The 57,671-nt window shown below is 48.8% G+C and carries 56 protein-coding genes, 1 pseudogene and 1 other annotated feature (2 of these 58 running past the window's edge); of the genes and pseudogenes, 8 read left to right on the forward strand and 49 right to left on the reverse strand.

Going from position 1 to position 57,671, the window contains the following annotated elements:
- Window positions 1-62 (reverse strand) — a sequence feature (16S ribosomal RNA rRNA prediction is too short) (it extends 620 nt beyond the left edge of the window).
- Between the two features lie 495 nt (window positions 63-557).
- From lysS to yabP, 26 genes are all read right to left on the reverse strand, one after another.
- Entirely contained in the window at window positions 558-2,024 is a 1,467-nt protein-coding gene (gene lysS / locus DESLBE_RS15850; protein ID WP_005809769.1) for a lysine--tRNA ligase, read from the reverse strand.
- Window positions 2,025-2,216: 192 nt separating this feature from the next.
- A complete protein-coding gene (gene greA, locus DESLBE_RS15855) occupies window positions 2,217-2,687 on the reverse strand; it encodes a transcription elongation factor GreA (RefSeq protein WP_005809765.1) in 471 nt (156 codons plus the stop codon).
- Between the two features lie 198 nt (window positions 2,688-2,885).
- Window positions 2,886-3,851, reverse strand: a complete 966-nt coding sequence (gene dusB / locus DESLBE_RS15860) for a tRNA dihydrouridine synthase DusB (RefSeq protein WP_144677504.1) — start codon at window positions 3,849-3,851, stop codon at window positions 2,886-2,888.
- Between the two features lie 18 nt (window positions 3,852-3,869).
- Window positions 3,870-4,646, reverse strand: a complete 777-nt coding sequence (locus DESLBE_RS15865; protein WP_144677505.1) for a type III pantothenate kinase — start codon at window positions 4,644-4,646, stop codon at window positions 3,870-3,872.
- A gap of 55 nt (window positions 4,647-4,701) precedes the next feature.
- A complete protein-coding gene (locus tag DESLBE_RS15870) occupies window positions 4,702-5,682 on the reverse strand; it encodes a biotin--[acetyl-CoA-carboxylase] ligase (protein WP_144677507.1) in 981 nt (326 codons plus the stop codon).
- A complete protein-coding gene (gene nadC, locus DESLBE_RS15875) occupies window positions 5,672-6,556 on the reverse strand; it encodes a carboxylating nicotinate-nucleotide diphosphorylase (protein ID WP_144677509.1) in 885 nt (294 codons plus the stop codon). Before nadC ends, DESLBE_RS15870 begins: the two co-directional genes overlap by 11 nt.
- Entirely contained in the window at window positions 6,522-8,147 is a 1,626-nt protein-coding gene (gene nadB, locus DESLBE_RS15880; protein WP_144677510.1) for an L-aspartate oxidase, read from the reverse strand. Before nadB ends, nadC begins: the two co-directional genes overlap by 35 nt.
- A gap of 158 nt (window positions 8,148-8,305) precedes the next feature.
- Complete coding sequence (gene panD, locus DESLBE_RS15885) at window positions 8,306-8,689, reverse strand: aspartate 1-decarboxylase (protein ID WP_011458949.1); 384 nt, start codon at window positions 8,687-8,689, stop codon at window positions 8,306-8,308.
- The gene (panC, locus tag DESLBE_RS15890; RefSeq protein ID WP_144677512.1) at window positions 8,690-9,538 is read right to left on the reverse strand and encodes a pantoate--beta-alanine ligase; all 849 of its coding nucleotides are present in this window, start codon (window positions 9,536-9,538) and stop codon (window positions 8,690-8,692) included.
- Complete coding sequence (locus DESLBE_RS15895) at window positions 9,535-10,533, reverse strand: Rossmann-like and DUF2520 domain-containing protein (protein ID WP_005809751.1); 999 nt, start codon at window positions 10,531-10,533, stop codon at window positions 9,535-9,537. Before DESLBE_RS15895 ends, panC begins: the two co-directional genes overlap by 4 nt.
- Before the next feature lie 110 nt (window positions 10,534-10,643).
- Entirely contained in the window at window positions 10,644-11,117 is a 474-nt protein-coding gene (folK, locus tag DESLBE_RS15900) for a 2-amino-4-hydroxy-6-hydroxymethyldihydropteridine diphosphokinase (RefSeq protein ID WP_005809749.1), read from the reverse strand.
- A complete protein-coding gene (gene folB, locus DESLBE_RS15905; protein WP_005809748.1) occupies window positions 11,114-11,482 on the reverse strand; it encodes a dihydroneopterin aldolase in 369 nt (122 codons plus the stop codon). Before folB ends, folK begins: the two co-directional genes overlap by 4 nt.
- Complete coding sequence (gene folP, locus DESLBE_RS15910) at window positions 11,472-12,695, reverse strand: dihydropteroate synthase (RefSeq protein WP_144677514.1); 1,224 nt, start codon at window positions 12,693-12,695, stop codon at window positions 11,472-11,474. Before folP ends, folB begins: the two co-directional genes overlap by 11 nt.
- 31 nt (window positions 12,696-12,726) lie before the next feature.
- The gene (locus DESLBE_RS15915) at window positions 12,727-13,281 is read right to left on the reverse strand and encodes an HD domain-containing protein (protein WP_005809745.1); all 555 of its coding nucleotides are present in this window, start codon (window positions 13,279-13,281) and stop codon (window positions 12,727-12,729) included.
- 156 nt (window positions 13,282-13,437) lie between these two features.
- Window positions 13,438-15,108, reverse strand: coding sequence for a formate--tetrahydrofolate ligase (locus tag DESLBE_RS15920; RefSeq protein WP_144677517.1), 1,671 nt, complete (start codon window positions 15,106-15,108; stop codon window positions 13,438-13,440).
- A gap of 182 nt (window positions 15,109-15,290) precedes the next feature.
- Window positions 15,291-15,983 (reverse strand): DUF881 domain-containing protein, encoded by a 693-nt coding sequence (locus DESLBE_RS15925; RefSeq protein ID WP_144677519.1) that lies wholly within the window; start codon window positions 15,981-15,983, stop codon window positions 15,291-15,293.
- Window positions 15,983-16,693: a DUF881 domain-containing protein gene (locus tag DESLBE_RS15930; RefSeq protein ID WP_144677521.1), complete on the reverse strand. Its 711-nt coding sequence runs from the start codon at window positions 16,691-16,693 to the stop codon at window positions 15,983-15,985. Before DESLBE_RS15930 ends, DESLBE_RS15925 begins: the two co-directional genes overlap by 1 nt.
- Before the next feature lie 86 nt (window positions 16,694-16,779).
- Entirely contained in the window at window positions 16,780-17,229 is a 450-nt protein-coding gene (ndk, locus tag DESLBE_RS15935; protein ID WP_015942599.1) for a nucleoside-diphosphate kinase, read from the reverse strand.
- Window positions 17,230-17,240: 11 nt separating this feature from the next.
- Window positions 17,241-19,214, reverse strand: a complete 1,974-nt coding sequence (gene ftsH / locus DESLBE_RS15940; protein WP_018305656.1) for an ATP-dependent zinc metalloprotease FtsH — start codon at window positions 19,212-19,214, stop codon at window positions 17,241-17,243.
- Window positions 19,215-19,356: 142 nt separating this feature from the next.
- Entirely contained in the window at window positions 19,357-20,775 is a 1,419-nt protein-coding gene (gene tilS, locus DESLBE_RS15945) for a tRNA lysidine(34) synthetase TilS (RefSeq protein WP_015942597.1), read from the reverse strand.
- A gap of 22 nt (window positions 20,776-20,797) precedes the next feature.
- A complete protein-coding gene (locus DESLBE_RS15950; RefSeq protein ID WP_172625443.1) occupies window positions 20,798-22,909 on the reverse strand; it encodes a SpoIIE family protein phosphatase in 2,112 nt (703 codons plus the stop codon).
- A 252-nt stretch (window positions 22,910-23,161) separates the two neighbouring features.
- Window positions 23,162-23,548 carry a S1 RNA-binding domain-containing protein gene (locus DESLBE_RS15955; RefSeq protein WP_005809726.1) on the reverse strand — a complete coding sequence of 129 codons (387 nt, stop codon included), beginning with the start codon at window positions 23,546-23,548 and terminating at the stop codon, window positions 23,162-23,164.
- A 122-nt stretch (window positions 23,549-23,670) separates the two neighbouring features.
- On the reverse strand, window positions 23,671-23,997 hold the full coding sequence (locus DESLBE_RS15960; RefSeq protein WP_011458941.1) for a septum formation initiator family protein: 327 nt from the start codon (window positions 23,995-23,997) through the stop codon (window positions 23,671-23,673).
- The gene (locus tag DESLBE_RS15965; protein WP_015942594.1) at window positions 23,966-24,205 is read right to left on the reverse strand and encodes a sigma factor-like helix-turn-helix DNA-binding protein; all 240 of its coding nucleotides are present in this window, start codon (window positions 24,203-24,205) and stop codon (window positions 23,966-23,968) included. Before DESLBE_RS15965 ends, DESLBE_RS15960 begins: the two co-directional genes overlap by 32 nt.
- A gap of 208 nt (window positions 24,206-24,413) precedes the next feature.
- Window positions 24,414-24,902 carry a spore cortex biosynthesis protein YabQ gene (gene yabQ, locus DESLBE_RS15970; RefSeq protein ID WP_041271907.1) on the reverse strand — a complete coding sequence of 163 codons (489 nt, stop codon included), beginning with the start codon at window positions 24,900-24,902 and terminating at the stop codon, window positions 24,414-24,416.
- A 76-nt stretch (window positions 24,903-24,978) separates the two neighbouring features.
- On the reverse strand, window positions 24,979-25,248 hold the full coding sequence (gene yabP / locus DESLBE_RS15975; RefSeq protein WP_015942592.1) for a sporulation protein YabP: 270 nt from the start codon (window positions 25,246-25,248) through the stop codon (window positions 24,979-24,981).
- Window positions 25,249-26,276: 1,028 nt separating this feature from the next.
- Between yabP and DESLBE_RS15990 the strand changes: the two genes are divergently transcribed.
- Window positions 26,277-27,227: an IS110 family transposase gene (locus DESLBE_RS15990; protein WP_243131324.1), complete on the forward strand. Its 951-nt coding sequence runs from the start codon at window positions 26,277-26,279 to the stop codon at window positions 27,225-27,227.
- A gap of 86 nt (window positions 27,228-27,313) precedes the next feature.
- Window positions 27,314-27,502 (forward strand): hypothetical protein, encoded by a 189-nt coding sequence (locus DESLBE_RS27065; protein ID WP_243131325.1) that lies wholly within the window; start codon window positions 27,314-27,316, stop codon window positions 27,500-27,502.
- 199 nt (window positions 27,503-27,701) lie between these two features.
- Here DESLBE_RS27065 and DESLBE_RS15995 read toward each other — a convergent pair whose 3' ends face one another.
- The 9 genes from DESLBE_RS15995 to DESLBE_RS16035 all read right to left on the reverse strand — a co-directional run bounded on the left by DESLBE_RS15995 (window position 27,702) and on the right by DESLBE_RS16035 (window position 39,010).
- Window positions 27,702-27,974 carry an RNA-binding S4 domain-containing protein gene (locus DESLBE_RS15995; protein ID WP_011458940.1) on the reverse strand — a complete coding sequence of 91 codons (273 nt, stop codon included), beginning with the start codon at window positions 27,972-27,974 and terminating at the stop codon, window positions 27,702-27,704.
- Window positions 27,975-28,061: 87 nt separating this feature from the next.
- Window positions 28,062-28,337: an HU family DNA-binding protein gene (locus DESLBE_RS16000; RefSeq protein WP_005814866.1), complete on the reverse strand. Its 276-nt coding sequence runs from the start codon at window positions 28,335-28,337 to the stop codon at window positions 28,062-28,064.
- 57 nt (window positions 28,338-28,394) lie between these two features.
- Window positions 28,395-29,879: a nucleoside triphosphate pyrophosphohydrolase gene (gene mazG, locus DESLBE_RS16005; RefSeq protein WP_144677525.1), complete on the reverse strand. Its 1,485-nt coding sequence runs from the start codon at window positions 29,877-29,879 to the stop codon at window positions 28,395-28,397.
- 126 nt (window positions 29,880-30,005) lie between these two features.
- Complete coding sequence (gene spoVT / locus DESLBE_RS16010) at window positions 30,006-30,548, reverse strand: stage V sporulation protein T (protein ID WP_011458938.1); 543 nt, start codon at window positions 30,546-30,548, stop codon at window positions 30,006-30,008.
- Between the two features lie 313 nt (window positions 30,549-30,861).
- Entirely contained in the window at window positions 30,862-31,809 is a 948-nt protein-coding gene (locus tag DESLBE_RS16015; protein ID WP_144677526.1) for a peptidylprolyl isomerase, read from the reverse strand.
- A 38-nt stretch (window positions 31,810-31,847) separates the two neighbouring features.
- On the reverse strand, window positions 31,848-35,441 hold the full coding sequence (gene mfd / locus DESLBE_RS16020) for a transcription-repair coupling factor (RefSeq protein WP_026198763.1): 3,594 nt from the start codon (window positions 35,439-35,441) through the stop codon (window positions 31,848-31,850).
- A gap of 134 nt (window positions 35,442-35,575) precedes the next feature.
- The gene (locus DESLBE_RS26605; RefSeq protein ID WP_015942590.1) at window positions 35,576-35,752 is read right to left on the reverse strand and encodes a hypothetical protein; all 177 of its coding nucleotides are present in this window, start codon (window positions 35,750-35,752) and stop codon (window positions 35,576-35,578) included.
- A gap of 272 nt (window positions 35,753-36,024) precedes the next feature.
- Entirely contained in the window at window positions 36,025-36,597 is a 573-nt protein-coding gene (locus DESLBE_RS16030) for a DMSO/selenate family reductase complex B subunit (protein WP_005814880.1), read from the reverse strand.
- A 13-nt stretch (window positions 36,598-36,610) separates the two neighbouring features.
- Window positions 36,611-39,010, reverse strand: a complete 2,400-nt coding sequence (locus DESLBE_RS16035; RefSeq protein ID WP_144677528.1) for a dimethyl sulfoxide reductase subunit A — start codon at window positions 39,008-39,010, stop codon at window positions 36,611-36,613.
- Window positions 39,011-39,220: 210 nt separating this feature from the next.
- Here DESLBE_RS16035 and DESLBE_RS16040 point away from each other — a divergent pair, with 210 nt between their 5' ends.
- The gene (locus DESLBE_RS16040) at window positions 39,221-39,898 is read left to right on the forward strand and encodes a molecular chaperone TorD family protein (protein ID WP_144677529.1); all 678 of its coding nucleotides are present in this window, start codon (window positions 39,221-39,223) and stop codon (window positions 39,896-39,898) included.
- A 263-nt stretch (window positions 39,899-40,161) separates the two neighbouring features.
- The gene (locus DESLBE_RS16045) at window positions 40,162-41,388 is read left to right on the forward strand and encodes an ATP-binding protein (RefSeq protein ID WP_144677531.1); all 1,227 of its coding nucleotides are present in this window, start codon (window positions 40,162-40,164) and stop codon (window positions 41,386-41,388) included.
- Between the two features lie 166 nt (window positions 41,389-41,554).
- Here the strand turns inward: DESLBE_RS16045 and DESLBE_RS16050 are convergent, their stop codons facing one another.
- From DESLBE_RS16050 to pth, 4 genes are all read right to left on the reverse strand, one after another.
- A complete protein-coding gene (locus DESLBE_RS16050; RefSeq protein ID WP_018211845.1) occupies window positions 41,555-41,800 on the reverse strand; it encodes a type II toxin-antitoxin system Phd/YefM family antitoxin in 246 nt (81 codons plus the stop codon).
- 66 nt (window positions 41,801-41,866) lie between these two features.
- The gene (locus DESLBE_RS16055) at window positions 41,867-42,877 is read right to left on the reverse strand and encodes a substrate-binding domain-containing protein (RefSeq protein ID WP_144677533.1); all 1,011 of its coding nucleotides are present in this window, start codon (window positions 42,875-42,877) and stop codon (window positions 41,867-41,869) included.
- A 230-nt stretch (window positions 42,878-43,107) separates the two neighbouring features.
- Window positions 43,108-43,683, reverse strand: a complete 576-nt coding sequence (locus DESLBE_RS16060) for a Uma2 family endonuclease (RefSeq protein ID WP_144677535.1) — start codon at window positions 43,681-43,683, stop codon at window positions 43,108-43,110.
- 62 nt (window positions 43,684-43,745) lie between these two features.
- Complete coding sequence (gene pth, locus DESLBE_RS16065) at window positions 43,746-44,303, reverse strand: aminoacyl-tRNA hydrolase (protein WP_144677537.1); 558 nt, start codon at window positions 44,301-44,303, stop codon at window positions 43,746-43,748.
- 98 nt (window positions 44,304-44,401) lie between these two features.
- Here pth and DESLBE_RS16070 point away from each other — a divergent pair, with 98 nt between their 5' ends.
- From DESLBE_RS16070 to DESLBE_RS16080, 3 genes and pseudogenes are all read left to right on the forward strand, one after another.
- Window positions 44,402-45,307: a PRC-barrel domain-containing protein gene (locus tag DESLBE_RS16070; protein WP_144677538.1), complete on the forward strand. Its 906-nt coding sequence runs from the start codon at window positions 44,402-44,404 to the stop codon at window positions 45,305-45,307.
- 218 nt (window positions 45,308-45,525) lie between these two features.
- A pseudogene (locus DESLBE_RS16075) lies at window positions 45,526-46,295 on the forward strand (DUF3102 domain-containing protein).
- A gap of 84 nt (window positions 46,296-46,379) precedes the next feature.
- Window positions 46,380-46,607: a DUF1659 domain-containing protein gene (locus tag DESLBE_RS16080; protein WP_144677540.1), complete on the forward strand. Its 228-nt coding sequence runs from the start codon at window positions 46,380-46,382 to the stop codon at window positions 46,605-46,607.
- A 134-nt stretch (window positions 46,608-46,741) separates the two neighbouring features.
- Here DESLBE_RS16080 and DESLBE_RS16085 read toward each other — a convergent pair whose 3' ends face one another.
- From DESLBE_RS16085 to DESLBE_RS16110, 7 genes are all read right to left on the reverse strand, one after another.
- On the reverse strand, window positions 46,742-47,020 hold the full coding sequence (locus tag DESLBE_RS16085; protein ID WP_243131326.1) for a DUF1905 domain-containing protein: 279 nt from the start codon (window positions 47,018-47,020) through the stop codon (window positions 46,742-46,744).
- A complete protein-coding gene (locus tag DESLBE_RS27070) occupies window positions 46,956-47,366 on the reverse strand; it encodes a GyrI-like domain-containing protein (protein WP_243131327.1) in 411 nt (136 codons plus the stop codon). Before DESLBE_RS27070 ends, DESLBE_RS16085 begins: the two co-directional genes overlap by 65 nt.
- A 27-nt stretch (window positions 47,367-47,393) precedes the next feature.
- On the reverse strand, window positions 47,394-47,720 hold the full coding sequence (locus DESLBE_RS27075; RefSeq protein ID WP_243131328.1) for a MerR family DNA-binding transcriptional regulator: 327 nt from the start codon (window positions 47,718-47,720) through the stop codon (window positions 47,394-47,396).
- Between the two features lie 185 nt (window positions 47,721-47,905).
- The gene (locus DESLBE_RS16095; RefSeq protein WP_144677541.1) at window positions 47,906-50,704 is read right to left on the reverse strand and encodes an NHLP bacteriocin export ABC transporter permease/ATPase subunit; all 2,799 of its coding nucleotides are present in this window, start codon (window positions 50,702-50,704) and stop codon (window positions 47,906-47,908) included.
- Between the two features lie 37 nt (window positions 50,705-50,741).
- A complete protein-coding gene (locus DESLBE_RS16100; protein WP_144677543.1) occupies window positions 50,742-52,925 on the reverse strand; it encodes an NHLP family bacteriocin export ABC transporter peptidase/permease/ATPase subunit in 2,184 nt (727 codons plus the stop codon).
- A gap of 32 nt (window positions 52,926-52,957) precedes the next feature.
- Window positions 52,958-53,896 (reverse strand): NHLP bacteriocin system secretion protein, encoded by a 939-nt coding sequence (locus DESLBE_RS16105; protein ID WP_144678663.1) that lies wholly within the window; start codon window positions 53,894-53,896, stop codon window positions 52,958-52,960.
- Between the two features lie 14 nt (window positions 53,897-53,910).
- Window positions 53,911-55,044 carry an ABC transporter substrate-binding protein gene (locus DESLBE_RS16110; RefSeq protein WP_144677545.1) on the reverse strand — a complete coding sequence of 378 codons (1,134 nt, stop codon included), beginning with the start codon at window positions 55,042-55,044 and terminating at the stop codon, window positions 53,911-53,913.
- A 214-nt stretch (window positions 55,045-55,258) separates the two neighbouring features.
- Here DESLBE_RS16110 and nlpM point away from each other — a divergent pair, with 214 nt between their 5' ends.
- Window positions 55,259-56,656: a nif11-like peptide radical SAM maturase gene (nlpM, locus tag DESLBE_RS16115; protein ID WP_144677546.1), complete on the forward strand. Its 1,398-nt coding sequence runs from the start codon at window positions 55,259-55,261 to the stop codon at window positions 56,654-56,656.
- A 72-nt stretch (window positions 56,657-56,728) separates the two neighbouring features.
- On the opposite strand, the gene DESLBE_RS16120 is transcribed toward nlpM, so the two are convergent.
- The 3 genes from DESLBE_RS16120 to DESLBE_RS16130 all read right to left on the reverse strand — a co-directional run.
- Complete coding sequence (locus tag DESLBE_RS16120; RefSeq protein WP_144677548.1) at window positions 56,729-56,971, reverse strand: Nif11-like leader peptide family natural product precursor; 243 nt, start codon at window positions 56,969-56,971, stop codon at window positions 56,729-56,731.
- Window positions 56,972-57,090: 119 nt separating this feature from the next.
- Window positions 57,091-57,465 (reverse strand): hypothetical protein, encoded by a 375-nt coding sequence (locus DESLBE_RS16125; protein WP_144677550.1) that lies wholly within the window; start codon window positions 57,463-57,465, stop codon window positions 57,091-57,093.
- Window positions 57,458-57,671, reverse strand: the end of a protein-coding gene (locus DESLBE_RS16130; protein ID WP_144677552.1) for a sigma-70 family RNA polymerase sigma factor. 389 nt of this gene lie beyond the right edge of the window; 214 of the gene's 603 nt are visible here — the last part of the coding sequence; its start codon lies beyond the right edge, outside the window — the gene reads right to left on this strand; it ends in the stop codon at window positions 57,458-57,460. Before DESLBE_RS16130 ends, DESLBE_RS16125 begins: the two co-directional genes overlap by 8 nt.

Below are 57,671 nucleotides of genomic sequence, written 5' to 3' on the forward strand. Positions count from 1 at the left end.
TCCGTTCGACTTGCATGTGTTAGGCACGCCGCCAGCGTTCGTCCTGAGCCAGGATCAAACTCTCCATAAAATTTATGAAGAACATTTGATTGCTCAAATTTCTTTACTCATTTGACGAGTCATTGGCTGTTCCTTGTTGTTTAGTTTTCAAAGACCAGGGACCTTTTTTTGCTTTTGTGGCTGAGCCACATTTATAAATGATACCAGCAAACTCTCGATTTGTCAACTATCATTTATTCATTTTGTTCCTTGCAAAGCGTTGTTGTCTTGCGGAACATTTGATACTATATCACAGTCAACTTGCTCTTCTCAATCATTAAAATCGACCTTATTCTTACGTATTCTCTGTTCACACCATCTTTATCTCGCAATACCTCCCTATATTGCCTGATTTCGTAAAGTTCAATTGTCTTTATTCATTATTTAGTCAAGGTCTTATCTTGGCAAGCTTTCATTAATTCATAGGGCGCAGAATAGCAGAATAAAGGAAAGGGAGACGATGCTCGTTATACATTCGTCTCCCTAGTGTAGACCAGGCAAATTCATATCCTTATTTATTAATCGTCTTCTCTGGGCCGCATCGTGGGGAAAAGGATGACGTCCCGGATGGACGCTGAATCGGTCAAAAGCATCACCAAGCGGTCGATACCGATTCCTAATCCCCCTGTAGGCGGAAGACCGTACTCCAAAGCCTGGACGAAGTCTTCATCCATCATATGGGCTTCATCGTCACCTTTATCCCGCTCAGCCACTTGAGCTTCGAAACGCTGTCTTTGATCGATAGGATCATTTAATTCCGAAAAAGCATTCCCTAATTCTCTGCCATAAGCAAAAGCTTCAAAACGATCCGTATATTCAGGATGTTCAGCATTTCTCTTAGCTAGAGGGGAAATCTCTACCGGATGACCGATAACAAACGTCGGTTGGATGAGATTGGGCTCGACAAACTCTTCAAAAAATTCGTTAATGATCTTGCCACGAGAGCTTCCCGGTTCGACCTTAAGGCCCTTTTCCTTAGCGGCCTGTTGTGCTTCTTCATCTGTATGAATCTGACTGAAATCCACTCCACCATATTCTAAGATGCCTTCGAGCATGGGCAGGCGGCGCCAAGGTGTTTTAAAATCAATCATTTGACCTTGATAGGTTACTTCGGTGGTTCCATGAACTTCTTTGGCGATGGCGGAGATCATGTTCTCGGTGAGTTCCATGATATCCTCAAAGTTTGCGTAGGCCTGATAGAGCTCCATCATCGTGAACTCCGGATTATGCTTAATGGAAATCCCTTCATTGCGGAAGTTTCTTCCTATCTCAAATACTTTATCAAAGCCTCCGACAATTAATCGCTTTAAAGGAAGCTCCAGGGCAATGCGCAAATAAAGATCCATATCTAAAGTGTTGTGATGGGTGATAAAGGGGCGGGCAGCAGCCCCACCCGGAATCGTATGGAGAGTAGGCGTCTCCACTTCCAGGAAGCCTTGACCTTCCAGGAAGTTTCTCATGGAGCGGATAATCTTACTTCTCATAACAAAGACATTGCGGACTTCCGGGTTCATAATCAGATCCACGTACCGTTGACGATAGCGGAGTTCAACATTAGTTAAGCCATGAAATTTCTCCGGCAAAGGGCGCATTGATTTGGATAAAATCTGAACCTCATTGGCATGCACGGAGATTTCTCCCCGCCGTGTCCGGAACACGGTACCTTTAATGCCAACGATGTCACCAATATCAAACTTAGAAATCAGCTCAAACCAGTCTTCGCCCACATCATCCTTACGGATATAAGCTTGGATCTGGCCGCTGAAATCCTGTATATGGGTAAATACCACTTTACCCTGGTCTCTTTTGGACATCATGCGACCGGCAATCTTGACCTCTTGACCCTCAAGGGTATCAAATCCATCCAGAATCTCTTGGGCCATATGAGTTCTCTGATAGCGATCCGCATAAGGCTCTACCCCATTTTCTCTTAACTGAGCCAGCTTGTCCAGGCGAACCCGCCAGAGATCATTCATTTCATCCATTAATCATACCTCCAACCGTAATTCCTTTAACAATTTTACCAAAACTCTATGACATTAAACAACAGCCTTAGTCAAAAAGTTCTAGATAATAGAGATCCAAAGGTACTTTATTACACTTTCATCGTTAAACAAAGTGTCGGCAAGAATTTCTTGCCGACCTTTTGTCAGGATACCTGAGTCATTTTAATTTAATTATCGAATATCCACAATCTCATAGTACAGAATACCCGCGGGAACATTGATTTCTACCACGGTGCCTTTAGGCTGTCCCAGGACCGCTTTTCCTACAGGAGATTCATTGGAAATCTTGTTGGAGCCTGGATCCGCTTCAGCAGAGCCGACGATTGTATATTCCTCTTCCTCACCAAACTCTTTGTCTTTCAGAATAACTGTGGTCCCGAGAGCGACGACTTCGCTGCCCTCTAAATCATCAATAACCCGAGCATTCCTTAACATCTTTTCCAACGTAATAATACGGCCTTCAATAAAAGCTTGCTCATTTTTGGCGTCATCATACTCTGAGTTTTCGCTGATATCTCCAAACTCAATGGCCTGTTTGATGCGTTCAGCCACTTCCCGACGCTTTACCGTCTTCAGAGTTTCTAATTCATCTTCTAATCTCTTCAATCCTTCGATGGTCAGAATTACTTCCTTTTCGGCCATTCAATATCGCTCCCTTTTCTCATCCTACGCATGGCGCTTTTTCCGCGCTTCATTTAAATTAGGGCTTTACTGCCATAATATGTAAACCCCGCTATTTGCATTACTCGTATTATATGTTCACTTCAAAATAATGTCAAGGATTCCGTGATGTACCTATCATACGAATACGCTCTAATATTCTTCCTGAAACATTTAAGGTTATGCATTTTCCTGCAAAATCCTTCGGAATAGATTCTTCATTTCCAGGGGGGTTTTTGTCTGCATAATATAATCCCGCATCTGCGCAGCATTGCGAATCCCTTTAATATACCAGACGGCATGCTTACGCATTTCGTTAAGGCCGATGCGTTCTCCTTTATAATTCAGCACTCGCTCAAAATGTTCTGTGGCCACTTTGAGCCTCTGCTCTAAAGATGGTTCCTCAAGCAGCACACCCTTATTCAAAAAAACATTAATTTGTGGAATCAGCCAGGGGTTGCCAAGGCTTCCCCGACCCACCATAACTCCATCGCAGCCTGTTGCTTCGAGAACTGTTTTGGCTTCTTGAGGGGAAAAGATATCCCCATTGGCTATTACCGGAATGCTTACTCCCTCTTTAACTTTCTTTATCCAATCCCGATTGGCAGTACCTGCGTAAAATTGCTCCCGGGTCCGCCCATGGACACTGACCATCTGGACGCCTACAGCTTCCACCCGCTTGGCCAGCTCAGGAGCAACGATTCTTTCTGCAGTCCAGCCAAGGCGCATTTTGACCGTCACCGGAACCTCCACTGCCTTCACAACAGCTTCAGCAATGCGCTGCGCTAAGGGAAGGTCCTGCAGCAATGCCGAACCTTCCCCGTTTTTGACAATTTTAGGTGTTGGACACCCCATATTGATATCAATGATCTCGGCATCCCGCTCCACAGCCAAGGCTGCTGCCTTGGCCATGACTTCAGGCTCTGAGCCAAAGAGCTGAACAATGCGCGGGGAAGCTTCCCCGGAAAGATCCAACATTTCCAGGGTTCTTGAGTTCATATAGGTCAATGCCTTATCGCTGATCATCTCTGTCCAGACATGCAGCCCTCCTACGGAGCGGACCGTCTCCCGAAAGGCTTTGTCCGTAACACCGGCCATAGGGGCGAGAAAAACAGGGATGCCCAGCTCAAATTTTTCTAAAAGCATAGCTCTCCTATCCACCCATCAGGGCTGCTGGTTGGAATTTCTTTCATAAATCAATAATAAACCTTCTAAGGTCAAAAAGGGATCGACTGTTTCAATCTCCTGAGAATCCTCTTGGATCAATTCCGCCAAACCACCTGTGGCAATGACGCGAGTGTCCCGCCCTAACTCCTGCTTCATCAAGGCCACAATCCGATCCACCTGTCCGGTATAGCCATAGTATATCCCGGATTGCATCCCCGCTACCGTATTTTTGGCGATGATGCTTTTCGGTTTAACGATTCCAATGCGGGGCAGCTTAGAAGCTCGTTGGAACAAAGCTTCCGTAGAAATCCCGACTCCCGGAGCAATGGCTCCGCCCAGATACTCCCCCCGCTTGGATATAGCGCAGAAGGTGGTGGCCGTGCCGAAATCGACAATGACTAAGGGGCCGCCATATTTATGATAAGCTGCCACCGCATTGACAATGCGATCCGCTCCCACCTCACGGGGATTATCATAGACGATGGGCATCCCGGTCTTTACCCCCGGTCCGATGACTAAAGGCTCCACATCAAAATACTTGCGAGCCAGTGATTCAAGGGTAGGCATGACCGGAGGAACTACGGAGGACATTACTACGGCTTTAATCCGGGACATATCGAGGCCATTAAGATCAAAAAGGTTTTTAATAATCACTGCATACTCATCCACTGTACGGGATTTATCCGTAGAAATCCGCCAATGGTAAATCAAATCTTTTTGCTCATATACACCAAGGACAATGTTGGTGTTTCCCACATCAAATACAAGAATCATGGTTATTTCTCCTTAGTTAAACAATTCCGTCTTGCGGCGATTGTTGCTGGATATATTACTCCGGACTATACTGCTCCCCCGCTCTGAGGCTTACTTCTCCTGAAGAAAAGGTCATCTCCTGCCCCTCCAGATCAAGGATAAGTTCCCCGTCTTCCCGGATTCCCTTAAAAATTCCTGCATAGACCGTCCCTGCTCTTTCTACCCGCACAGGCTGGTTGATTCCTACCGCAAAAGAGGTCCAGCGTTGGATAAGGCCCTGGACATCACCTTGCTCTAAAGACTGGACTTCCTTTTCCAGATTAAAAAGCAACTGAGCTGCCAGGTGATTCAGATTGACCTCATAGCCCAGAATGTCCCGCAAGGTTGTCGCCGGCAGCTTAGAGTTAAGGTTCTGGCCGGAAAAGTTAGCATTGACCCCAATGCCCAGGATAAGCGTTTGCACCGTATTCCACTCTCCGGCTACTTCGCCAAGGATTCCGGCAATCTTTCTTCCTTGAACCACCACATCATTAGGCCATTTAATCCCCACTGCCAACCCATAAAGATCCTGCAGGGTTTGAGCTAAAGCCACCCCTGTGCTCAGAGTGAGCTTCGCCGCATCCCCCAGGCTCAGCCTGGGTTTAAGCAACAGACTCAGCCAAAGCCCTCCCTCCGGAGACTCCCAAGCCCTCTGCATCCGCCCATGGCCTGTCGTCTGACGCCTGGCGATAACTACCGTCCCATGCTCTCCCCCTTGACGCACCATATCCTTGAGGAGATCGTTGGTGGAGGACAATTCTGCAAAGAAAAAAAGCTGCCTGCCCAGGGCCTGGGTCCTGAGCTCCTGCTGCAGAGCCCATAGGTCTAAGGCACAAGGTGTCCCGACCAGGCGATACCCTTTCCTGGTCTGGCCCTCTATCTCATAGCCCGCTTCCTTCAGCCCCTGAATCTGCTTCCAGACCGCCGCCCGGGTAATGCTAAGGGCTTGGCTGAGGCTCTCACCTGAGACAAATTCTCCTTGTTGGTTCTTTAACACATCCAGAATCTTATTTCGCACAGTTCTCTCCCTTTTCCCAGCGCTCTTTGGTTAAAGCTTTAATATCTCCGATATCCAGGGAAAAGTCCATAGCCTGCACAGAATGGGTAATGGCTCCCATGGAGATAACATCCACCCCGGTTTCGGCCACGGCACGCAGGTCGCCTTTCCTGATACCGCCGGAGGCTTCCACCACAGCCCTGCCCTGAACCATCTCCACGGCTTTGCCCATGGTTTCTAAATTCATATTATCCAGCATAATAACTTCAGCACCGGCTGCGACTGCTTCTTGCACCTGCTCAAGGTTCTCACATTCCACTTCAATCTTAACCATATGTCCGATCCGGCTGCGGGCAGCTGCTACTGCAGGGCGGATGCCTCCGGCTGCGGCAATATGATTATCCTTTAACATGACGGCATCATACAAGCCAAAGCGATGGTTCTGCCCGCCACCCATAGCTACGGCATATTTTTGCAGCATTCTTAAGCCCGGTATGGTTTTGCGGGTATCTGTAATGCGTGTGGGCAGTCCATAGCATTCCGTTACCGCCTCAAAGGTCGCCGTAGCCACCCCGGAAAGATGCTGCAAAAAGTTCAAAGCAGTACGCTCCGCACTCAAAATGGAGCAAACTGCACCAGTGATCTCCATAACCACAGTTCCCCGCTCAACCAGCTCCCCGTCTGCTTTGCTGATAGAAACTTCAAGTTCAGGATCCACTGTCTTAAAGACCTGCTTCGTGATCTCCAAGCCACAAGCGATGCCCTTTTGCTTGGCATAGATTTTAGCATGAGTCTTAGCTGTTTTGGGGAAAATAGCAGAACTTAAATCCCCTGTTCCCAAATCTTCCTGTAAAGCTCGTTCAATCAACTCTTGATACTGGAATGGTGCAAACATCACCGGTCCCCCTTGCTTGAATGGAATGTTTCAAATCCCTGGCATTGATTTCAGGATAGTCCGAACGGTAATGCCCTCCGCGGCTCTCTTCACGGGCCAAGGCCGCCCGGGCTACGCAATAGCCGGCGGTCAGAAGGTTTTTCAATTCTAACTGTGGGATTTCCTTTTCGGGTATAAAAGCGCTATCCCAGCTCCCTATAAGCTTAATGGCCTTCTTCAGGCCTTCTTCTTCCCGGATGATCCCCACATACTCCCACATCAATTCCTGCAGTTCCTCACGTTTAAGGGGGATCTGCTCCTGACCGGCCTCCGGGAGCTTTTCATCCTTTTCGGCATATATATCACGGGGCTGAGGGTTAGAAGAGCCTTTAGCGCGGGCCGTGTTCACAATATCTTCCACGATACGCCCCCCAAAGACGAGCCCATCCAGCAGAGAGTTGCTGGCCAATCGGTTCGCTCCATGAACACCATTGCAGGCGCATTCCCCACTGGCGTAAAGATTGGGGAGGCTTGTCCTTCCCCTTTCATCCGTGCGGACTCCGCCCATCATATAATGAGCAGCGGGAGCTACAGGAAGCCGCTCCTCCAGGACATTGATCCCATAGTCCAGGCAGGTCTGATAAATCATCGGGAAACGCCGGGGCACTTTTGCTACACCGATGGGCCGGAAATCCAAGGTTACCTCACCCTTAGCCTGCTCCCGCCAAATCCCCCGTGCTACCACGTCCCGGGGTGCCAGCTCTTTGCCGGGAACATCCTGCATAAACCGTTCTCCCTGAGCATTGAGAAGCTGAGCTCCCTCCCCCCGGACAGCTTCTGAGATTAAAAACCGCGGTGCTCCCGGAATAAACAGAGCCGTAGGGTGAAATTGGACAAACTCCATATCCATCAATTGGGCTCCTGCCCGATATGCCGCCGCTATACCATCCCCTGTGGCCACTTCAGGGTTAGTCGTATAACAGTAGAGCTGACCTAATCCTCCTGTAGCCAAAACGACAGCTTGGGCCAGATAAATCTCCAGCTCATGAGTCAGCTCATTGAGGCTGAGCGCCCCGATGACCTCTCCCTTTGAGTTTTTTAAGAGATCCAGCAGGAATTGCTCTTCTTTGACAAGGATTCGCTCTTCCCCAAGGGCTTGAGCGATCAGGGTCCGTTCGATTTCCTCCCCTGTGGCATCTCCATTGGCGTGGAGAACTCTTCTGCGGCTGTGGGCGGCCTCCTGAGTAAAAGCCAGTTTCCCGTTCTTCCGATCAAAATGGGCTCCCATCCGAATCAGCTCCTCGACCCGCAGGGGACCATCTTCAACTAAAGCCCGGACAGAATCGGATTCACATAAACCTGCACCTGCATAGAGAGTATCCTCGTAATGCAAAGAGGGAGAATCCTCTTGATCCAAGGCTACAGCGATACCCCCTTGAGCATGTTTCGTGTTGCTCTCCGGAATTCCTTTCTTGGTCAGTACAGTGACCTCAAAATACTCGCTGGCCTTAAGAGCCGTGTACAAACCTGCTATTCCGCTCCCCAGAACCAACACGCCTGTCGAATAAATACGACATTCCTCAAAGCGCCAAGGCACCAAATATCTTCTCACTGTTATCCTCCTACCCCTATCCTACCCGTACTATTTTTTTCTTTATTCTATTGCTCCCTGAGCCCTCTGTCCATTCTTTTAATTCAATCATCCCATACTACCGTTGTTCGCTCTTCTGCGTCCCAGCCGTTAAGCTTTTTAACCAAGTCTTAGGGATGCTAAGACTGCTGCCCGTGTATCTCCTCATGGGCTATCTTCACCGGGTTATTCCCTTCATCAACAAAGATGACCTTTGGTTCATAGGTTCGGGCTGCCTCATCGGTGAAAATTCCATAGGCAATAATAATCACTTCATCCCCCACTTGAACTAAGCGGGCCGCAGCTCCATTGAGACATACAGTACGCTCCCCCCGCTTTCCAGGAATAACGTAAGTCTCCAAACGGGCTCCGTTATTGTTATTAACGACCTGTACTTTTTCATTAGGAAGGATATCCGCCACCTCTAAGAGTTCTTCATCAATGGTAATGCTTCCTACATATTTAAGGTTGGCTTCAGTAACTGTGGCCCGGTGAATCTTGGACTTCATCATCGTTCGGAACATTTACATCCCCTCCAAAACTTTATTGTCAATCAGACGGGTGGAACCAAAGCGCACAGCTAAGGCGATGAAAATCTTGCCTTCAATCTGTTCCACCCTGTGCAGGTTCTCCGCCGAACGGATCTCAACATAATCAATTTCTCCGGAGCTTTCGTTTCTAATCAATTCCTTGATTCGTTCTTTGATAGTCAGAGCAGAACGTTCTCCCTGGCGAAACCAATTCTCCGCCTCCCCAAGGCTCCTTTGCAGCACCAGCGCCTCTGCCCGTTGCTCAGGGCTTAAGTAAATGTTTCGCGAACTCAAGGCCAGTCCATCTTCCTCTCTGACAATCGGCACCCCGATGACTTCAATAGGGAAGTTCAGATCCTTCACCATTTGGCAGATGATTAAATACTGCTGATAATCTTTTTGACCGAAATAGGCACGATCCGGCTGTACAATATGGAAAAGCTTGCTGACCACCGTCGTCACACCCCGGAAATGCCCCGGCCGGGAAGCCCCGCACAGACTGTCACCCAGCTCATCCACCTCCACATGAGTGAGGTTCTTGGCTGGATACATTTCCTCCACTTCAGGATTAAAAATCAAGTCTACCCCGGCCCCTTCGGCTTTCTTAGCATCCCGCTCCAAATCCCGGGGATAACGGGCAAAATCTTCATTAGGGCCAAATTGCAGCGGATTAACAAAAATGCTCATCACCACAAAGGCACCGCTCTTCCGGGCCTCTTCCACCAAAGTCAAATGCCCTTCATGGAGATACCCCATGGTGGGTACTAAGGCTATGCTTCTTCCCTGACCTCGTTGTTCTTTGACGATGTCCCGAACTGCAGAGATTTTTTTACAGATAATCATAATTCATTCGTCCCTTTCACCATCAGACTATTCATTTCTTCCCACACTTCTTTTGCATAAGCTCCCCCGTTTAACTCCATCTTTTTTTGCCCGATGTCCAGGGTATATAGGCCTAAAGCCCGGTATACGGGATCGATCTTTGCCGGCATGTGCTCCAGATGCCCCCGAATCACATCCACATCCCCGCGGGCTATGGGGCCGGTAAGTGCCTGAGGAAGCCCCACATTTTCCAGATTCTGCAGAGCGCCTTTCATGAGTGGCAGCAAGCTTTCCAGCGCTTCCTGATTAGTAATGCCCGCTTCTTCAAATAATTGAACGGCCAAACCCACCAGGGTCACCAGGTAATTGGAAGCCACCACGGCCCCGGCATGGTAAAGGGGCTTTTGCTGAGGATCCAGCTGGTGCGGGATGCCTCCTAACTGAGTGACAATTGCTAAACCAATGTCTTCCCTATCCCCTTCAATACCGAAGTGAGTTCCCGGAATAAGCTCCACGGCCTGGTCAATCCCTGCAAAAGCTTGTAAAGGGTGAAGGGATAGATAATTTATCGGTAAATCCTTATCCACTTGCATAACCCGGGAGCTTACCGAACCTGAGCAATGAATCCAGGTTTGCCCTTCTTTATAGAGACCTCTCCGGGTCAATTCTTCAGCAGCTGCACGAATCATGCAGTCCTGTGTCGTAATAAACAAAAGATCTGCTTCAGGGAGCCACTCCTCCAGCGGGCGTCTCTCCCCATGATGAAGATAGGTACAAAACCGCTCATAAGATCGCCGGCTGCGTGAATGTACCCCCACCAAATGGTGTCCCGCCTGTCTCAGCCGAATAGCGATAGCCGTCCCAACGATTCCTGCTCCGATGATTCCGAAATTCATGTTAACCTCTCCTAACCCGCAAAGCTCCTGCCCCCTGATCATGTAAAAAAGCACCCCACAAACGTGAAGGTGCTCTGCTATGCTCTGCTTTCCTTCTCCGTCTCGGTCATAATGATCCAAGCGGTACTCTCAAAAGCCAATTCAATTTTGTTTTTCTATAATTTTAAACCAAGGTTCCTTATGGCCTGAACGATCTTTCTCCAGTACAACTCCTTTAGATATTGTCTGGTTTATTTAGATTCCAGTCGCCATACCTCTCCATCTCCACAAACTTCTGTAACCTTTTTTCCTGAAGGAAGGATATAGTGTGGAGCTATTTCCCGTAAGGGTGCCAGAACAAACTCCCGCTCTTCCATGCGGGGATGAGGGAGAATAAGCCGTTCGTCCTCCCATACCTTATTATCATAATTTAGGAGGTCAATGTCAATGGTTCTTGGCCCCCAACGAATAAGTCTTTCTCTCCCGAGGGATTTTTCAACCTCTTGACACAGATTCAACAGGTCCAGAGGCGCTAATGAGGTCTCAATCTCCAGCACTTGATTCCAGAAATCCGGTTGATCCACATTGCCCCAGGGCTTTGTTTCATACGTGCCGGACTTTTTGATGATCTTAACATCCGGGTGTTCCGCCAGCCTTTGACAGCTCTGCTGCAAATAATGCCCCCGGTCCCCCAGATTGCTGCCAATACTCAAATACGCTTTCACCGTTTTTTCTCCCGATAGATCTCGACAAAGGCTTCATCAAAAATCCCCGGAATGGGGGCTTGAGGCTTATGAATGACAACACGCACTCCTTCACAGGGAAATTCACCAAGAACATCTTCGGCAATCCGCTCCGCCAATCGTTCAATAAGCTGGTATTTTTCCCTCTTGACAATGGTTTTGATCCGAGCATACACCTCAGCATAATTGATAGTATCCTCCACCTGATCGGATTTCCCAGCTTTGCTTAAATCGGCATAGAGATCAATATCGACGATAAAGGTTTGTCCGAGGATTTTTTCCTCACGGAGCATTCCATGATAAGCAAAAAATTTTAACCCCCGTAAGGCGATTCGATCACGATCCACTAAAGTTCTCCCCTCTCTTGCGGCGATAGATGGCATCAGCCATCTGAACCGCTCTCTTATTGGCTTGGACATCATGAACCCGAAGAATATCCACCCCGGCGGCCACGCCTACCACGCTGGTAGCCAGGGTTCCTTCCAACCGTTCCTCCGTGGGGAGGTTCAGGGTTTGACCGATCATGGATTTCCGTGAGGTCCCCAAAAGGATAGGACGGCCTAAAGAGCGGAATTCTTCCAGACGGCTCATGATTTCCAGATCGATATCCAGACTTTTGCCGAAGGCTGTTCCGCCAATGCCCGGATCGATGATGATCTGATCACCTGCTAATCCCTGTTCCTCGGCAAGATGAATGCTCTTTTTCAGGTAAGCCATTATATCCCCCATGAGGTGATGGTAGTTGCTTCCCTCTTGATTATGCATGACAATCACCGGTGCCTGAGCTCTCCCCACGACCTCTGCCATTCTGGGGTCTTTTTGCAATCCCCAGACATCATTAATCATATGTACCCCGGCAGCCAATGCCCTCTCTGCCACATCTGCTTTATAAGTATCCACCGAAATGGGAACAGCAATCCGTGGCAACAAAGCCTTAAGGACAGCCTCCAGACGCTCCCATTCCTCTTCGGCACTGACCGGCTCGTGATTGATGCGGGTGGACTCTGCTCCGATGTCCAAAATATCCGCCCCTTGTTCAACCAAGACCTCCGCTTGCTTTAGGGCACGCTCCAAAGTATTGAATTTTCCGCCATCGGAAAAGGAATCCGGAGTAAGGTTGAGTATCCCCATGATCAGGGTGCGTTCACCCAACACAATATCCTTCCCACGACAGGGGAGAACTCTTTGCTTAGGAGGTTCCAGAGCGTCCAGAAGACCCTTTAAGCTTTTACCCAAATCCTTTAAACCAAAGGGTTGAGCCGCCAGCTTTTGACTGAGCCGGCGAAAATGTTTTGCTGTTCCCACCAGCAAAATATCCGAGGCTTCAATCTTATTGACAATAACATTGCGATGAACCGCCGCGTCCCCTCCCAGAGATAGCATTTCCTGCTTAATGATATGAGCGGCAGGCAAAGGCACATTCTCCAGCTTGAGAGCTCTGCCGATGGGTTTGCCAACCATATGAGCAATTCCTCCCGGGTCGGAGCCAATTTGCTGCATCGCTTTTTTTGCTTCTGTTTCGTTATTGAGGCTGATCCAGCGCGGGGAATAATCTTTCATACTTATCTGACCTCCTTGTGGAACCTTAACTTTAGATTAGAATGTCCTCCATTGCTTTTGTATATTTATAACAGGTAGCCTTACTGGAGCAGCTTTGGCAATCCCTCGCCCAATCATCAGCTAAAGCTAAGGCTTGCCCAAGGATACTGCTTGTCTGGTCCGGAGGGAGACGATGTTCTGAAATCCCGAGGACGATCTTCTCCATCTCCGCCTCTGTGAATCCGCAATCCTTGAGAATCGGTCTTGCCAACCGGGCTCCTGCCAGGGCATGATCCTCTTGGTTCTCATACTCTACCCACCGGCCAATATCGTGCAAAATTCCCGCCGCATAGATGCTTTCTTTCCCTAGGCCATAGCTCTCTTCCAACCTGACGCTTGCCTTATTTGTCCCGGTACCAGGAAGGCTGTCTCTGTCTTCTATGTATTTCTCCAAAAGATAGAGATAAGCAATTCTCGCTACTGCGAGGCCATGATCAGAGCCATGGCGGCAGTATATCCGTTTTTGTTCAGCTTGCTTATTTTTCTCAGTAAATTCTTCATAATTGCGATGCTGTAGAATCCGATTTACCCGAGGCATAGGTATCATCCCGGCTGCTCCTCCTGTCCCAGACTATTTTCTCTGACCTTAGCTCATTTTCTAATCTGATTATACCTTTCCCGCTTCCACTGTAAAACATTAAAAGGTCCTAACGAAAATAAGCCCCAGAAAATTTCTTTCTGGGGCAAAGCCAGACGACCTGTTTTAGAAGAGGCCGGTAATGCGCCCTGCAGCGTCAATATCCATTCTTAAAGCAGCCGGGCGTTTGGGAAGTCCGGGCATGGTCATAATAGCACCGGTGATGGCTACCAGGAATCCGGCGCCGGCAGATAAGCGGAGTTCACGGACCGTAATGGTAAAGCCCGATGGGCGGCCCAGAACATTCTGATCATCGGTTAAGGAGTACTGAGTTTTAGCCATACAAATGGGCAATTGGCCATAGCCTAATTCTTCATATTTCTTCATCGAGGTTAGGGCTTCTTTGGTAAAGTTCACACCATCGGCACCATAAACCTCTTTACAAATGGTCTCGATCTTCTTGGCAATAGGCAGATCCAATTCATAAAGAACATGGAAATTGGATTCTTTATTATCAACAATATTGAGAACAGCCTTGGCCAGCTCAATACCGCCTTCGCCACCTTTAGTGAAGACTTCCGATAAGGCGAACTCGGCTCCCAGCTGACGGCAGCGTTCTGCCACAAACTCTAATTCAGCATCGGTATCGGTGGGGAAACGATTGATAGCCACCACCGCAGGAACACCAAACTTGCCGATGTTCTCGATATGCTTTTCCAGGTTAACGATACCTTTAGCCAAAGCTTCCAGGTTCTCCGGTCCCAGATCTTCCTTAGCGACTCCGCCATTCATCTTCAGAGCGCGGACAGTCGCTACAATGACCGTAGCCGCCGGCTTCAGCTCTGCGAAGCGGCATTTCAGATCGTAGAATTTCTCAGCGCCGAGATCAGCGCCGAATCCGGCTTCGGTAATGACATAGTCAGCAAGCTTCATGGCCATTCTGGTAGCCACGACGCTGTTACAGCCGTGAGCAATATTAGCAAAAGGACCGCCATGAATAAATACAGGAGTGTTCTCCAGGGTTTGAACTAAATTGGGCTTAATGGCATCCTTCATGAGCAGAGCCATCGCACCTTCAGCTTCCAGATCATGAGCGGTAATCGCCTTACCGTCATAAGTGTAAGCCACCACAATCCGACCGAAGCGTTCTTTCAGATCCATAAGATCCTTGGCTAAGCAGAGAATCGCCATAATTTCGGAAGCCACTGTGATATCAAAACCGTTTTCCCGGGGAATTCCTTCTGTGCGGCCGCCTAAACCAATCACAATTTTGCGTAAAGCCCGGTCATTCATATCCATGACCCGACGGAATACGATTTGGCGAGGGTCGATATTCAAAAGATTGCCTTGTTGTATATGATTATCTAAAAGTGCTGCCAATAAATTATGAGTCGAAGTAATAGCGTGGAAATCACCGGTAAAGTGGAGATTGATATCCTCCATCGGCACAACTTGAGCATATCCGCCCCCGGCTGCTCCACCCTTAACACCAAAGCAAGGACCCAGGGAAGGTTCACGCAAGGCAATCATGGCGTTTTTGCCAATCTTGGACATAGCTTGTCCTAAGCCAACGGTCGTCGTGGTTTTTCCTTCACCGGCAGGGGTAGGATTAATTGCAGTCACCAGGATGAGTTTAGCATCGGGTCTATCCTTGAGGCGTTCCCAAGCACTGAAGTTGACCTTGGCTTTGTATTTGCCATAAAGCTCAATCTCATCCTCCAGCAGATCTAACCCCTGAGCAATCTCCGTAATTGGTTTCATCGTTGCCTCTTGTGCAATTTCGATATCGGTTTTCAATTAAAATTCACTCCTTTTTCCACTCTTTCGTCTCGGACTATGAAAGTCCCTTTTCCAGATCCTTGAAAGCTCCAGTCCAATTATACTAATTCGGCGAGAAGAGAAGATTCCCTGCTTGGATTAACAATAAATTTTTTGAAAATTATAAAATCTCGTTTAGAGAAAAAAATGCCAGGATAGACCTAAGATTCAGGGCTTTTTACAGGTGATACTCCTTTATACGAAGGAATTTGCACGGTTTTTCTGGCTACACTGACACTCATCCCCATCTGCTTCAGACTTGAGGCTTCCAGCTTTGTGAAATAATCCAGGAGTTGATCCTGATTCCCGCTGGCGAGGATCTCATAAGGGACTCCTTCCGTTCGAGTGATGGGGACTTGATTAATCAGTTTCGTGTTGGTCCCACTGTAAACGATGGCGCTGGAAGCAACAACCCGCTGACCATTAATGCTGATTGCTTCCGCTCCGGCAAACTTAAGGGTATTGATTATTTTGAGCAGATTTTCGTTGCTCATCGGAAGCACGACTTTATGTTCCTGTTGCCGGTCATCAATGGTAATCACGATTCCCGGACCTTGGACATTCACCGTACCCTCCATCATCCGATAGCGGTCCAACTCGGCGAGAAGGGCCGGACTGGTTCCTCCTTGGGTACGGGCTTCTTCCAACTGGGCTGTCAGGGCTGCGTGCTGCTCCTGGAGCAGTTTGTTTTCCTCTTGCGCTTCAGCCAGAAAATCTCTGGCGGAAGCGGCCCTTTGTGCTTGAATTCTCTCCAGTTCCACCACGCTTTTTTGAGTCTGCATTTGCAGCGTGAGTAAGAATCCTAAAGCTAAGGCCACCAAAGTCAAGGGTATGGCCAGGGTACGCTTCTTCATTATTTCGCCTCCTTCATAGGTTCAGAGTAGCGAAATTGCTGAGTCTTGCCTGCCGGTATAATCAGGGGCTCCGTGGGCACCTCGAGTTTTCTTGTGATTCCATATTGTTCCTGATACTCGCCTAAGCGATCCCAGAAATAAAAGTTCAAGGCCGACTGCAAGTAGTTCACATCCCCTACAGCTTCAATCACATAGGGGGGCATTTGGCGGGTCTGACCAATCTGAATGAAGGCTCCGCTGCAGAAAATTTCTGTATTGCCTGTAATCCGCTGTCCATTGACCGAGATAGCTTCAGCTCCGCCGTGCCAGAGCAAATTGACAATCGTGCGGATATATTCTTCGTGAACCAGGTAGTAATAGATATCCTCGTTATTGATATCCCGATCCTGTGCATCGTCAAGCGTAATTCGTATGCCGGGTCCGGTGACCTTGGTCAGCCCGGCATTGCGTTTCGCTGCGTCCAGCTGTTCGAGTATGACTTTAGACGCATTCTGACCCTCTTGAAATTTAGATAAGTCTTCTTTAAGTTTGGTAATATCATTTTTCAATTGCTCGTTTTCCTGGCCGATTTGAATAAGTGAAGCTAGGGTTGTATCTGTTCTCGCAGTGGATCCTGCCGCCCCTGTAGTTTTCAATAAGGATATGAAGAGAATGCCTAAAATCAGGCTGGCCACCGTAAGCATCATTTTGCCGTTTTTCGGCAAGTTCATGGCTAATACACCTCTAACTCTTATCAAGAATTATTTTTTGAAAAAGGACACCGAAGTCGGTGCCCTTTTTCAATTTACTCTCTATTTTACTCGCTGAGCCACTCTTCCCCAGCTTTGCGATAGTCACAAAGCTCTTCGGGTCTAAAATAGAGGGCAATCTCCCGTTCTGCACTGGCTACAGAATCTGAGCCATGAATCACATTGCGGCTGATATCCATGCCAAAGCTGCCGCGGATAGAGCCGGGATTGGCATTGGCAGGGTTGGTGGCTCCCATCAGTTCCCGAGCCAGAGCCACGACATTTTTGCCTTCCCAAACCATAGCCACCACCGGAGAAGACATAATATATTGAACTGTGGGCTCAAAAAAGCTTTTCCCTTTGTGCTCTGCATAATGTTGCTCGGCCAAAGCCTGATCAACACTCATAAGCTTCATTCCTACCAGTTTGCACCCCTTTGCTTCAAAGCGTGCGATAATTTGCCCAACCAACCCCCGCTGTACAGCATCAGGCTTGAGCATGATGAAGGTCTTTTCCATAATATCCTCCCCTAGTCAATCTTATTTTTTTCTTCTTCTAAGGTTGACCCGCTCAATCCCTCGGCTTCCGTCCTGCCTTCTTCCTCCACGGAGGTCTCCCCTGTGGCGGGAAGAAGATCATCATGTTCCGTTGTATTATTTTCAGTCTCCGACGGCTCCGGGACTTGTGCGGTTTCCACTGGTTGATCAAAGCGGGCCATCAGCTCGGCAAATTCCTTGGCTTCGATGGTTTCTTTCTCCATCAAAGTCTGGGCAATCGCGTTAAGCTTATGCATGTTCTCCTGAATAATGGTCTGCGCCTTCAAATAGCATTCATCGATCATCCGGCGCGCTTCTTTATCGATGGAGTAAGCCACCGCTTCACTATAATTGCGATCCCGGGCAATATCCCGGCCCAGGAACACCTGACCTTCCTTCTGTCCAAAGGTAAGGGGTCCCAGCTCCTCGGACATTCCCAGTTCAGTAATCATCTTGCGGACAAGACCGGTAGCCCGCTCCAAGTCATTGGAGGCTCCGGTGCTGATCTCATGGAGAACCAGGGCTTCTGCCACCCGCCCCCCTAAGAGCATGGTGACCTGATCCAACAAATGAGACTTTGTCATATAGTTGCGATCTTCCTTAGGCAGGAGCAGGGTATACCCGCCGGCCCGTCCCCGGGGAATAATGGACACCTTGTGCAAGGGATCCGTATGGGTCAGCATTTCTCCCACTAAAGCATGACCTGCTTCGTGATAAGAAACCAATTTCTTTTCATAGTCACTGATGACCCGGGCCTTTTTCTCCGGTCCGGCGATAACCCGTTCCACAGAATCCTCCAGAGCATTCATTTTAATCTCTTTTTCATTGCGGCGAGCAGACAGCAGGGCCGCTTCATTGACAAGGTTGGCCAGATCCGCTCCGGTAAATCCCGGCGTGCGGCGGGCTAAGACATCCAGCTCCACATCGTTGTGCATGGGTTTGCCTTTAACATGGACTTTTAAGATCTCCTCACGGCCTTTGACATCGGGAACATCCACCACTACTTGGCGGTCGAAACGCCCCGGCCGCAACAAGGCGGGGTCGAGAATATCAGGGCGGTTGGTGGCCGCGATAATGATGATGCCTTCATTCCCATTAAAACCATCCATCTCAACGAGCAGCTGGTTCAGGGTTTGTTCCCGCTCATCATGGCCGCCTCCCAGACCGGCGCCTCTTTGCCGGCCTACCGCGTCGATCTCGTCGATAAACACGATACAAGGGGCATTCTTTTTGGCTTGTTCAAATAAATCACGTACCCGTGATGCTCCCACCCCGACGAACATCTCCACAAAGTCCGAGCCGCTGATACTGAAGAAAGGAACCCCCGCCTCTCCTGCCACAGCCCGGGCCAAAAGGGTCTTACCGGTTCCGGGAGGGCCAAAGAGCAGCACTCCTTTGGGAATTTTAGCTCCCAACTCATTAAATTTCTTAGGGAACTTGAGGAATTCCACAACTTCTTCAAGCTCTTCCTTCACCTCGTCGGCTCCCGCCACATCGGCAAAGGTCACCTTTTTCTTTTCATCCGTCACCAGTTTAGCCCGGCTTTTCCCGAACTGCATGACCCGGTTGCCGCCCCCTTGGCTCTGCTGCATCATAAAGAAGATAAAGCCGCCGATTAACAGGAAAGGCAGTACCGTGGTGATCAAACCGGCCCACCAAGGAGTGGTGACCGGCGGATTGACCCGCACGTTAACTTTATGCTCGTTCATTTGCGCAGACAGATCAACATCCTTTGCTTCACCGAGCACTACATATTGCTGACCGTCTTTGGTTTTAACTTCATAGGTATTGACATTATCATCGGTACTGATTACAACTTCTTCAACCTGACCCGTAACCACCGCCTCATAAAATTTGGTGTAATCCATATCCAAGGGCTGAGTCGCCGGTGGGTTGGCAAATCTTATGAGCATAATCGCAATGAGAATAATCAGTAAATAAACAGCAGCGTTTTTGAAAAATTTCAAACGTCTGGTCCTCCCCTCTTCTGGAAAAAAATGTCCCATCATACAAAGACAATATTACATATTATACCACGAAAAAGCCCCTTTTACAACGAACCCAGCCTTTCTTCTTCCTTCCCTTTTCGTGATTCATCCATTGCCGGCTTCAGCATTTGATAAGAACGCCGACAGCTCCCTTTCCCTGTTCAATGGGATAGCGATCTCCCCTCTTCACTCCGGGTATCCAGAGAATTTCATTGCCCATGGCCAGGAGAGGAATCACCGGTCGGTGCTTAGCCGGAACTTTGGCATCCTGGAAGACTTTTTTCAGGGATTTATGCCCTAATCCTGCAATCCACAGGCAGTCTCCCTCCTGCCGATACCGCCATTGCAGCTTTTCACTGTTTCGTATCAAGCCTGGCCCGTCGAAAAAGACTTTATCCACACATTGGCCCGGGTAATCATTGTCTTCTGCTTCTTTCTCCAGGCAGAAAAGACCAACCAGCCAATTCACCCCCGCCTCATCCCGCCAGGGGAGCCACTCACCCCAATGGGCGCCGACAGGCAAAGAGGGCAATAAGATATCCGGGGATTCATTAATAGACTGCCCCCAGTCCGCCCTTTGAAACCATACCCCTTGATAATCTATCCCAATGTTCAGCCCCGGCAGATCCTGGCTCCAGCCTACCTGGCCCTGGGAAGCCATCACCTGCTCCACATACTGAAAAGCTATTCCCCGGGGTTCTCCGGAAACCAGGGTGGCAGCTCTGCGAATCAATCGGGATAAAATAGCTTTGGGAAGTTCAAAGATTGTTCTGCGCAAACCCACCCTTTGCTCTGTGTCTAGGATGGCCCATCTCTTCCAGGCTGACTGGACTTCTTCTTCCAGGTATTCCTCATCCCAACGCAAAACTTCAGCCGTACGCCCTAAAGCCTCGATAATCTTAGGGTTATACTCCCGCTGAAGTTCCGGTAACAGCTGTAAGCGAATTTTATTCCTGACATAGATAGGTTCCTCATTAGAATGATCCAGGGCATAGGGTAACTTCTCATTTCGACAATATTCAAGGATATCCTCCTTGGTGACTGTAAGAAGTGGACGAATCAGCTTACCTTTTTGCGGATAAATTCCTGCCAATCCCGCTGTACCGCTGCCCCGCAGGAGGCGGTACAGTACAGTTTCCGCTTGATCCCCGAGATGGTGGGCTGTGGCCAGCAGGGTGCAATTTTCTTTCCTCATATCTTCCTGCCAACAGGCATAGCGCCATTCCCGGGCAGCCGTCTGAAAGGATTTTCCCACCGACTTAGCATAATTTTTGGAATCGAAACGATGAATAAGACAAGGGATTTCCCAATCCCTTGCCATATTTTGTACCATCTTCTCTTCATCATCCGATTCCTCACGCACCCCATGATGAACATGGGTTATAACGAGAGTAATCTTCTGCTCCTGCTTGTCCTGAATATAGCGCCACAATATATGGGCAAGAGCCACAGAATCCGGCCCTCCCGATACAGCAGCCAGAATCCGGGAGCCAGGCGCAATGAGCTGCGGCAATACCTGCTGCTTTAGTTTTTCATACAATGCCCCTTACCCTCCTTGCGGCTCAATGAAAAATGTTCTTTTTCACCACCAGGACAATTCCGTCGTCCGCCAGGTCGTTGCCGCTCATAGCCCGCGCTTCCTGCACGATAGCCTCGGCCAATTCCTGGGCGGTCTGGGGATGCTGGCGATCCAAGAATTTTTTCAACCAATCCTTCCCATCTTTTAGTATATCCTGAATTCCATCCGTAACAAGCACTAAATACTCATCCGGGCGTAATTTTTCTTCGATAACAGGAATCTCCACATGATTTAAGATCCCTACCGGCAGGCTGGAGGATTGAAACATATGGACTTTATCCTCGCGGACAATATAGGAGGGGCAGGCCCCCACTTTGATCAGCTTGAGATCATCGGACTCACAATCAAGGATACCAATATCCAAAGTAACAAAGCTTTCTTCCGGAGAGCGCAGAACCAAAATGGAATTCAACGCCTGAATGGCACTTTCCGGTTCAAAGCCTGTGGTCAGGAGCTGCTCCAACAGATTCAGGGCTGTGGAGCTCATCTTGGCCGCCCCTTCTCCCACTCCCATGCCATCACTGACGATGAAGGCATGCTGGGTCGGCGCAAAGGCCAAGGAGGCATAATTGTCTCCGGATATACTGTTCCCCTTCTTCGTAAAAGAGGCCACTCCCACATCCAAAAATTGCTTGCGCCGCCGGGCCAGGCTGGCCGGTTTGACCTGCTCCACATTGTGGCGGGCATTAAGTTCCTTGGCCAGATGCCCGATAACTTGGGAAACACTTTGAAATTGACGGGCCAAGGCTTCCTGATTGGCCGTCAGCCGGGAGCGCCAGGATTCTATGCTTTTTTCATGCTCCATAATAAACTGGACCCCCAGCAGCATTTCTTTAAGCTTCCCGCAATGCCGCTTCCATTCCACAGGGAGATTTTGAACATTAACTTTTTCTTCTTCCCGTTCTACCCATTCGAAGAGATTGAACAGCAAATGGTAGGTCCGATAAAACTCCCGGGTCCAGCAGGTGTCCAGGGTGGGGCAATTTTTGCAGACTCTTTCCACTAAAACATTCATCAGCTCCGGAATCTCCGGTTTGGATTTTCCTACTTCAGCCTCAGCCGCCTGAGCACTGTAGGCGATCTGATCAAAAATCTCCGCGACGGTCTTGACCTTGGTCACCGTGGACTCTACTTCCGGCATCGGCTTGTCCTTTAAAAAATCATGTTGGGAAGTGGTGCTGGGGAAAAGTGAAAAAAGCAACAGGCCAATACCTGACGATAATAACTGGGAATAAAGCACCTCCGGCTGGAGGTAGACAGTGAACATCAGGGTAATGCTCATAAAGGCCACACCAAGACCCAGTTTTCCCAGCTTCTGAAAAGCTCCGGTGCCAAAACCGGCCAGACCGTAAATTCCGGCAGCCATCAAATTCTGGGGATTAAACTCCAACTGAGGAAGAAAGCCCAACATAGCCCCCACCCCAGCTGCCGCCCCCGCACCAAAACGCTGGGCAATAAAAAGAATAAAAAAGCTCAGAACCACTACGGAGAAGTTAATCTCTTTAAACATGACGCCATGGAGCCCGCTCAATACCCCGATGAGAATGAGCAACCAGGCCATTCCCTGCTCACGGGTAAAGTTTCCCCGCCAGACCGCATCCTGATAGCGCAAAGCAAACCGGAAAACAACCGCCAGACCGCCATTAAGAATGCCGAGCACTGCGGCTTTCATTCCCAGCGAGACTTCAAATTGTCCAAAACTCAACACCGCCAGGGCAACACACCCCGTCACAAGGGCTGTGGAAATCCCCAGATAAAGACTCTCCCGCTTGTTGCCGCGCAGCCGGGGCACGAAAAGGCTCAGAATGAGCAGAGTCAGTAGAATCTGCAGCCCGGAGGCCAGGTCCTTCAGGAACAGGGAGCTCACTCCCGCCGTCACCCCCAGCAATCCCATCATGGTCCCTTTGCGTCCATGAAGCATTAGGGCTGCGCCAAAGGCTATCCCAAAGGGGTATAACCCCAGAATACTTCCGCGGGCTATCAGCAAACCTAATAAAAAAGGCCAAAAATGTCCCTCTAAAGTCAATTTTTCCTTGCGCAATCCCTGCTTAGTTTTCAACGTCGCCCATTCCGCCATGACCTCACCTCTTACCATATAATACCAACATTATACCTGATGGCTATGGCAAAGCTTGTCTAGGGAAGGCGGAGATTTGGATTACTTTTCGACTCATTTCCTGAATATTGCCTTAATCGTCCTCTTTTCACCCTCAACCTTCAGGATACTACAACAAAAAACCCTTCCTTCAAGATATAAAGAAAGCCCGGCTTCGCCGAGCTTTATACTTTCTGAGAGTGCTAAAAAGACCGCTTTGCAGCGGTCATTTATCTTAGAGAACGTTAGCTTCTAGTATCGGCTTGATCCTCTTCCCCCGCGCTTGGATTCTGTGGCACGACGGAATTCCAGTTGCCGTTCATCGCTATCCTTAATAAACTTGGCTAATTTATCCTCAAAGGATACGGTTGGCTGGCGACGTTCCCGCGTCGTATTTTTCGGGCTCGGATTAGCCTGTTTAATCGATAGACCAATTTTCCCTTTTTCATCGACATGGATCACTTTGACCTTAACACGGTCTTGTTCCTTCAAGTAGTCCCTAACATCTTTAACATATGCATCTGCAACTTCTGAGATATGCACGAGACCTGTGACTTTCTCGGGTAATTCCACAAAAGCACCGAAATTGGTAATTCCCGTTACTACACCCTCAACTATAGTGCCAACCGCAATGGCCATACGAAGCAAACTCCTCCTTGTGATGATTTAAGTCATTATTTTTATTATATCTGTCTGCTGAGAGGACTGTCAAGATAACAAGTCTTGAGAATCCTGACATTTTGTACTAAATCATAAGTATTTTATTCTGTTTTGGGCGCAATGCGAATTTCACCCTTACGGACTAACCCTAATTGCTCCCTGGCCAGTTGTTCAATATAACTGGGAGTATTCAACTGCAGAATCTCTTCCTCAAGAAGTTTTTGCTGCTGAAGCAAATCCTCCTTCTCTTGGTTGAGCTGAGCAATACTCTGATTTACTTCTTTACGAAGTTCATAAAGCTGATAAGCAGAACTTACTAATGCACAAAAGGCAAACAAGACGACAAGCGTGGATAAAGGCCGAAAAGGTTGCTTTCTGGTCTTGGGGCGGGACTCTTTAGTTGTCGGACTCTTCTTCGTCAAGATCAAACCCTCCTAGACCTAATTCAGCTTCCGGAATAATGCACACAATCTCATAGCCCTTCCCCTTAGCCCGATTAAGCAGGGTTGCCACGGAGCTGGGGCTGAGGTGCAATTTCTTGGCAATCTGTTCCTGTGACTTTCCACTTTCCTTTAAGATAACGGCTTGCCGTTCCCTAAAGCTCAGCTTCTCCAACCCCCGAATTTCTAAATGCACAGCATACACCTGTCTTATGCGGATTTTATGTCATTTGCATCCTCACAGAGGATAAGAAAGGGTCCATTATCCCTCCCCACAAGTTATCCACAACCTGTGCTTAACTTGTGGACAAAATATGGACAACCTGAGGACAGAGACACTACAAATTGTGGACATCTTCTATTATACAGATGCCCACCCCTTTAATCAACCTCTTCTGTTAATTTTACCCATTAGTCCTAGGCGGAAAGAGGCGTTCCCAAAAACTTATCATTGTTTTGCGGGTTTTTGTTAAAGGTTTGCCAAGGAAAGCCTCTGCTATACGAAAAACCAGGAGACTAAACCAACGTAAAACAGCGTAGGGGGGCCTCATGAGAACAGCCAGTACTTTAAAGGGGAACTTCAACACCAGCAGAATAAGTCCCAGGCACGCTTCAATGAAGCGGTAGCATTTAAAGAACAGCCAAAGGGTTATCCTGCTGAGAATTCGCGTATAAAGAAACAGCCCCAACACACTTCCCCACACAATATAAAACCGAAGATCCAAATGATTGGCCTTTAAAAAGAATTTAAAAAGCAGGAACAAGGCCACAGCAGAGAAGATCAAATCTCCGACCACGGTCATTACTTTTCCCCAGCCCAGCCATTTGCGAAGGGAGCGATAAAAATCAAAAACAAAGCCCACTGCCGCACCGGCTGCAACGACCCAAATCAAGGCTTCAAAGTCAGAAATCTTTCTCCCCCCTTTCCTCCCCCGCCCAACCGCTCATGGGGTATTTCTACTTGAGCATCTAACGGAAGATTTTAGCCCAAACATTTTGCCTCGATCCCGAATTGCGGGGATATACTAAAGCATCGATCAGCCCCTCCACCTCTACTTGCCCGGCCTTGAGATCCAGATGCTTGATGCCTAATTTCTCCCCTTTGATGCTCAGTACCCCTTGAATGGTTTCCAACAAAATTTCCTTGGGATCAAAGGACTGCACTTTGGATACCCCTGTCAACGAAAGGAATTGCCGATTATCCATGGCCAGCCGGTGATTGGATGGATTTTTTTCCATTCCTACCAGCCCTCCTTTTTCCATTTTTCTTCTTAAACTTTATTCTTGGCGGGGCTGATTTATGCCAGATCCGGGACAATATAAAGAAACAAGGCTCTGCTTCCGCCTCGTTTGCGAGGGGGAGAGGAGCCTTGTCTGTGGCCGGCTATTTCGCTTATTGGGGCTGTGTTTGGGGGACCTCGTCGAGCGCGCGGGGGCCCTGGGGAGATCTCCAGGATTTTGATTTACACCGGTCGCTCCATAAGCTGCGCGGACAAAACTAACGCGAAAAGCCCTCCGCTCCGAAAGGTGCCCGCCAAATCGCTCCTGCTCAATGGCGGGTTGGAAACGTCCTGTTTCCAACCTTCTCCGCTGCGTGCTTTTCGCGAAGTTTTGTTTCCGCTCGCTTAAATTCGCTTCCCTTGTGTTAAGCAAAATCCTTGGGCTGCATTCCGGGTCTGCGTGAGCAGGGCTTTATAGGAAATGCTGAGCAAGTTGCCCTACCCAAGCCGCTTTTTCCGTCTTTACCGACGCCGCTTGAGCGGCAGGGTCGGCGACCCTAGGCAAGGCTCTGCAGAAGGCCTGAGTGATCCCAAAAATCCTTCGCAAGAGCCTCACAAAGAGCCCAGCCTTCGGGTCTCGGACTTCCCCAACCTAATCCCCCCAGGGCTCCAAGGAAAAACTGAAAGGAAACCCGCAAGCAGTAGCTTTACGTGCAAAAGCGTACGGATTTAGCGGAGGGGCGGTCAGGTCAACGAGGCTTTCTTAACGTAGCGGAGCCACGGTTCACATGCAGAAACACTTATGAAATTTCATTTCACAGAGGGGAATGAAAATAGGCGAAGGCTTTTCCTAACAGCATTAAACTGAGATAATCATAGTAAGGTGGGTGCTGTTAGCCGTTTGCTTTATGGTGGATGATACCCCGATGCAGAAACTGGTTCCAACAACATTTAAGCACAGAAGATTGTGCCACGAGCACGGGTAAGAAATTTCAAGTAGGCTTGTTGTTGGACGCACTCACCTACGTTATTAGGAGGTGATCTTCAATGGATGCTATTCTGGAATGCTGCGCGGGACTGGATGTTCATCAAGAAACGGTGGTAGCCTGTATCCTCTTTGGTTCCTTGGAATCTAAGCCTAAAAAGACGATCCGGACGTTTAGTACGACCACATCTGACCTTCTGGCGCTTACCGATTGGTTGGAAGAAGAGAAATGCTCGCATGTCGCCATGGAAAGTACCGGAGTGTATTGGAAACCGGTTTGGAATATTCTTGAGGCAGGGTCGTTTCAACTGAGTTTGGCCAATGCTCAACGCATTAAGAACCTACCCGGGCGGAAAACGGACGTCAAAGATGCGGAATGGATTGCCCAACTTCTTCGAAGCGGATTAATTGAAGGAAGCTTTGTACCACCGGCGGAAATCCGTGATTTGAGAGACTTAACCCGATATCGGAAAAAACTCCTTCAGGATGCAACCCAAGAGAAAAACCGCATTCATAAAATTTTGCAGGATGCCAATATCAAGATCACCACCTATATTTCCGATATTTTCGGGGTTTCAGGACGCAATATTATGGAGTCCCTGATGGATGGAGAAGTGATTACCGTAGAAAAGCTTAACCAGATGGTGAAAGGTAAGGTTAAAAGCAAGATACCGGGTTTAGCGGATGCTTTAAATCATCGACTGCGGAGCCATCACCGGGACATGATTCGATATTCATGGAGTCACTTGAAGTTTTTAGAACAGAGCCTGATTAACGTGGAGCAGAAAATAAGTGAAAGTATGGCTCCATACCAGCAAGAGGTCGAGCTATTAACCTCAATACCCGGTATAAATCAGACGTCTTCAGCGATCATGATCGCTGAGTTGGGGGCAGATATGTCTGTCTTTCCTACAGATAGTCAGCTGTCTTCCTGGGCTGGAGTATCACCCGGCAATAATGAAAGCGCAGGTAAAAAAAAAGAGGGAGTGTTTCCGCAGGAAACAAAGCGTTAAAAGCGGTATTATGTGAATGCGCATGGGCTGCTTCTAAAGTAAAAAACTCTCGTTTATCCGCAACCTATTGGCGATGGGTTAAACGGATGGGTAAAAAGAAGGCTTTACTGGCTCTGGGCCATCTGGTTCTTCGGATTGCCTATCGGATTTTAGTGACGAGAGAAACCTATAGGGAACTCGGAACAGAATACATGATGGAGCGTGAGAGACAGAAGGAACAGCGTCTCATCAGACAACTTCAAGCAAAGGGCTATCAGGTTTTACAAGCCAACTGAAGAATAACCCAATGCAAAGTAGGAATCTATTTTCGTAAGAAAGCAGCGGGGTTTGGCGGGAGCTGTTAAGAAAGCGAGTGGACCAGCCCCGGAGCTATGGAGTACGCGTTGTGCGTAAAGCTACGCGACCCGAGCAAAAGCTTTCATCCTTACCCGCATCCCCTGGGCAACATGAGCGACATGAGAAGCACGAGCGGCCTTAGATCTCCTCTTGCCCCCCGCGCTTCTCATCCTTCAGCACCTCATAAAGCAGATGAGCCTCATTAGCCTTGGCACTGTTGGGTGTGGAAAGAACCCGCACTTCCAGAAGGTGGCGGGCCATCTCCAGGGTCACGATATCCCCTGGCTTAACTTCCGCCGACGGCTTGGCAATCCGGCCATTAAGCCGGATCTTCTCTCCTTCACAGATATCTTTAGCCACCGTTCGGCGTTTAATCAAGCGGGAAACTTTCAAATACTTATCAATTCGCATGGTCATCACCTCAAATATGGTGTTATCTCCAAATCGTCTATAGAGAAAAATCAGGCCCTGACGGACCTGATTTATTTCTCAAAAGCTCTATTGTTGAACAGCGTCTTTTAAAGCCTTTCCTGCTTTGAATCCAGGAACCTTGGAAGCCGGAATAACAATAGCTTCTTTGGTTTGAGGATTTCTGCCGGTACGTTCAGCACGATCTTTCACTTCAAAAGTACCGAAACCAACTAATTGAACCTTCTCGTTTTTTGCCAATGCTTCTTCGATTGAAGCAAAAACAGCGTTGACTGCTTTTTCAGCATCCTTCTTAGATACTTCAGCTTTTTCTGCAACAGCAGCCACTAAATCAGCCTTATTCAAAACGATTCCCTCCCAAATATGTATTGAGTTTCAGCGTTATATTTTCGCGATAAATACTCAAACTCCTGCTTTTATTTCTGGATTGTTGCCAATCTCTTTGTTTTTTTCTTTGCTTTTAGCTATTTCCCAATAATAATCCATCTTTTCGAGGCTCAAATCCCCCAGTCTTTCTCCGGCCTGATCCGCTAATTCTGCCATTGCCAGGAAACGCAGCTGAAATTTTCGGATCGTTTGACGCAGTGAATCTTCCGGGTCGCACTTTATGAATCGGGACAAATTAACAAGAGCAAAGAGTATATCTCCGAATTCCTCCTGGATTCCTTTTTGTTCCGCCATGGCCTCTTCCAATTCCTTTAATTCTTCATAGACCTTGGCTAAGGGGCCTTTAAGATCCGGCCAATCAAAGCCGAATTTGGCCACTTTCTTCTGGGTCTTCACCGCCAGCATTAAGGCAGGCAGACCTTTAGGAAAACTGAATAGTTCTTCTTCTTCTGCTTTTTCCCCCTTTTCCTCTTTTTTAATCTGGTCCCAATTGCTGAGCACCTCGGCAGAGTTCTGCACCCGGACATCGCCGAAGACATGGGGATGGCGGCGAATCATCTTGTCGATGATTCCCTTGAGAACATCCTGAAACTGGAATTCTCCCGCCTCCTGAGCCACTTGAGCGTGGAATACTACTTGTAATAATAAGTCTCCCAACTCTTCAGCCAAATTATACATATCCTGGGCCTCAATTGCCTCAAGAACCTCGTAGCTTTCCTCAATAAGGTAGGGTTTGAGAGAATCATGAGTCTGTTCCGCGTCCCAGGGGCATCCCCCCCGACCCCGCAAGGTAGTCATGACCTCCAAAAGCTTCGTCATGGAAATGCCCTCGCCACAGGGAGGAACAACTACCGTGGTTAAATGATCAAAGGTTTGATGATCCAACTGATACAAGGGACATTGCCAAACCTTCTGCATTTTTGTTCCCAAAGCCTGAACCACATAGAGTTCAACCTCATCCGGATAGATATCCATTAAATCCAGCTTCACCTCGGAAGCAATAAAACCATCATAAACCTGAGGTATAATCAGCCATTCCTTACCGGTAATCCCGCTCCCTTTAAGGGCATCGTAATTGCGCAGCAAAAAACCTTCCACAGGATCCATGGGTATCGCCGCGAAAAGGGGATCGAGAAAACTCACGGCCGGATGCACCTTAACCTGAAAGCGCTCCGACAGCTTGTCCACCAGAAGCACCACACTGCGTTCAGCCACCGTGGGATGACCGGGAACCCCATACACCACTTCAGGGTAGAGATCGCACTCCTTCTCCAAACGACTGACAATCTCCTCATAGATCCTCTCAAAGGAATTCTCCCGCTCATACAAATAGTCAAAGGATTCCGCTTGGAGTCCCTCAGCAAGCAAATCCTGAGCACAAGGGTGATTGACCGTCCGCAAAAAAACCCGCCCGGCCTCTTTAATCATCCGGTAATCCCCAAGGGTCATCGACTCCAGCCCTGCCGGTCCCAAGCCCACCACATGCAATATATTACTCATCAACATCCCTCCTAGGCTTCCTCTAGTGTATCACACCTTGGTCCCCGATAAAAATTCATTAAAAACGGAGATGATGCTCATAAAAAATTGAAGCGGCTGCCGCCGCTCCAATCTCATTTAAAGGATTTATTGTTCCATTTGTTTGGCTAGAAAACCAGCAGCCGTCTCCACTAATTTTAATTCCAAATCACCCATCTTCACATTCGGATCCTTAGACATAAGAATCACTGCCCCAATCGGATCCCCTTCGGCAATGATTGGAGCTGCCACTTGGCTCGTTAACTTAACATGTTCCTCATCTTCATCCGGCTTACCTTCACCGGCTTTAAGCTGCACGGTCTTCCGTTCAGCCATCGCCTGCTCAATGCTGGACCAGATAGGCTTATTTAAGTATTCTTTCTTGGAAGCCCCCGATACGGCGATAATCACATCCCGATCGGCAATACATGCGATATGACCGGTCGCCTCATAAAGAGAATCCGCATATTCCTTGGCGAAGTCACCCAATTCACCAATGGGAGAGTACTTCTTAAGGATCACTTCCCCTTCTCGATCCACGAAGATCTCCAAGGGATCTCCCTCTCGAATGCGAAGTGTCCGACGTATTTCCTTTGGAATAACAACACGACCAAGATCATCAATTCTTCTCACGATGCCTGTTGCTTTCATGTACGCTCTTCCCTCCTTATAGTCATTACGTGCCGCCTGGTTTGGGGCCGTTACAGACACAGCAAGACCACCTTAAAGCTTGAGTTAATCTGACAACTGTCCTGCCTGTGGAAAATTTTGCGTTGTCTTTAACTTCATAGATAGTATATATCTGGTGATTCTCTATTATTCATTTTTTTCCATGAAGTTACTAAACTGGATAAGGAAAGTTTAGAGATCGAAAAAGATATACTTAAAAAGAATCTCTTTCTAAGTATATCTTCATTGATTGCCAAGCATTCACCTTGGATAATCCTTGTTCTTTAATTGTTCGTTAAGCGGCTGGTTTATATTTTTCCGAGTACTCAATATTGGCCTCGGCCTTCTCCCGCAATTCGTCGAAAAAGCTCCCGAATTTTTGAGCCTTGGCATCAGCTAAAGCATCTTCCGTCACCTGGTCCTTGACTGCTTCATAATCTGCTTTAGTAGCCGCCTTATGATCTTCGACTAAGATAATATGATAACCAAATTCGGATTTAACCGGTGTTTTCGTATAGGTGCCTACCTCTTGGGCAAAAGCCGCCTCCTCAAACTCCGGAACCATTTTTCCCTTGCCAAAAGACCCTAAATAGCCGCCGGAGCTTTGGGAGCCTGTATCGGTGGACTTCTCCTTAGCCAACTCGGAGAAATCCGCTCCGCCGTCCAGTTGAGCGATAATGGCTTTCGCTTCATCCTCTGTCTCCACCAGGATGTGGCGGGCTTGAACTTCCTCTCCTTTACCGCCGTAGAGCTCTTGGTTATTCTCGAAGAAGGTCTTCTCCTGTTCCGGGGTTACCGTCACATCTTTGGTTATTTCAGCGGATAGAGCAAAGTAATTTTTCACTTCATCTTCCGTCATGGCCTGCTGTTTAAGCCATTCCTGATATTGACTTTCATCCCCAACCATTTGAATAATGTTCTTTTCCTGCTCCAGAATCGATGGATCATTGACATCCAGCTTCAGTCTTTGCGCTTCCTGTATGACAAGCCGGGAAGCAATCATCGCTTCAAGAACCTGGCTCTTCACTTGATTTAATGCCTCTTTGCCCTGATCGGTGCTGAAGTCCATTCCCATGCCTTCATAGGCCTTTTGTACATTGGAGACCCGAGCGGCAAAATCCTGCTCTGTGATGGTTTCGCCATTCACTTTGGCAGCCCACTGATCCCCGCCGGCAGAAGAACATCCAGCCAATGCCAAGGTCAAAACTAATGCCGCAATTATTCCTTTACGGAAACTCCTCATTATTACACACCCTTTCGCATCCGTTAAAAGCAATTATATCAGGATGCTGTTTTGGACGCAATACCATTAAATACCATTAACACTTTATGGATCGCTTCTAAAAGCTCCTCTTGGACAACGGAGCGCAAACGAACCTTGATCTCAAGATTGCCGTTGCCGGTGGTTCCAAAAGCAACCGGATAAGGGGATTGGGTCGCCATGGTCATCAGCATTTCCCCGGATATGCCGGGATCAGCTGCAAAGCGGAACACCATTTGCTGCTTGAGCTGCTGGATCTGTTCAATCTTCATCCCCGAGGCTATCCATTTAATTCGGACAATCTTCAAAAGGTTCTCCACTTCCCGGGGCGGAGTACCGAAGCGATCGATCAATTCATCGATCATCATACTGAGGTCCTCTTCATTATCAATGGCTACCATCCGCTGATAGAGAGCCGCTTTAAGCTGACGCTCCCCAATATAGATATCCGGCAGATAGGCATCCACCTGAACCTCGATACTGGTCTCGATCTTTTCCTCCACCTTCTCACCCTTGAGCTCCTGAACCGCTTCCTTAAGCATCTGGCTATAAAGCTCAAATCCCAAGGCAGCTAAATGACCGTGTTGTTGGGCGCCAATCAGATTCCCGGCCCCGCGAATCTCCAAATCCCGCATAGCAATTTTAAGACCGGAGCCAAACTCGGTAAATTCCCGTATAGCTGCCAGGCGTTTCTCAGCCACCTCGGTGAGAACCTTCTGGGGTTTATATAGAAAGTAAGAATAAGCCCGCCGGTTGGAACGCCCTACCCGGCCCCGCAGCTGATAAAGCTGCCCCAGACCAAGGCGATCCGCCTCATCAATAATCAGGGTGTTGACATTAGGCATATCCAAGCCTGTCTCAATGATGGTGGTGCAGACCAGGACATCGCTTTCATGCTCCAGAAAAGCCAGCATCTCCTGCTCCAATTCTTTTTCGCTCATCTGCCCGTGGGCAATGCCGTAGCGGGCCTCAGGGACCAGCTGGCTGAGGAAATGAACCACCTGCTCCATATCTTCCACACGGTTATGGACAAAGAAGACCTGGCCCCCCCGCTGGATCTCCCGGCGAATGGCTTCTCTCACCACATCCGGCCGGAATTCCGCCACATAGGTCTGGACGGGAAAACGATCCTCCGGCGGGGTCTCAATGATACTGAGGTCCCGCACCCCTACCAGAGACATATGCAAGGTACGGGGAATAGGTGTGGCCGACAGGGTGAGGACATCCACATTGGCTTTGAGGGTTTTCAGCTTCTCTTTATGGGCCACCCCAAACCGCTGCTCTTCATCAACGATTAAAAGTCCCAAATCCTTAAACTTAATCGAATCTGAGACCAGCTTATGGGTCCCCACCACAATATCAATGGATCCTTCCTTTAATCCCTGAAGAATCAGTTTCTGCTCCTTGGCGGAGCGAAAACGGCTCAGCATCTGGATGCTCACAGGATAGCCCATAAAACGCTCCTGAAAGGTGTTAAAATGCTGCTGAGCAAGAATGGTGGTGGGAACCAGGACCGCCACTTGTTTGCTGTCCATAACCGCCTTAAAGGCCGCCCGCAGGGCCACCTCGGTCTTGCCGTAGCCCACATCCCCGCAGAGCAGGCGATCCATGGGCCGCTGACGCATCATATCCTGTTTGACTTCGACGATGCATTGCATTTGATCCGGGGTCTCCTGGTAGGGGAATTTCTCCTCAAATTCCTGCTGCCAGACATTATCGGGTGAAAAGGCATAGCCCTTGGTCGCCTCCCGCTGGGCATAAAGTTTAACCAAATCAAAGGCCATTTCCTTAATGGCGCTTTTCGCCTTGGCCTTGACCTTTTTCCATTCGGAGCCCCCCAGCTTATAAAGCTTGGGCAGGGTCTCCGCATCACTTCCTAAATATTTCTGCAAAAAGTTAAGCTGATCCAGGGGCACATAGAGCTTATCCTGGCCGGCATATTTGACCGAAAAATAATCCTTTTCCACTCCCCCTACGGCAATCCGCTCAATGCCAATAAACTGACCGATGCCATGATGAACGTGGACCACAAAGTCCCCTGGCTTAAGATCGGCAAATTGCAGCCTCTGCCCTGTTTTCTCAGGGGCCTTTTTGCGCTTGACGGCCGCCTTGCGCTCCCGTTTATAAATCTCCGCCTCACTCAGGACAATCAGTTTGCTTAAAGGAAGCTCAAACCCCTGGTCAAGGGAGGATGAATAGACATAGACGCCGCCCTCCTGAACCGGCTCACGGAGCTCATGCTTCTTGGCCAGAGCTCCCCGGTCCCTTAAGCCTTGCAGCATCCGTTCTGCGTGCTCTTCATCGCCAACGAAGAGATTTACAATATGGCCGGATTTTTGCCAATGCTCAATCTCATCCACCAAAATCCCGGTTTTCCCCATAAAACCTGTCAAAGGCCGGGCATTTAAATTGAAAATCCGTTTCGGAGCCACCCCGGGAATTTCTCTGGGTAAGGTGGAGATCAAAACAAAGGGATGCTTTTCCCCATATCTCAGGAATTGTTCATAGCTTACAAATTGATCCTCAGGGCTATAAAATTCCTCACCTTTGGCCAAAGCCTGGGTATATTCCTCAAGCCTTTCCTTCTGCTGGAATTCCAGCTGTTCTTTCAGCCGCAGGGGCTCATCCAAAATGACATAATGATCCTGGGAAAGCAAAGAGAAAAAAGGCTCCAGGGGCTCCTCAAGGAGGCTCAGATAGGGATAGATGCTCTCATCCACCCGGCCTGTTTTCAACCGTTCTTCAATCCTCTGGGCTTGTTTCATAACCTGCTCGGCCACATCCGAACGACCGCTGCGGTTTAAGCGCCCGGCTTGCTTCCTAGCCTGAGCCCGAACCTCCCAGCCCAGCTTCTCCAATTCCTCAGGGCGAATCACGACCTCCAAGGCCGGAGGAATTTTAACGCTGTTCAGGGTCTCAGTGGATTTTTGGGTCTCCAGATCAAAGACCCGGATGGAGTCCACTTCATCATCAAAAAACTCGATCCGCAACGGCTCTCCGTCCAGTGGAGCAATATCCATGATCCCGCCCCGAATCGCAAACTGGCCTTTCCCATCCACCACGTCCAGCCGCTCGTAACCTGCCGTGATCAGCTTCTGAGCAAGATCTTTCAGATCATAGGATGCCCCTTCCTTTAATTCCAGGATGTACTCCTGCCAGCGGCGGCGGGAAAAGCTGCGCTGATTCACAGCCAGGGCCGGCACGACCACCGTGCATTGGTTATCCTGTGCCAAACGGTTGAGAACCCGGATTCTCTCGATGGTGGTTTCCCGGCTTTTACCCAGGACCTCAAAGGGCAGCCATTCCGAAGAGGGAAAATAGAGCACATCTTCCCCGGGAAGCCAGGAACGCAAATCATTGACCCATTTTTGCGCAAGCTCCTCCGAATAAGTAATAATCAGCCCCGGCTTACCCTTTTGAATCAGCTGGGCAGCAAAGGCAGGCTTCTGACTTCCTGTTAAATTATAGATCATTTGCGGCCATTCCTTATAGGATATGGCCTTGTCCACTGCCTCAATATCGAAGCCTAAACGCAAATAATGGCTGAGGGTTTTCAAAAAATCCTTCCTTTCAGGCAACACAAAACCATGGACATCCGCCAAGAGGACCCCCATTGTCGCCTAAGTTTTAAGCATCATTCCATAGGTTATCCAACCACAGGTTATTAAAACAGAAAAAGTGCAAGAATGAACAAGAGGAGGAACAGGCAGATTTCACCCCACGCAGAGCCGTAAGGCTTGTGTACTGCCTAATTTAAACGACGGTACTCCCCGACTTCCAATTCATTCATACAGTCCGGGCAAAGGGCATACGCCACATTCCCAATGATATTTATTATAGAGTCGGGACGCTCAGAGGTCAAGTCATCCAACTCCATCTCTCCTAAGACTTGATCACAAACCTGGCACACCCTCATTACCAGCATGAAAAAGCACCTCCCAGGATAGGTTTGCCTGAGAGGTGCCGGCTTATTCATGGCTGCTGGGAAATCACTTTATAAACCGAGGCCAATCGGGATACCGGAAACATAAAAGAGATAACGGCCGGCGATTTCCCCCACAACGATAACAGCCATGGCTAAATATAAGAAACTCGTTTGCTTAGCCAGTTTGCCCGTCCGGGAAAGAGACAGCAGCTTGTAAACACAGGGTAAAGGTTAATAACGGCAATTCCTGCATGCTACTCTACTCCTCCTTCCTACTCAATTGCTTTTTTATGAGGGCTGATGACGATACATGGTTTGGTGATCTGGGCTGAAGGCAACCCTTTGACTTCGTCCACATTGCCGTATTTGGCGCGCAATTCATCGATTGGCCCAAACTCAATGACCCGCATGATGCAGGCATCCACACAGGCGGGATTCTTGCCTTGTTCCAATAGATCGATACAGAAATTGCATTTGGAAACGGTTTTCCCTGCCAATTTAGGAGCGCCGTAGGGGCAGGACCAGGTGCAGTAGCCACAGCCCAGGCATTTATTTTGGTCCACCAGAACGATTCCGTCTTCTTCCCGTTTATACATGGCTCCAGCCGGGCAGTTTTGCACACATTTAGGTTCCTGGCAGTGGTTGCAGCTCATAGACAGCCAGTAGGCGAAGACATTGCTGCGATACACCCCGCCTTCCAGGATGGTATCGCCCCCTTGGAATTCGTGGACTTTGCGCCAGCATTGTCCCACTTCCAAATCATTTTTATCTTTACAAGCAATCTGACAGGTAAAGCATCCTATACAATTGGATTGATCCATATAAAATCCATACTGTTTTGCCATCCTTCGTCACCTCCTACGCTTTTTCAATTTGAACTAAGTTCGTATGCTGGGGATTGCCTTTGGAAAGGGGATTAGGCGTCCATTTCGTCAGAGTATTGATACATCCTCTTACATCAACACCGCTTTGGTCAGGAGTGTACCATGCTCCCTGAGGAAGTGAGCAAACTCCGGGAATCAGACGGGGAGTCACTTTTACTTTAACCTTCACAGTACCCCGGTCATTGTAAACTTTAATCAGATCATGGTCTTTGATCCCCCGAGCCGCAGCGTCCTGGGGATTCAGCCACAGCATTTGAGCTTCCGCTTCTTCCAGCCAGGGCATATTATCGAAAGTGGAGTGTACGCGGCGTTTGGTATGGTGACCAATGCATTGCAGGGGATACTTTTCCTTCAGGGGATCTTCCGGACCTTCTTCCGCAGGCATATATTTAGGAATGGCCGGAATCTGCGGGTTTTGGATGTCATAGAGATCCTTGGAGAAAATCTCAAATTTCCCGGAAGGAGTGGTCAGAGGATTGGCCTCCGGATCTTTAATGAACTTTTCGTAGGCTACTACTTTCGTTGCTTTGGTCTTATAAATTCCTTTTTCCCTGAATTCTTCATAGGAGGGGAAGTCAGGATGGCTGGCTTGGGATACCCCGACAAATTCCCGCAGATAATCTTCTTCCGACTTGCCGTCGTCGAACTGAGCCAATACACCCAGTCTTTCCGCCAAAGCGCGGCCCACTTCATTGATGGTCTTGCACTCAAACATGGGTTCGACCAGTTTTTGCCCGTAATAAGCCACCCCATGGCCCATGGAACGGGTGATCATGTCATTGACTTCAAACTGGGTAACACCCGGCAGGACAATATCGCAATACCGCATACTGGGAGTCATAAAATTATCCATACCCAGGATAAACTCGCATTTGCTGTCATCTTTAAGCAGCGCAGCGGTCCGTCCAGAATCGGAATGCTGATTGATCAGGGTATTGCCGCCGTAATTGATGATCATTTTGATGGTCGATTTTGTTTTGTCCGCACCTTCAATGCGGTCCTGCTCTTTAGTCAAAATTCTTTCAATGGCGTCGGTCCACATGAAGATGGAGATCTTTGTCTTGATCGGATTCGTTCCAATGGGATAGTTGCCCGTTTTTACGGAAGGGCCGCCTTCATACAAGCCAGGATTGCTGCCCAAAATTCCCACATTGCCGGTCATGAATGACAGTACAGGAACCGCCAAAGACTGAAATTCTCCGTTGCCATGGCGCTGAATTCCCCGTCCTTGCAGGATAAAACCGGGCTTGGTCCCGGCAATGTCCCGGGCAAGCTGTTTGATGGTTTCCACGGGAATCCCGGTGATCTCTGAAGCCCATTCGGGTGTCTTCGGCTTGCCATCACTTTCACCAAGGATGTAGCTCTTGTAGGAGTTACCGGCGGGAATCCCTTCCGGCATGTGTTCTTCGTCAAAGCCAAGGCAATATTTGTCCAGGAAGGCTTGATCATGCAGGCCTTCGCTGATCATAACATAAGCCATACCGGCAACCAGGGCACTGTCCGTAGTGGGCCGGATGGGAATCCACTGATCGGCAAAGGTGCTCACTGTGTCACTATGACGGGGGTCAATAACGATAATGCGTGCTCCGTTTTGTTTGGCTAATTTCAGGTAATAAGTGGAGTTAAAGCCGCCTACCCGGGTACAGGCAGGATTATCCCCGAACATAACAATCAGTTTGGCATCAGGGAAAGTGGTGGGGGAACTGCCGCTATAAGGATCGCCGAACATATAGGGAACTGCATACATATAGTTGGCCTGGCTGTAGTTGCCATAGCTTTGCAGATAGCCCCCCATGATATTAAGAAGCCGGCGCAGAGAGTTATTGGAGTTGGTTTGATTCAGTAAGCCGTAAGCTCCACAGGCATAGTTAAAATAGACAGATTCATTGCCATACTGATCGACAATCCTGCGCAGCTCCTTGGCGGTGGTGTCAAAGGCTTCTTCCCAGCTGATGCGGGCCCATTCGCCGCTGCCCCGCTCTCCTACCCTTTTCATGGGGTATTTAAGCCGGTCGGGATGATAAAGCCGCTGCCGCTGGGTTCTGCCTTTTAAACAGGCCCGGGCCTGCAAATCCTCCGGGGTATCAGGTCCCACATTATCCGTGCCAAACCTCACGACCACCCCATCCTTGACATAGGCTTTAAGCTGGCAACGACCGCCGCAGTTATGCCAGCAGATCGAAGGTTTCTCCTCGGCACCGGCAAGGCGCTGTCCGGCTTGCACTACTGCGGGCTCACCACTGGCCTGAGTCTGTGTGCTGCAGCCCACGAGAGAGGGGGCTATCGCTGCAGTAGCTGTTGCGGCTGCGCTCCATTTCACAAAGGCACGCCGACTGATTTTGGGTTTATTCTGCAACTCTGGTTGTTTTGACATTCCTTTCCCTCCTTGTTCTATAGTAGAATTAAAGATAAGACCTTTCTTTAATCAAGTTATCACATTCACGTTTGTTCAGGCTTCCAAAATCCCGTGAGATTTTTTGTATCACTATACTATGAGGCACAAGTTATAGTTATAATAATTGAGAACAGTAAAGACCCCGCTGGGAGCAATAATTGACCATACAGATACCGAGGAGGTTGGTAAATGGACACTACTGAGCAAAAGGATCTGCTGGAGATCCGCCAATTTATGTACTCCTTTTTAAGCGCAGTCTTTCTCTATCCACCCCAGGCAGAACAAGTCACCATGATTTTACAGCGCCAGCTATTTAAGGAGTTTCCCCTGGATATCGCCGATGAGCAGTATCAAGAGGCCTTAGCTAACTTAGTTCGTTGGACGAATGAAAACTGTGCCTCCGATCTCGTGAATGTGACCTCAAGCCTGAATAAGGATTATACTGCCTTGTTTATTGGTCCCGGCCATCTTGCGGCCCCACCCTGGGAATCCGTGTACCGCACAGAAGAAAGGCTTACCTTTGGCGAACCTACTTTGGAAGTCAGAGAGTGGTATCAACGCTGCGGTCTGGAGTTCGTTCACAAGAACTCTGAGCCGGATGATCATTTCGGCCTGGAGCTGGAGTTTATGAGCAAGCTTATCGCCAGTGAGCTTGAGGCTTGGGAGGAAGACGATGTCATTAAGGCTGAAGGATTAGCCCGTGAGCAGCTGGCTTTTCTTGACGAACATTTGCTGCGCTGGGCAAAAGAGTTTACTCAGGATGTTCAAGCCAGCGCTCAGACTCTTTATTACCAAGGATTGGCCCAATTAGCTTATAGCTATCTGATTTGGGATAGCAAACAATTAAGAGACGGTAAGAACACTTAATTTTCGTCAGGAAAAGAACCCCCCTAAAAAAGCGCCCTTATCTCACCATACACGGGAGATAAGGGCGCTTTTCTTCACTTCAGACCATTTCAGACACAAAAGGCTCCATAGAGGGGAACCGACCATAGGTTATCCGTCTTGCCAAAATTCTTCTCTGAAAAGCGAATGCAGTAGGCAAGCAATAAAGGAATGTAGTAATTGTTGATATTAACTTATATTATTGGCTATAATAATATCAAATATTAAATCTAACGGAGGTTATTATGGCTTATATCAAGCGAACTATCGAAACTACGATCGAAAACGCAGCAAAGATGTTCTCTACCGTCTTAATCACAGGGGCCAGACAGGTAGGTAAAACAACTGTGCTAAAACATATAACCGGAGATATCTCCTATCTGACACTGGATGACCCTATTCTGCTTCTAAATGCTCTTGAAGAAGCAGGGAGCTTTTTCAAATCAACACCGCCACCTGTGATCATCGATGAAATACAATACGCACCCAATTTATTTCCTTATATTAAAATGATTGCAGATGAAAACGGTAAAAAAGGACAATTTTATTTGACCGGTTCACAGCAATTCAAGATGATGAAAAATGTTAGCGAAAGCCTTGCCGGGAGAATAGGGATTATTAATTTATTAGGTTTATCACTTCGCGAAATTAAAGGGGATGCTGATTTTAATAAAGCTTTTATACCTACTGAAAGCTATCTTGAGACGAGAAGACTTTCTGCTAAAGAATTAAACTATAAAGAAATCTGGAAAATTATCTATAAGGGCTCCATGCCGGCTATGTATGCGGATGAACTTGATTGGCAGCTGTTTTATGGTTCTTACACCAAGACATACCTTGAGCGTGATGTCAGAGAGCTTACCCAGGTTGGTGATGAATTAAAATTTATTAAATTCATGACAGCTATGGCAAGTAGAACTTCGCAAATGCTTAATTTAACTTCTATTGCTAATGAGGTAGGCATCAGTGTACCCACAGCGGATCGATGGCTTTCTATTTTAGTTTCTTCCAACATCGTGTATTTGCTTAAACCCTATTATAATAACATCATGAAAAGAGCTGTTAAAACTCCTAAACTGTATTTTCTGGATACAGGGCTTGCGGCCTATCTTACCAAATGGAATTCACCCGATGTCATCGAAGCCGGGGCCATGTCCGGCGCATTTTTTGAAACTTTTGTTCTAGCAGAAATACTTAAGGGTTACTACAATGCCGGAATATTAGAACCAGCACTATGCTATTACAGGGATAAGGATGCTAAAGAAATCGACATTATTTTAGAGGAAAATGGCACTTTATATCCTATCGAAATTAAGAAGACCGCTAATCCAAGTAAAGAACATATTGCAAACTTTTCAGTGTTGGACCGGCTCAAAGATATGAAGATTGGCACCGGCTGCGTTGTTTGCATGTATGACAAAGTCATTCATATCAATGATAACAATGTAAGTATTCCTGTAACCTGGTTGTAAATGACAGCTTCGCTTAATCAAGAGCCTCGCCGAGTATTCAAAAACAGTCGGCGAGGCCCTTTTTTTACAGGCTATTCGGTTAATCTCTGCAGCTCACTTTAAAGGAACAACCCCTGTGAATAAAAGGGACTAGTACCATTCTTCATCAAAATAATGAGCAATGAATTCATCTGGCGCAATTGTCTTTACCGGTACTCTCATGCTTCTTTAACCTTTCCTCCCGAGCTAGTTCTAAAGAAGCCTCTTTAGGAAGAATACCGAATAAGGACTTGGCAACTTCGATCTTATTATCCTCCACCTTAGATAGCTTGGCAACCGCTTTTCCATTCCTCATAATGATGATTTCTTCCTCAGAAGCCAGGGTTAGATATTTCCCCATATTCTCTTTTAATTCAGTCGCGGTAATAAACATAGATATCACCCTTCGCAATAACCCATCATTTTCTTCACGATACTATTATAGCAAATTCGTACGAAATTACCAACTCAGCTTCGTCCAGTCTTGTTTTGGAATAAAACCCCGGGCTTTGATGGCGGCGGCTGCTTCGTCCGATTGCAGCCATTTCAGGATACCTCTGGCACTATGCTCTGCAGGCAAATCCTTTCTCACCACCGCATAATACCCATCAGCCAAAGAATAAGAACCTTTGGCAATGTTCTCTTCCGTAGGCTCTACTCCTTCAAAGGAAAGAATTTTAAGGCGGGAGCCGATTTCCGTCACCTCATTCATATTCTGGAGATAGGTATACAAGGTATAGCCTAAAGCATAGCTGTCGGTGGGCTTGCCATCCAGTCCCCCATGATGATAAAAAGCCACCAGTTCCAGCATCCCTTCCATGGTCAGCTCCACATAGTTTTTTTGGATGCCCGGGTGCATGGGCTGATCATGCAGCACTAAGTTATCCAGCTGGGACTGACTGCCGCTGTCGGCATTCCGGCAAATGGGGATCAGCTCCTTATCCGGGCCTCCCAGCTCGGACCAGCTTCTGATGCCATAGTCAAGATAAATGGTTCGCACCTGGTCCCCTGTAATGTTATCCGCAGGGTTTTCCGCCGGTGTGATAAAGATAAGGGCTTCCGCAGCCACAGGGTGGAATTCCAGCTCCACTCCGGATTCTTGAGCTAAAGCAAGAACCGCCGCGGAGGGGTAAGGCACAAGAATCAGATCCACTTCTCCGGCGATTAAGCGTTTATAGGAAGGTACTGTTTTGGAGACCTCCATGGGCAGATTTTCATTATCCAGGTAACGATACATGGCCTGATTAATGGCCATGGCGATTCCTTGGGTGGACGTTGAGCCATCGATGCGGGGATAATTCTCATGGGTGATGCCATAGTGAGCAGCCGTTTCACTCATGGTGTTATAGACATTGTCCGGTTTCACTTCCTGTGTCGGTGCGGGCGGAGCGGATACGGCTTTTTCCTGATGGGTGCAGCCGCTCAGGAGCATAGCCGTTATAACGATAAGGATCAAAAACCGTCTTTTCATACGAACCTCCACTTTCTCACTCCGGCAGGCATCGGCAAAGCTTCGCCCCCGAAGTCTTGCCCGGTGATCATACATACCAAATAATTAGGCGCGGAACTCAACTTTTCCAGTTGAATTCTTCAGCAATGACCTGTTTTCCTCCTCTTTGGGAAGATTCCTAAGTAAAAGCTCGTGTCAAAGAACTGCAAGTTCCCTGACACGAGCTTTTACTTTTAAAATAGAAAGCAAACCTAAATCCCCTCGAACACCGGTTTTAAATCAATCAGCAAATCGGGAAAAATAGCCGCTTTGATCTTATCATTCTCTGCATAGATTTCCGGGCGGCCGTACTTTTGTTCACGCAGTACAAAGACGCTAACAAACCTTCCCTCCGGTTCAACGATCCAATATTCTCTAACCCCTGCTTTTTCATACTTATTAAACTTGACAAGCTTATCCATCTCAGTGGATGTAGGCGATATAATTTCAACGATTAAATCCGGAACACCACAACAGCCCTTTTCATCTATTTTAGATTTGTCGCAGACTACTGTAATGTCTGGTTCCACGACCTTTATGATCTCTTCATCGTTTTTCTCATCATTCTCTATTAATCTTACACAGAACGGTGCCGGATAGACTTTGCCGGCTTTCCCTGCAAGATACTGATGAAACTGAACCAATAGACCAGTTAATATCTCTTGATGAACAGAAGATGGTGCCGCCTGCATATATGCTACACCATCAATGATTTCCCAGCGCTCATGTTGAGGCCAGGAAAGATAATCAGCGTAGGTAAAGTTTCCTCTCTCTTGTGGCAGTGGCATTTAATCAGTCCTCTCCTTATTATAATCGCCTACCCATATTATACCAAGTTCTCTTCTGAATTTCACCTGTTATACAAATTCATGGCTTTATCCCCGTCCTCTTTGGCCCACAAGGTTACCGCCTTTATCCCCTTATCCAGGATCTCCTCCAGAACGGGGAGCTCCTCCTTGGTAAAGGAGGCCAGAACATAGCGGGCAGAATCCCAACCGGCGGTCGGTCTGCCGATACCCACCTTAAGCCTCCAGAAATCCTCCGTTCCCAATTCGGCAATGGTGGATTTAATCCCATTGTGTCCACCGGCGCTTCCCGAACTTCTCAGGCGCAGGCGGCCGATGGGCAGATCCATGTCATCGTAGACCACCATAATATCCTTCGGGGCAATCTTATAGAATTGGGCCAACTCCCGAATAGAACGGCCACTTAAATTCATAAAGGTCTGAGGCTTAAGCAGATAGACCTTCTCTCCCCCCATCATTGTCTCAGCCACCAAGCCTTGGAACTTGGGGCGAAAATCCAGTTTTAATTCTTCAGCTAAGCAATCCAGCAGGAGAAATCCGGCATTATGCCGGGTCTCCGCATATTGTCCGCCTGGATTGCCCAAACCGGCGATAAGCTTCATGAAACTCCACTCCTCTAAGCATATTGAAGACATCCCGTGAATACATTGATGATAGCAGATTTATGTGTTCTTGCACAAGAAATAAGGGGGTATTACGATTGAAACCAAGTAAAGAATTTTTATCCTTACCGATCGTCTCCCTAAGCGAAGGACAGCATATCGGATATGTGAAAAGCCTGGTCATAGACGCTCAGGCCAAAGCTCTGGCCGCCCTGGTCATCGATCCCAAGGGCTTCTTCAGAGACCAGCGTATCATTCCTTATGCTAAGGTCGTCAGCGTCGGTGCTGATGCCATTACCATCGACAAAGGAGCCTATGTAGAAAAGTCCGCCAGCCTGCCCGAAATCTTAAGCCTGATCAAGGAAAAACTGACCATCATCGGCACCCGGGTTATTACTCAGAGCGGCAAAACCCTTGGCGTAGTGGAAGAATATTATGTGGACCCGGATACGGGCAAAATCACCCAGATGGAGATTTCCGGCGGAAAGATCGAGGGGTTCTTCAGCGGCAAGGCCATTCTCGAAGCTGACTATGTGGTCACCATCGGCCAGGATGTTATCGTGGCTCAAAAAGGCTGTGAAACCAGTCTTATGATAGCCGATAAGGGAATCAATGATACCTTTAAATCCGTCCTCCGCTCCACCTCCAATCTGGCTTCGGGAACAGGCCAGGCCTTTGGTAAGATCTTCAGTAAAAAGGATAAAGACAAAAAAAAGCACTCTGCCAAGGGAAAAGCCAAAGGCAAAGGCAAGGATGCCGCAGATGGCAAGGCCCCTCTTACCCCTGTCATTGAAGGGGAGAGCGTGGACCCCATTCAAGATCCCCTGGCCGCAAAGGATGAGAACATTCTGTCCCCGGCCGGCGATCAACCTACTGAGGCAGCCATCATAGAGGAGTCCTCTCCGGAATCCCCAGAGACTTTTCCTGCCGAGCAGCCTCCCGAAGCCTGCCCGGAGCTCAGCCAGGTGGCTGAAACCCCTTCGCCAAAAGAACCCCTGGGATAAGGAGAATGCCTAAAAAGCCCATATAATTAAAACTATTCATCCACTTGACCACACCCCTGATCATCAGTGTACTCAAAACACACTGGCGATTAGGGGTGTGTACTGTTAAGCGCGTTAATATCCATCGTCCGGATCATGATGCCTTCTTGTCTTCACCATCCCCGGCACGTCTACATACCCTATAAGTAGGTTCACAAAAGAAAGGGCGTGCCGATAAAATGAATGCTCCAACCGGTCAACGCACTCCCCTGGTCATCGCGGCGGAAATCAACGCCATTAACCAGGAATCCAGAAGAATACTGCTGAAGAATGCCATCGAGGTGGGCCGCCGCCTCAAAGAAGCCAAGGAATTGCTTAACCATGGGGAATGGATGAAATGGCTTAAGGAATCGGTCAGTTATTCCAAGAGTACAGCCGAAAACCTGATGAACCTTTATGACGAGTATGGTCCGAAACTTCTCCCTTTATCAGATGACGATCCAAATTCCCAAACGTTTGGGAATTTGACATATACCCAGGCGGTCCTGCTCCTTGGTCTTCCCGATGAAAAACGTGAAGAACTTGTTACTCAGAATGATCTTGGCACTATGACCACCCGGCAATTGACTCAGGCCGTCAAAGAACAGAAGACACCCGTCCCGCCCCAGATCCCTAAAGATATCCAAATCCAATACGTCAGCAGAACCGTCAGTCCCCAACGGGAGAGCTTTACCAAAACCGAACCGGCATCTGCCCCTGCCCCCTCTCTCGTCAGAACTATGAAGAAAAATGCACCGCCTGCTGCCAAACCATCGCCGATGCCTTCCAGGAGCTGCTGACCGCCCTGGGCCAGCTCGCCAAGCTTGACCCCCAAACCAAGGAAAAATGCAGCCAGGATGCCGGTCAACTAGCCTCATATATGGTAGAACGGCTCAAAGACTGGCCCCCTGTGGCCGGCACCAATATGAAAGGGGTCCAAACCTACTCCACTTACGAATGGGGAGGATAAACTTGTCACCCCTGTCTCCCTGGGGACATAGACTATAGAGACGGAATAAACCGTCCTATTATGATAAAAAGGGAGATGTTAAAAATGGCAGTAGAATCATTGCCTCTAAAGGCATCCCTAGTGGTTTCCTTTCAGGCGGGGATCACCCCAGCCGGGGCTCCCATCATCAGAAAAAAGACCTTGAGCAATATACGCTTTGATGCGGCTGAACAGGACCTATATGATATCGTTCATGCGCTGTTCAGCCTGACCGATCATCCGGTATTGGATGTGGTCCTGCGCAAAGATTACGAACTGGTCGATGAAGGGTAGCTTCGGCTGCGGATACTCTTACAGACATCTGTGGTATTAAGGTGATTGATACCACGACAACCGTCTGGTCGATCCGCAAAAGGCTTGGACAGCGAAGCTGCCGGCAGATTTTGCCGGCAGCTTCGTAAAACCTATCAACGCTCATAATGAATATTGGACTTCGTATCCCACGGGGCAGATGCTTTCTCCTGTTCTGCGGCATAGCCCAACGCCTTTTGCAAGGTCTTGTCTATAGTCAGGACTTGCTTGCCATTTCCTCTTGACAGCAGTTTTCCCCGATAGGGTATGTCATTGATGACTCCGCATACAAAAATCGTGCCCTTTGGCATTTGAAAAACTTCTTTGGCGTCAAAGGGTATTTCCATTACTGTCAGACGGCCATCCTTGCCTATCTGTGACTGAAATTTCACCATTTTCGCTCTCCTGACTCCGCTTGGGTTTGATGGGCACCAACAGATCAAGTTGTGTGCCAAAGGGCGATGTATCTTCAAGATGATGGATGGCATTGAGTTGTTCTTCCAGAGAAGGATCGGCGCTTGGATCGGCCGGATCTGTCCGGGGCGAAAAGTCCACCTCAAACTGCTTTTTGACAAGGGGCGCGGGCACCTCCATATCGCCGGGGATAGACACCCATGCTTCATATCCCAGCGAACCGCCCGACTGTTCGCTGGCCGGATTATTAAACCCGATGCGGCGGAAATCCGGTTTAAGCTCCACAAGTCCGCTCTCTTTAATAAATGTGCTGATGGCCGTACCCACCACTTCCTCCTGATTGTCGCCGGTGCTCTAACAAGATGCTACCGTCATCGGAGGCAGGTATAGGATGCGAATGTCTTTGAGTTGTTCCAGTATTTCACTGGCCCGGTTCAGTTCTTCCATACTCGTTTCCTCCTTTTGGGAAAGGGTTTTAATCGAAAGAGCCTGTACCAATTTCATGACCTGTTCCTGCTCAAAAACATGGGGAGATAGTGACGCGGCTTCCGCGTCATAGGCGCGATAGGCGTACCCCGGCAATTTGCTGCTCCGCAAAAGTCCCAATTGCTCATAGTAGCGGAGCGTGCGAGTGGATACGCTGTACGCTTTGGAAACTTTGGATATGGGCTGTAGTGTCATGGTTTTTGCTCCTTCTTATGCTAAGCATACAGTACGACACGACGTCAAAGTCAAGCCGACAAGGAAAATGCTCCATAAAACAAACTGATCTCACCTTTATCATAAAACAAAAGAAGTCGATTGCAATAGCGACCAACTTCTTTTAATAATAATTGCAGTTGAGATGGTGAGATTTGTGCTGCAACTCAGGTCAATTGCCGGTGGACGAGATTAGCGAAAATGCCGCCCTTGCTCATCAGCTCATCATAGGTGCCACTCTCAACGATTCTTCCCTGATCCATAACGATGATCTTGCTGCAGTTAATGATCGTGCTCAAACGGTGAGCGATGACGATCCGGGTGACTTTCAACCGGTCGAGGCTTTGACTGACCATAGCTTGGGTTCGATTATCCAGAGCACTGGTAGCCTCATCAAAGAATAGTATTTTCGGCTGATTAACTATAGCCCGGGCAATCATCAAACGTTGCCTTTGTCCGCCTGAGAGGGTCGAGGCTCCTTCGCTGATCATGGTATGCATTCCCATGGGCATGGCCTGGATATCCTCCTCCATTCCGACCATTTTGGCCGCAGCCCAGGCATCATCGATCGTGAGATAAGGATTGGCACCCACAATATTCGTGAAAATATTCCCTGACATGAGCTGACCATTTTGCAGCACAACGCCCAGTTGCTTCCGGATCGCCCGTATATCCACTTTTTCAAGGTCCTGGCCATCGTAATATATCTTCCCATTCTCCGGCTTTTCAAAGCCCAACAAAATCCTTAACAATGTCGACTTTCCACAACCGGAAGTGCCCACTAAAGCGATATAATCCCCCTCCTCAATCCGGAAGGATACATCGTTCAAAACCAAAGGCCCATCCACTTTATAGCGAAAAGAAATATGATCTATTTCGATGGAGCCTCTGAGGGGGGCGGGTGCGATTTTCGTCTCATCGTACTCCGGCAGGGTCTCCAGAATCGGTTTCGCCCGTTGATAAAGGGGGATCACACTATATGCACCCATAACCGACTCCGTCAAGGACGTCATGGACAGCATAAACGAGACAAAGGCCGCATTAAAGCCAATGAACTCCCCTGGTGTTAATCGACTATGGTCGGCAATCAAAGCATAAAAAATGATCATGCCGGCAAGGATGGGAAAAACATCATGAAAGGTCGTCAGCCAGTTCCCGAGAATCCTCCTTTTAAAGACGAACTGACGTTGTTCACTGAATCTCTCAGCCCACCTGTGAAAAACTCTAACCTCGGCACCGGCTACCCGAAACTTTGTAATACTGCCGATCAGCTGCAGCATCATCCCCGCGATTTGATGCGAAGCTACTAAGATCTTTCGTTCATAATGCACTTGCAGGTAACCCAAAAACCCTATGATCAGCAGTTCAACAGCCACTAAGATCGTGGCTACACCGGCGAGCCGGCGATCATAATAGAACATTAAAACCAGTGTAAAAACCGAAAAGATGCTGGAAAGAACCGTATTCAACGTCACACCCGAGAGAATTTTGCGGATCTGACTGATCCCCATTGCCCGCATCGCCAATTCACCGGCTGGAAACTGTTTAAAAAACGGCACAGGCAGGCTCAACAAGCGGTCCCAAATAGCTGCTTGTATGGCGCCCTCCATTTTCCCCTCGATCCGCAAGGTAGCTAAGCTGCGCACAAACTGGAAGATCATCGCAGCCAGGGCGCTGGCTCCCAGAAAAAAGGCCAGTTGGACCAGGTGTCCCCTCTCCCCCTCGGGAATAATCGTATTAAAGATAATTCCCGTGGCCAGAGGTATGGCTGTCCCCAGGATACCACCCAGAACACCCATCAGAAGAATCATCAGGAAGTCCCTGGGCCAGCTGTTTCCCCAGCCTAGGGCCAGCAGGTCACGGGCGGTGATTTTTCCCCCGGCCAAAGGGCGGTAGAAGATAAAAGCGAAGGCATCAATCTCCTGGGCCGTTTCGCAGTCAACAGCTCTGGTGACCCCCAGGGTATAATCATGGATATAATAGCTTGCCGGCGTGGCAGGGATTAAGGCAATCGGACGCCGGTCTTCCTTCATATAGCCCAGGAGGGGGCCGCTATCCTGGGTATACCAATCGCCGTGCAGGGACACTTCCCTCACCCTTATCCGTGAAGCCCGGGCGATCTCCTCCAGCAACATCACTTGGGGACTGCCCGGGACTTCGGGGGGTGCGGCGATCCCGATCTGCATAGTTTGACCCACGAGGCGGCAAGCGTCCAGCAGGGGATCTCCCGTCTGCCCCGCCAGGACTTTGGCCTCCACTTTTTCCGTGATGGCCGCCAACCTTGTGATAGCGTTGGCCATCAACCGTTGATCGGATCGGCTTTTCTCTGCCAACCTTTTTCGCTCTGCTGCTATTTTTTCGTCCCAAAGATCGCTCATCCCTTGCAACACGTGCGAATGGTACCTTGCGCGAAGTGAATCATTAGTTAAATACTCATATTCAGATAGCACCACCTCGGCGGTGGGCGCAACTTCATCTTGAGAAAATACGAGGCCGGAGGATGTCCTTGCTTCCCGGAAGATGTCCCCGCGTTGGCTGATCCGGGCTAACGTATGAAGCCATTGGCCTATAGCCCCGTAAATCTTCCCCCCATGAACCGGCCCTTGGCGCTCCTTCTGCGCTTCGCCGTCAGCTTCTTCCTCCCCGTCCCCAAGCAGCCCTGTCAGTTGTCCGATGTCAAGCCGCAGCAGACGCGAGCCCGGTAGCCCTGAGACCAACAGGCCTTTTTGGTGAGGGGAGCCTTCAGGAGTTATCCCGAAAAGCCAATCACCGGCCCGGGCTTCAAATAAGAACGTTTTAGTCCCCGCCTGCAGCTGATTTTCCATAGTCGCCAAAAAGACAGCCGCCTTCCCCCGCTCCACCAACCAAACAGAGCTATCCCCCTGAAGAAACAGTGGTTCCTGGCCATCCAGAGGGATACTCATTCCCGCTTGCTTCACGAACTCCCCATAATCTATCTCGCTCACCTGCCGATCACGACTGTTTATTTTGCTTGGCCCACATTCAACCCGTAGCGATCAGTTTGGCATAAGTCCCTGCACGCTCATGCAGCGACCCATGGGTTCCCCGTTCAATAATCTTCCCCTTTTCCAGCACAATGATCTCATCACAATCCCGTATCGTACTGAGCCGGTGGGCAACAATAATGCAAGTACATCCCCGGTAACGAATATGTTCATCCACTTTTTTTTCCGTTATGGGATCAAGAGCGCTGGTGGCTTCATCCATAATCAGAATGGCCGGATTCTGGGCTAAAGCCCTGGCGATCTCCAGTCTTTGCCTCTGACCGCCGCTATAATTTTTACCGCCCTCTTCCACCATTTGCTCATAGCCCCCCGGACGGGCGGTAATATCATCATGGATACAGGCATCCCTGGCAGCCCGGATCATCTCGAACTCCGAAATAGTCCCATCCCAGAGGGTAATATTCTCTTTGACCGTCCCCTGGAGCATACATATTTCCTGATCCACCATAGCTAAGGAATTGCTGATCACTTCCTTGGTGAAAGAGGAGCGGGGTTGCCCATCAAAAAGAATTTCACCTGACCAGGGATGATGGATGCCGGCGATGATTTTAGCGATAGTGGATTTGCCGCTGCCGGAGCCGCCCACAAGCGCTACCCGTGACCCCGGCCTTAAACTTAGGCTGAAATCCTCGATCAATGGCGGTTCCAAAATGCTATAGCCAAAGGTAATGTTCCTGAGTTCCACATAGCCGGATAGCTTCTGACCGGCCGGGGTTGCCGCTGTTCCCCCTAAATCCACCCGCTCCCCTCGACCCTCCTGATCCCCTTGCTCCCGATCGAGGGGATAGTTTAATACATCATCTAAACGATTCATCTCACCTGTCATTTCCTGAAGCTCAGCGCCGAGACCCACCAGTCCGGTGACCGGTGTCATGAAGCTGCTCATCAAACTCTGGAAAGCCACCAGCATGCCGATGGTCATTTGACCTTCGAGAATCAAAAAACCGCCGATCACCAGGACAAGGGCGTTATTGATCCCGGTTAGAAAACTGGGGAATACGGATAAAAACTGTGAAGAAACTCCCAGCTCCTGTTCAGCATTGAGCAATTTCGCCTGATATCCCGACCATTGAGCAAAGAAGTTGGCTTCCGAGCCTGTGGCTTTGAGGGTCTCGATAATTTGCAGACCCGCCATACCCGAGCCAATCAGCTTTCCCTCATCTTGAAGCAATTTGCGGTTCAAATCCACTCTCCGGGCCGAAACCGCAATCAAGTAAACTACATTGATGAAAGCGATCACCAACCCTACCAGGGCTAAAATCCAGCTATAGGTGAGCATTAAGGCAAAATAAAACATAATCATGAGGACATTAAGCGCCGTAGTGGCCAGTTTACCTGACAAGAGCTTCGCTACTTTATCGTTGCTTTGTATCCTGGACGTAAGATCACCGGCTGCTCGCTGGGAAAAGAATTCACTGGGCAGCCGGAAAATATGCCACAGAAACTGACCGGAGGTGGCTAAGGCGATCTTCGTCTCCAGTCTGAGCAAATAATATTGCTGCATCCAGGTTAAAACTCCTCTGAGCATGGCCGTAATGCCCATCCCCAGCAGCAAAGGCCACACCCAGGAATGGAGACCGCCCAACAAGATATCATCGACAAATACCCTGGAAAACACAGGGATTATCAAGCCGGGGATTACTAAAGCCAGACCCAATAGAACGATGTAGAGCAAGGCCTGCTCTGAGCCTTTAAGCCTTTTCCTTAAGGCCAGGCTCAAACTAGGTTTTCTGCTGTCCTTTTGAAATTCAGTTGTCGGTGTAAAGGAAAGAACAATACCCGTAAAAGCCAGGTTGAATTCTTCCTCGGAAACGGTTCTCCTGCCTGCCGCCGGGTCGTTGAGGACTACTTTTCCTTTATGGAAGCCTTCGAGAACGAGGAAGTGGCTGAAATTCCAGTGAATAACCAGGGGCAGGGGCATCCTGCGCAGGGCTTCCGGTTCTTTTCGGTAACCCTTTGCTTCCAGACCATAATTCCTGGCGGCTTTCAAAAGATTGCTGGCTTTGCTCCCATCCCGGGATACCCCACAGGCAATTCTTAATTCCTCCAGGGTGATATACTTTCCATGATAAGCCAGAATCATAGCCAGGGACGCCGCTCCGCACTCCACAGCTTCCATCTGCAGCACGGTGGGAACCTTGACGATTTTCTCTTTTACCACCTAATCCCCCTCTTTTCCGGCCCGCTTACCCCTTAAAAAGGGATGATTTTCTGAATGGGTTTCTCCCGCTTGGTGATAATTTCTGTGGTAATGATGGTCCCACTCTGAAAAGACATGGGCGGCCCCAGGGGAGATGACCAGCGATAGCCGCTCTCCGTAGCGCTGTCCGGAACCAGGTCGATCTTCACCAGTAAAGGGGCACCCTGTCCTGCCAAAAAGGCGACCAGGCTTTCATTGCCCAAGATCTGCATCATACTTTGCGCCGTTGCCGGATACTCTGCTACCCTATTCACCCTCCCCAGCAAGTAGCCGTACTCCTCTTTATTGACCGTGGTCGGAGAAATCTGACATTCCATGCCGGGACGGAGCAGTCCACCCTGCTCGGCCGGAACATAAACCACGGCTTCCAGCTTGACTGTATCACCATACTGTTCAAGGGTTGCCAGGGTATCCCCCGGTTTGATGATACTTCCCTTGCTCATAGTTAACTCCAAGATACGGCCATCAACTTCTGACACAACCTGGGTCTGATAGATCAACTCACTGCGCAGCTGCTGTATCTGTTCTTCGATACCAGCCAAGGCCGGATCTTCTCCCTGACTGTTCCTGTTCAGGTCGGCCTGGCTGCTTAAGAGCCCCTTGATTTGATCGACCAGCTCCGGTTGCTCAATCCTGGCGACGACATCCCCCTGCCTGACCTCCTGCCCCACCTTCACCCGAATATCACTGACCTGACCGGAGGCGTGATGCTGCAGAGAAAACACGCCCCCATTGTTCAGAAGTATACCTTGTCCCTGAATTTTCGTGGGGATGCTCCCTAATAGTCCCCAGGCGACCCCGCTCATAAGAATCAGGCCTATAGCCAGCAAGGCCAGCCAAGCCTTAGGTGACGTTACCTGAATCCGCTGATCAAGCTGCTCCGGGGAGGACAGTCTCGTCAAGGAAACGTCACGAAATAACCCCTGCCTCATCATCTTCACCTCCCCTAATGCCCAAGATACTCAAACCGTCCGTCCCTGATCTTTTTCAACACTACCAAATCGCCGATGTCATCACCCCGCCCATCAAACCGGTGCACCCCCATCACGCCCTCCCATGGTCCCAAGTCCCTTAACTCCTGGGCAAGTGTCGCCGGATGGGTCAGATCGGACTTTTCCAAAGCAGCCGCCAACAGGGTGACCGCATCATAGCCTGCTGCCGCATAGGAGGTAGGTGGTTGCTGGTATTCCCGCTGGAAGGCTTCCACAAAATCCTGAGTCCTGGAACCCGGACGCTGGGGGTTAAAGAAAGAGCCTACCAGTAACCCTTCCGTCGTCACCCCGGTGTCTTCGGTCAGGGAAAGGGTGTCCCATGAATTGCCGGCAATTAAAGGAACCCCAATGCCCACAGTTTTAGCATCCACCAAAAATTGAGCTCCCCCTCCTGTCGCGGTCTTAGCAACAAATATCCCATCCATACCAAAGGCTTGCCATTTATCATGCAAGCGTTCCAGATCCTTCAGATTGCCATAGTAGTTAAAACGATCGACGATCGTTATTCCTTGGACACGGGCATAGTCTTCAAAGGCATTGGCCAAACCATTGCCATATGAATCATCGGTGTAATAAATAACCATCCGCTCATGGCCCTGCTCTGCAAGATAAACCGCCAGTTGCCGGGCAATCTCTTGATCCGAGGGAACATTGCGAAAGACATGAACATACCCATGATCAGTCAGGTCAGGTGAAGTCGAAGCCGGGGATAGCATGACCAATCCGGCTTGATCATAAATCGAGGCCGCTGGAATCGAGATAAAAGAATTGCGATGACCAATCACAGCCTGAATCCCTTCATTATCCGCGAAGGCTTGAGCGATGGCCAGTCCCTTTTCCAGCTCTGCCTCGTCATCAGCCTTAACCAGGCCCAGCTTGCGTCCCTGTACACCACCCTGCTCGTTAATCTCTTGAACGGCCAGCTCAAGACCCTCGGCAAATAAATCATCGAGAGAGGCAAAGGGCCAGGCAACACCGATGAGGATTTCCTCACTCGGGTTGGCCTGGGTACATCCCAGAGGCCATAAGCTGAGCCCGAAAACGAGGATCATCGCCAGAGATTTCTTGATCTCCCTGCTTTTCAACATATCCACACCTCTATACCTTACTCTCCTATTTATCCCATTTGTATCAGCCTAAAAAAACCAGAAGGATTTGACTCATCCCCATCTATTTAATACGTCAGATTTGATCATCCATTACAGAGATCTTTGCTATGAAAGCAATTCCATCCTTATGTTCTGTAATGCTCCTGCCCTTTTTACGTATAAACTGGTAAATGGACATTAGGGAGAGAACTATATGAGCAAAAAGGAAGTCAGTCCCTTTCACCTGTTTGAATACCGAGGCCATCCTTATCTGCTGAATATCGAAAAGATGGCGGCCCATCCAGTGAGCACGGAGCTTTTGCCAATCTTGCATAAAGTTGGGGAGCCGCAAACAAGACTTCCGGCCGCTCAGGAAGAAATCCTCAGGTCGTGGGACCTGATTAGAGAATGCAAGGAAAAGGACACACCTGTCGCGCAGATGGAGCCTATACCGATCACTTATATGTACCTTTTTCTCACCCAATCCTGTAATCTGCGTTGTATTTACTGTTATGGCGATGGCGGCAACTACGGAACCGGCGGCAGTATGGATATCTCCACAGCCAGACAAGCAGTGGATTGGCTTATCGGCAAAGCGGGCAAAATGAAAAAGATCTATCTGGGCTTTTTTGGGGGTGAGCCCTTTATCAATTTCCCCCTGATGAAAGCCACTGTGGCCTATGCCAGCAGAAAAGCTCAGGAAGCCCACAAGGAAGTGGAATTCTTTGTGACGACCAACGCTACGTTATTGGATGAAGAAAAAATCGCCTTCATTCAAGAGCATCAACTTTCCGTGCAGATCAGCTTTGACGGACCAAAGGAAATCCAGGATGCCCAACGTCCCTATGCCAACGGTCAGGGCTCTTATGACTCGATCGTGCCGAAAATTAAAAAATTACTGGCCCTCGCTCCTAAAGTTTCCGGACATGCGGTGCTTTGGGGGGATACTGATCCTCAGCTTGTAAAGGCTACCCTGCAGGACCTAGGATTGACCTCCCTCTCCCTTTCCCCGGCTTCCCATTCCCTCTTCCCTGCTGAGTCTGAAAAAAAACAAGGCATCCGCAAAACGCAAAGACAACTCCGGACTTTGGAACAAGAGGCCAAGGACTGGTCACACCATATCCGGAGCAGGGACCAGGATACCCTCCGTAGTTTAAAAGCAAGCAACGAGGGATATGGGGTTTATTCCGGTATATTGGCCCTGCTGCATCATCGCCATAAGTACCATTTTTGTGGTGTGGGCCGTAAAATGGTGGGGATCTCCGTAACAGGGGATATCTATCCCTGTCACCGCTTTGTGGGCAATGAAGCGTATAAACTGGGACATGTCAGCGAAGAGGCGTTTAACCGAGCCGATTATCTCCAAAGCTCTCTCTACTCTCAGGCAAACTGTGTCTCCTGCTTTGCCCGCTATTATTGTGCAGGCGGCTGTCTGCATGATCATCTTAGCTCCAGCGGCTCCCCAGATGTTCCTGCAGAAGAGATCTGCCGCCTCAGACGCCGTGAATTGGAACTGGCAGCCGTCATCGCAGCCAACCTCAGCTCTGATGACCAGGCCTTCCTAATCAATGAACACATTATTCCTCCCCAACCCTGCCCCCTGGATTTTTAAGAAGCACTAATGAAAGGAGAATCGCCCAGTGGGCGACTCTCCTTTTTATCAACGCAGGGCATTTTTAGAATGTTACCAGATCAGTTCCTTCAACCCACAAGTATCTACGACACAAGATCCCCCGGCAACAGCATCCAGCTCGCTGTCACTCATTTCCTCACCAAGCTCCTTTAGCTCGGCAGCGCTAAAGTCGAAGCCTACCTCTTTGACCAGTGCCCGGCGCTCTTCCGCGTCCTTGGCTGCCATAACTTTCTTGGCAAAGTCCTGATCGGTTTTCATTTTCTCCATGAAAGCTTTTGCGGATTCGATACTCATTTTCTGTTCCCTCCTATTATTTGTGCACCCTGTACACAGATTAGCTTCTTCAACCGTTAATACGTTTTGCTCCGGATAGTATTACAACAGATCATGACAAAACTTTTCGTCTTCAGCGATTACATTTTACAGTTTGGACATCCCCTATCCCCGGCACTGTTTCTTAACCTTGAACCACATCTGGGACATTCCTGCCACCCAAGCTGCTGAGCAAAACCTGCTGCAACATACTCCAAATCCTCTTCAGCTAGTTCTTCATCTCCACTGAATTCCCTTAAGCCAACCGGATTGGCCTGGCCTAATTGGGCTAAGATCTTTTCCTTTAAGCTACCGCGAAGCTTGCTGTTCGAGCTTAAATCCTGGGTCAGAATAGTTTCGGCTAAGAATAAAAGCTTTCTAATTTCAGGATCCTCCACCCCACCCAGGTCTTTTTCTCCGGCAATCATCCGTTCCAGATAAGCCAAATAACTATCTGCCTGTTGTTTTTCATTCATAGATACACATCCCTTGGCTTGCCAAGATTATGCGCAGCTGCCGCATGGCCCGAAAAAGGATGACACCTGTATTGCTTTCGCTGATACCAACGAGCTTGGCGATCTCACGATTGCTTAAATCACTCCAGAACTTTAGTGCAATGATCTCCTGTTCACGTTGGCTTAAGGAAGCAATGGCCTTGAGGAGATGCTGTTGAATCTCATTT

This window comes from Desulfitobacterium sp. LBE (assembly GCF_007830365.1).
GTDB classification, from domain to species: Bacteria; Bacillota; Desulfitobacteriia; order Desulfitobacteriales; family Desulfitobacteriaceae; genus Desulfitobacterium; species Desulfitobacterium hafniense.

Excerpts from the sequence above, each read along its gene's own strand:
- lysS (WP_005809769.1), bottom strand. The coding sequence starts at position 2,024 with ATGGATGAAATGAATGATCTCTGGCGGGTTCGCCTGGACAAGCTGGCT.
- greA (WP_005809765.1), bottom strand. The coding sequence starts at position 2,687 with ATGGCCGAAAAGGAAGTAATTCTGACCATCGAAGGATTGAAGAGATTA.
- dusB (WP_144677504.1), bottom strand. The coding sequence starts at position 3,851 with ATGCTTTTAGAAAAATTTGAGCTGGGCATCCCTGTTTTTCTCGCCCCT.
- DESLBE_RS15865 (WP_144677505.1), bottom strand. The coding sequence starts at position 4,646 with ATGATTCTTGTATTTGATGTGGGAAACACCAACATTGTCCTTGGTGTA.
- nadC (WP_144677509.1), bottom strand. The coding sequence starts at position 6,556 with ATGTTTGCACCATTCCAGTATCAAGAGTTGATTGAACGAGCTTTACAG.
- panD (WP_011458949.1), bottom strand. The coding sequence starts at position 8,689 with ATGTTCCGAACGATGATGAAGTCCAAGATTCACCGGGCCACAGTTACT.
- panC (WP_144677512.1), bottom strand. The coding sequence starts at position 9,538 with ATGATTATCTGTAAAAAAATCTCTGCAGTTCGGGACATCGTCAAAGAA.
- folP (WP_144677514.1), bottom strand. The coding sequence starts at position 12,695 with ATGAAAGATTATTCCCCGCGCTGGATCAGCCTCAATAACGAAACAGAA.
- DESLBE_RS15915 (WP_005809745.1), bottom strand. The coding sequence starts at position 13,281 with ATGATACCTATGCCTCGGGTAAATCGGATTCTACAGCATCGCAATTAT.
- DESLBE_RS15925 (WP_144677519.1), bottom strand. The coding sequence starts at position 15,983 with ATGAAGAAGCGTACCCTGGCCATACCCTTGACTTTGGTGGCCTTAGCT.
- DESLBE_RS15930 (WP_144677521.1), bottom strand. The coding sequence starts at position 16,693 with ATGAACTTGCCGAAAAACGGCAAAATGATGCTTACGGTGGCCAGCCTG.
- ndk (WP_015942599.1), bottom strand. The coding sequence starts at position 17,229 with ATGGAAAAGACCTTCATCATGCTCAAGCCTGATGCTGTACAGCGGGGG.
- DESLBE_RS15950 (WP_172625443.1), bottom strand. The coding sequence starts at position 22,909 with ATGGTAAGAGGTGAGGTCATGGCGGAATGGGCGACGTTGAAAACTAAG.
- DESLBE_RS15955 (WP_005809726.1), bottom strand. The coding sequence starts at position 23,548 with ATGGCCATTGCGGTTGGCACTATAGTTGAGGGTGTAGTAACGGGAATT.
- yabP (WP_015942592.1), bottom strand. The coding sequence starts at position 25,248 with ATGGAAAAAAATCCATCCAATCACCGGCTGGCCATGGATAATCGGCAA.
- DESLBE_RS15990 (WP_243131324.1), top strand. The coding sequence starts at position 26,277 with ATGGATGCTATTCTGGAATGCTGCGCGGGACTGGATGTTCATCAAGAA.
- DESLBE_RS27065 (WP_243131325.1), top strand. The coding sequence starts at position 27,314 with ATGGGTAAAAAGAAGGCTTTACTGGCTCTGGGCCATCTGGTTCTTCGG.
- DESLBE_RS15995 (WP_011458940.1), bottom strand. The coding sequence starts at position 27,974 with ATGCGAATTGATAAGTATTTGAAAGTTTCCCGCTTGATTAAACGCCGA.
- mazG (WP_144677525.1), bottom strand. The coding sequence starts at position 29,879 with ATGAGTAATATATTGCATGTGGTGGGCTTGGGACCGGCAGGGCTGGAG.
- spoVT (WP_011458938.1), bottom strand. The coding sequence starts at position 30,548 with ATGAAAGCAACAGGCATCGTGAGAAGAATTGATGATCTTGGTCGTGTT.
- DESLBE_RS16015 (WP_144677526.1), bottom strand. The coding sequence starts at position 31,809 with ATGAGGAGTTTCCGTAAAGGAATAATTGCGGCATTAGTTTTGACCTTG.
- mfd (WP_026198763.1), bottom strand. The coding sequence starts at position 35,441 with ATGGGGGTCCTCTTGGCGGATGTCCATGGTTTTGTGTTGCCTGAAAGG.
- DESLBE_RS26605 (WP_015942590.1), bottom strand. The coding sequence starts at position 35,752 with ATGCTGGTAATGAGGGTGTGCCAGGTTTGTGATCAAGTCTTAGGAGAG.
- DESLBE_RS16030 (WP_005814880.1), bottom strand. The coding sequence starts at position 36,597 with ATGGCAAAACAGTATGGATTTTATATGGATCAATCCAATTGTATAGGA.
- DESLBE_RS16035 (WP_144677528.1), bottom strand. The coding sequence starts at position 39,010 with ATGTCAAAACAACCAGAGTTGCAGAATAAACCCAAAATCAGTCGGCGT.
- DESLBE_RS16040 (WP_144677529.1), top strand. The coding sequence starts at position 39,221 with ATGGACACTACTGAGCAAAAGGATCTGCTGGAGATCCGCCAATTTATG.
- DESLBE_RS16045 (WP_144677531.1), top strand. The coding sequence starts at position 40,162 with ATGGCTTATATCAAGCGAACTATCGAAACTACGATCGAAAACGCAGCA.
- DESLBE_RS16050 (WP_018211845.1), bottom strand. The coding sequence starts at position 41,800 with ATGTTTATTACCGCGACTGAATTAAAAGAGAATATGGGGAAATATCTA.
- DESLBE_RS16055 (WP_144677533.1), bottom strand. The coding sequence starts at position 42,877 with ATGAAAAGACGGTTTTTGATCCTTATCGTTATAACGGCTATGCTCCTG.
- DESLBE_RS16060 (WP_144677535.1), bottom strand. The coding sequence starts at position 43,683 with ATGCCACTGCCACAAGAGAGAGGAAACTTTACCTACGCTGATTATCTT.
- pth (WP_144677537.1), bottom strand. The coding sequence starts at position 44,303 with ATGAAGCTTATCGCCGGTTTGGGCAATCCAGGCGGACAATATGCGGAG.
- DESLBE_RS16080 (WP_144677540.1), top strand. The coding sequence starts at position 46,380 with ATGGCAGTAGAATCATTGCCTCTAAAGGCATCCCTAGTGGTTTCCTTT.
- DESLBE_RS16085 (WP_243131326.1), bottom strand. The coding sequence starts at position 47,020 with ATGGTGAAATTTCAGTCACAGATAGGCAAGGATGGCCGTCTGACAGTA.
- DESLBE_RS27075 (WP_243131328.1), bottom strand. The coding sequence starts at position 47,720 with ATGACACTACAGCCCATATCCAAAGTTTCCAAAGCGTACAGCGTATCC.
- DESLBE_RS16105 (WP_144678663.1), bottom strand. The coding sequence starts at position 53,896 with ATGAGGCAGGGGTTATTTCGTGACGTTTCCTTGACGAGACTGTCCTCC.
- DESLBE_RS16110 (WP_144677545.1), bottom strand. The coding sequence starts at position 55,044 with ATGTTGAAAAGCAGGGAGATCAAGAAATCTCTGGCGATGATCCTCGTT.
- nlpM (WP_144677546.1), top strand. The coding sequence starts at position 55,259 with ATGAGCAAAAAGGAAGTCAGTCCCTTTCACCTGTTTGAATACCGAGGC.
- DESLBE_RS16120 (WP_144677548.1), bottom strand. The coding sequence starts at position 56,971 with ATGAGTATCGAATCCGCAAAAGCTTTCATGGAGAAAATGAAAACCGAT.
- DESLBE_RS16125 (WP_144677550.1), bottom strand. The coding sequence starts at position 57,465 with ATGAATGAAAAACAACAGGCAGATAGTTATTTGGCTTATCTGGAACGG.